General features: G+C 66.6%; 61 protein-coding genes and 2 tRNA genes (2 of these 63 running past the window's edge). 17 read left to right on the forward strand and 46 right to left on the reverse strand.

Annotation, left to right across the window (positions count from 1 at the left end; all coding sequences use genetic code 11):
• From GTZ97_RS08650 to GTZ97_RS08665, 4 genes are all read right to left on the reverse strand, one after another.
• Positions 1-341, reverse strand: the 5' portion of a protein-coding gene (locus GTZ97_RS08650) for an SLC13 family permease (RefSeq protein ID WP_161650186.1). Its footprint begins 1,012 nt before the window's first position; 341 of the gene's 1,353 nt are visible here — the first part of the coding sequence; its start codon is at positions 339-341; its stop codon lies off the left edge, out of view.
• Positions 342-378: 37 nt separating this feature from the next.
• Positions 379-3,120: a cation-transporting P-type ATPase gene (locus tag GTZ97_RS08655; RefSeq protein WP_161650187.1), complete on the reverse strand. Its 2,742-nt coding sequence runs from the start codon at positions 3,118-3,120 to the stop codon at positions 379-381.
• Between the two features lie 81 nt (positions 3,121-3,201).
• Positions 3,202-4,308 (reverse strand): hypothetical protein, encoded by a 1,107-nt coding sequence (locus tag GTZ97_RS08660; protein ID WP_161650188.1) that lies wholly within the window; start codon positions 4,306-4,308, stop codon positions 3,202-3,204.
• A gap of 222 nt (positions 4,309-4,530) precedes the next feature.
• A tRNA-Arg gene (locus tag GTZ97_RS08665) sits at positions 4,531-4,606 on the reverse strand.
• 135 nt (positions 4,607-4,741) lie between these two features.
• On the opposite strand from GTZ97_RS08665, the gene GTZ97_RS08670 reads away from it, so the two are divergent.
• On the forward strand, positions 4,742-5,293 hold the full coding sequence (locus tag GTZ97_RS08670; protein WP_161650189.1) for a c-type cytochrome: 552 nt from the start codon (positions 4,742-4,744) through the stop codon (positions 5,291-5,293).
• Positions 5,294-5,348: 55 nt separating this feature from the next.
• Here the strand turns inward: GTZ97_RS08670 and GTZ97_RS08675 are convergent, their stop codons facing one another.
• Genes GTZ97_RS08675 through purU form a run of 4 tightly spaced genes read right to left on the reverse strand, consistent with a single transcriptional unit; the run spans position 5,349 to position 8,292 of the window.
• Positions 5,349-5,894: a DUF2946 family protein gene (locus tag GTZ97_RS08675; protein WP_161650190.1), complete on the reverse strand. Its 546-nt coding sequence runs from the start codon at positions 5,892-5,894 to the stop codon at positions 5,349-5,351.
• Between the two features lie 7 nt (positions 5,895-5,901).
• Complete coding sequence (locus tag GTZ97_RS08680; RefSeq protein ID WP_161650191.1) at positions 5,902-6,903, reverse strand: YheT family hydrolase; 1,002 nt, start codon at positions 6,901-6,903, stop codon at positions 5,902-5,904.
• 49 nt (positions 6,904-6,952) lie between these two features.
• Entirely contained in the window at positions 6,953-7,411 is a 459-nt protein-coding gene (locus GTZ97_RS08685) for a YybH family protein (RefSeq protein ID WP_161650192.1), read from the reverse strand.
• The gene (purU, locus tag GTZ97_RS08690) at positions 7,408-8,292 is read right to left on the reverse strand and encodes a formyltetrahydrofolate deformylase (RefSeq protein ID WP_161650193.1); all 885 of its coding nucleotides are present in this window, start codon (positions 8,290-8,292) and stop codon (positions 7,408-7,410) included. Before purU ends, GTZ97_RS08685 begins: the two co-directional genes overlap by 4 nt.
• Positions 8,293-8,371: 79 nt before the next feature.
• On the opposite strand from purU, the gene GTZ97_RS08695 reads away from it, so the two are divergent.
• The 3 genes from GTZ97_RS08695 to GTZ97_RS08705 all read left to right on the forward strand — a co-directional run bounded on the left by GTZ97_RS08695 (position 8,372) and on the right by GTZ97_RS08705 (position 10,333).
• The gene (locus tag GTZ97_RS08695; RefSeq protein WP_236651097.1) at positions 8,372-8,986 is read left to right on the forward strand and encodes a sigma-70 family RNA polymerase sigma factor; all 615 of its coding nucleotides are present in this window, start codon (positions 8,372-8,374) and stop codon (positions 8,984-8,986) included.
• 1 nt (position 8,987) lies between these two features.
• A complete protein-coding gene (locus GTZ97_RS08700; RefSeq protein ID WP_161650195.1) occupies positions 8,988-9,686 on the forward strand; it encodes an anti-sigma factor in 699 nt (232 codons plus the stop codon).
• 95 nt (positions 9,687-9,781) lie between these two features.
• Positions 9,782-10,333 (forward strand): DUF3455 domain-containing protein, encoded by a 552-nt coding sequence (locus GTZ97_RS08705; protein ID WP_161650196.1) that lies wholly within the window; start codon positions 9,782-9,784, stop codon positions 10,331-10,333.
• A gap of 151 nt (positions 10,334-10,484) precedes the next feature.
• Here GTZ97_RS08705 and GTZ97_RS08710 read toward each other — a convergent pair whose 3' ends face one another.
• The 4 genes from GTZ97_RS08710 to GTZ97_RS08725 all read right to left on the reverse strand — a co-directional run bounded on the left by GTZ97_RS08710 (position 10,485) and on the right by GTZ97_RS08725 (position 14,339).
• Complete coding sequence (locus GTZ97_RS08710; RefSeq protein WP_161650197.1) at positions 10,485-10,700, reverse strand: zinc-finger domain-containing protein; 216 nt, start codon at positions 10,698-10,700, stop codon at positions 10,485-10,487.
• Between the two features lie 17 nt (positions 10,701-10,717).
• Entirely contained in the window at positions 10,718-11,641 is a 924-nt protein-coding gene (locus tag GTZ97_RS08715; RefSeq protein WP_201748216.1) for a branched-chain amino acid transaminase, read from the reverse strand.
• A gap of 76 nt (positions 11,642-11,717) precedes the next feature.
• Positions 11,718-12,914: an acetate/propionate family kinase gene (locus GTZ97_RS08720; protein WP_161650198.1), complete on the reverse strand. Its 1,197-nt coding sequence runs from the start codon at positions 12,912-12,914 to the stop codon at positions 11,718-11,720.
• A gap of 9 nt (positions 12,915-12,923) precedes the next feature.
• Positions 12,924-14,339 carry a bifunctional enoyl-CoA hydratase/phosphate acetyltransferase gene (locus GTZ97_RS08725; protein ID WP_201748217.1) on the reverse strand — a complete coding sequence of 472 codons (1,416 nt, stop codon included), beginning with the start codon at positions 14,337-14,339 and terminating at the stop codon, positions 12,924-12,926.
• A 146-nt stretch (positions 14,340-14,485) separates the two neighbouring features.
• On the opposite strand from GTZ97_RS08725, the gene GTZ97_RS08730 reads away from it, so the two are divergent.
• Both GTZ97_RS08730 and GTZ97_RS08735 read left to right on the forward strand, forming a co-directional pair.
• Positions 14,486-15,103: a TetR/AcrR family transcriptional regulator gene (locus GTZ97_RS08730; RefSeq protein ID WP_161650199.1), complete on the forward strand. Its 618-nt coding sequence runs from the start codon at positions 14,486-14,488 to the stop codon at positions 15,101-15,103.
• 90 nt (positions 15,104-15,193) lie between these two features.
• Complete coding sequence (locus tag GTZ97_RS08735) at positions 15,194-16,291, forward strand: alkene reductase (protein WP_161650200.1); 1,098 nt, start codon at positions 15,194-15,196, stop codon at positions 16,289-16,291.
• Positions 16,292-16,323: 32 nt separating this feature from the next.
• Here GTZ97_RS08735 and GTZ97_RS08740 read toward each other — a convergent pair whose 3' ends face one another.
• Positions 16,324-17,994 carry a cryptochrome/deoxyribodipyrimidine photo-lyase family protein gene (locus GTZ97_RS08740; protein ID WP_161650201.1) on the reverse strand — a complete coding sequence of 557 codons (1,671 nt, stop codon included), beginning with the start codon at positions 17,992-17,994 and terminating at the stop codon, positions 16,324-16,326.
• A gap of 184 nt (positions 17,995-18,178) precedes the next feature.
• On the opposite strand from GTZ97_RS08740, the gene GTZ97_RS08745 reads away from it, so the two are divergent.
• Positions 18,179-19,660, forward strand: a complete 1,482-nt coding sequence (locus tag GTZ97_RS08745; RefSeq protein WP_161650202.1) for a flavin-containing monooxygenase — start codon at positions 18,179-18,181, stop codon at positions 19,658-19,660.
• Between the two features lie 94 nt (positions 19,661-19,754).
• Complete coding sequence (locus GTZ97_RS08750) at positions 19,755-21,041, forward strand: NADH:flavin oxidoreductase/NADH oxidase family protein (RefSeq protein ID WP_161650203.1); 1,287 nt, start codon at positions 19,755-19,757, stop codon at positions 21,039-21,041.
• Positions 21,042-21,098: 57 nt separating this feature from the next.
• Here GTZ97_RS08750 and GTZ97_RS08755 read toward each other — a convergent pair whose 3' ends face one another.
• From GTZ97_RS08755 to rsmI, 27 genes are all read right to left on the reverse strand, one after another.
• Complete coding sequence (locus GTZ97_RS08755) at positions 21,099-22,313, reverse strand: acetyl-CoA C-acyltransferase (protein WP_161650204.1); 1,215 nt, start codon at positions 22,311-22,313, stop codon at positions 21,099-21,101.
• A gap of 5 nt (positions 22,314-22,318) precedes the next feature.
• Positions 22,319-23,107 (reverse strand): enoyl-CoA hydratase, encoded by a 789-nt coding sequence (locus GTZ97_RS08760; protein ID WP_161650205.1) that lies wholly within the window; start codon positions 23,105-23,107, stop codon positions 22,319-22,321.
• A 17-nt stretch (positions 23,108-23,124) separates the two neighbouring features.
• Positions 23,125-24,168 carry an FHA domain-containing protein gene (locus tag GTZ97_RS08765; protein ID WP_161650206.1) on the reverse strand — a complete coding sequence of 348 codons (1,044 nt, stop codon included), beginning with the start codon at positions 24,166-24,168 and terminating at the stop codon, positions 23,125-23,127.
• On the reverse strand, positions 24,144-25,592 hold the full coding sequence (locus GTZ97_RS08770) for a S1 family peptidase (protein WP_161650207.1): 1,449 nt from the start codon (positions 25,590-25,592) through the stop codon (positions 24,144-24,146). The genes GTZ97_RS08765 and GTZ97_RS08770 overlap by 25 nt, the downstream gene beginning before the upstream one ends.
• 118 nt (positions 25,593-25,710) lie before the next feature.
• A tRNA-Met gene (locus tag GTZ97_RS08775) sits at positions 25,711-25,787 on the reverse strand.
• Positions 25,788-25,929: 142 nt separating this feature from the next.
• The gene (gene rplQ / locus GTZ97_RS08780; protein WP_161650208.1) at positions 25,930-26,319 is read right to left on the reverse strand and encodes a 50S ribosomal protein L17; all 390 of its coding nucleotides are present in this window, start codon (positions 26,317-26,319) and stop codon (positions 25,930-25,932) included.
• Between the two features lie 93 nt (positions 26,320-26,412).
• Entirely contained in the window at positions 26,413-27,408 is a 996-nt protein-coding gene (locus GTZ97_RS08785; protein WP_161650209.1) for a DNA-directed RNA polymerase subunit alpha, read from the reverse strand.
• A 149-nt stretch (positions 27,409-27,557) separates the two neighbouring features.
• Positions 27,558-28,181, reverse strand: a complete 624-nt coding sequence (rpsD, locus tag GTZ97_RS08790; protein WP_161650210.1) for a 30S ribosomal protein S4 — start codon at positions 28,179-28,181, stop codon at positions 27,558-27,560.
• 272 nt (positions 28,182-28,453) lie between these two features.
• Positions 28,454-28,858, reverse strand: coding sequence for a 30S ribosomal protein S11 (rpsK, locus tag GTZ97_RS08795; RefSeq protein ID WP_161650211.1), 405 nt, complete (start codon positions 28,856-28,858; stop codon positions 28,454-28,456).
• Positions 28,859-28,893: 35 nt separating this feature from the next.
• On the reverse strand, positions 28,894-29,256 hold the full coding sequence (rpsM, locus tag GTZ97_RS08800) for a 30S ribosomal protein S13 (protein ID WP_161650212.1): 363 nt from the start codon (positions 29,254-29,256) through the stop codon (positions 28,894-28,896).
• Between the two features lie 38 nt (positions 29,257-29,294).
• Positions 29,295-29,408 (reverse strand): 50S ribosomal protein L36, encoded by a 114-nt coding sequence (rpmJ, locus tag GTZ97_RS08805; RefSeq protein ID WP_035036301.1) that lies wholly within the window; start codon positions 29,406-29,408, stop codon positions 29,295-29,297.
• A gap of 124 nt (positions 29,409-29,532) precedes the next feature.
• Positions 29,533-30,843: a preprotein translocase subunit SecY gene (gene secY / locus GTZ97_RS08810; protein WP_161650213.1), complete on the reverse strand. Its 1,311-nt coding sequence runs from the start codon at positions 30,841-30,843 to the stop codon at positions 29,533-29,535.
• 32 nt (positions 30,844-30,875) lie between these two features.
• Positions 30,876-31,310, reverse strand: coding sequence for a 50S ribosomal protein L15 (rplO, locus tag GTZ97_RS08815; RefSeq protein WP_161650214.1), 435 nt, complete (start codon positions 31,308-31,310; stop codon positions 30,876-30,878).
• Between the two features lie 23 nt (positions 31,311-31,333).
• Positions 31,334-31,516, reverse strand: coding sequence for a 50S ribosomal protein L30 (rpmD, locus tag GTZ97_RS08820; protein WP_161650215.1), 183 nt, complete (start codon positions 31,514-31,516; stop codon positions 31,334-31,336).
• A 13-nt stretch (positions 31,517-31,529) separates the two neighbouring features.
• Positions 31,530-32,048, reverse strand: coding sequence for a 30S ribosomal protein S5 (rpsE, locus tag GTZ97_RS08825; RefSeq protein WP_161650216.1), 519 nt, complete (start codon positions 32,046-32,048; stop codon positions 31,530-31,532).
• Positions 32,049-32,075: 27 nt separating this feature from the next.
• On the reverse strand, positions 32,076-32,435 hold the full coding sequence (gene rplR / locus GTZ97_RS08830) for a 50S ribosomal protein L18 (RefSeq protein WP_161650217.1): 360 nt from the start codon (positions 32,433-32,435) through the stop codon (positions 32,076-32,078).
• Between the two features lie 14 nt (positions 32,436-32,449).
• Positions 32,450-32,983, reverse strand: a complete 534-nt coding sequence (rplF, locus tag GTZ97_RS08835) for a 50S ribosomal protein L6 (RefSeq protein WP_161650218.1) — start codon at positions 32,981-32,983, stop codon at positions 32,450-32,452.
• Positions 32,984-32,999: 16 nt separating this feature from the next.
• Positions 33,000-33,395, reverse strand: a complete 396-nt coding sequence (gene rpsH, locus GTZ97_RS08840; RefSeq protein WP_161650219.1) for a 30S ribosomal protein S8 — start codon at positions 33,393-33,395, stop codon at positions 33,000-33,002.
• Positions 33,396-33,425: 30 nt separating this feature from the next.
• Positions 33,426-33,731, reverse strand: coding sequence for a 30S ribosomal protein S14 (gene rpsN / locus GTZ97_RS08845; protein ID WP_161650220.1), 306 nt, complete (start codon positions 33,729-33,731; stop codon positions 33,426-33,428).
• Positions 33,732-33,739: 8 nt separating this feature from the next.
• The gene (rplE, locus tag GTZ97_RS08850; protein ID WP_161650221.1) at positions 33,740-34,291 is read right to left on the reverse strand and encodes a 50S ribosomal protein L5; all 552 of its coding nucleotides are present in this window, start codon (positions 34,289-34,291) and stop codon (positions 33,740-33,742) included.
• An 11-nt stretch (positions 34,292-34,302) separates the two neighbouring features.
• Positions 34,303-34,620 carry a 50S ribosomal protein L24 gene (gene rplX, locus GTZ97_RS08855; protein ID WP_161650222.1) on the reverse strand — a complete coding sequence of 106 codons (318 nt, stop codon included), beginning with the start codon at positions 34,618-34,620 and terminating at the stop codon, positions 34,303-34,305.
• Positions 34,621-34,659: 39 nt separating this feature from the next.
• Positions 34,660-35,028 carry a 50S ribosomal protein L14 gene (rplN, locus tag GTZ97_RS08860; RefSeq protein ID WP_161650223.1) on the reverse strand — a complete coding sequence of 123 codons (369 nt, stop codon included), beginning with the start codon at positions 35,026-35,028 and terminating at the stop codon, positions 34,660-34,662.
• A gap of 248 nt (positions 35,029-35,276) precedes the next feature.
• A complete protein-coding gene (gene tldD, locus GTZ97_RS08865; RefSeq protein WP_161650224.1) occupies positions 35,277-36,737 on the reverse strand; it encodes a metalloprotease TldD in 1,461 nt (486 codons plus the stop codon).
• A 33-nt stretch (positions 36,738-36,770) separates the two neighbouring features.
• Complete coding sequence (locus GTZ97_RS08870; protein ID WP_161650225.1) at positions 36,771-37,703, reverse strand: lipase secretion chaperone; 933 nt, start codon at positions 37,701-37,703, stop codon at positions 36,771-36,773.
• A 102-nt stretch (positions 37,704-37,805) separates the two neighbouring features.
• Entirely contained in the window at positions 37,806-38,759 is a 954-nt protein-coding gene (locus tag GTZ97_RS08875; protein WP_161650226.1) for an esterase/lipase family protein, read from the reverse strand.
• 252 nt (positions 38,760-39,011) lie between these two features.
• Positions 39,012-39,974, reverse strand: a complete 963-nt coding sequence (locus GTZ97_RS08880; RefSeq protein ID WP_161650227.1) for an esterase/lipase family protein — start codon at positions 39,972-39,974, stop codon at positions 39,012-39,014.
• Positions 39,975-40,141: 167 nt separating this feature from the next.
• Entirely contained in the window at positions 40,142-41,053 is a 912-nt protein-coding gene (rsmI, locus tag GTZ97_RS08885) for a 16S rRNA (cytidine(1402)-2'-O)-methyltransferase (RefSeq protein WP_161650327.1), read from the reverse strand.
• On the opposite strand from rsmI, the gene GTZ97_RS08890 reads away from it, so the two are divergent.
• The 3 genes from GTZ97_RS08890 to GTZ97_RS08900 are packed head-to-tail and all read left to right on the forward strand — an operon-like array spanning position 41,052 to position 42,754.
• Positions 41,052-41,444, forward strand: a complete 393-nt coding sequence (locus tag GTZ97_RS08890; protein ID WP_161650326.1) for a YraN family protein — start codon at positions 41,052-41,054, stop codon at positions 41,442-41,444. The genes rsmI and GTZ97_RS08890 overlap by 2 nt on opposite strands.
• Positions 41,445-41,459: 15 nt before the next feature.
• A complete protein-coding gene (locus GTZ97_RS08895) occupies positions 41,460-42,041 on the forward strand; it encodes an SIS domain-containing protein (RefSeq protein ID WP_161650228.1) in 582 nt (193 codons plus the stop codon).
• Entirely contained in the window at positions 42,038-42,754 is a 717-nt protein-coding gene (locus GTZ97_RS08900) for a BON domain-containing protein (protein WP_161650229.1), read from the forward strand. The genes GTZ97_RS08895 and GTZ97_RS08900 overlap by 4 nt, the downstream gene beginning before the upstream one ends.
• Before the next feature lie 18 nt (positions 42,755-42,772).
• Here GTZ97_RS08900 and GTZ97_RS08905 read toward each other — a convergent pair whose 3' ends face one another.
• Genes GTZ97_RS08905 through GTZ97_RS08915 form a run of 3 tightly spaced genes read right to left on the reverse strand, consistent with a single transcriptional unit; the run spans position 42,773 to position 45,919 of the window.
• Positions 42,773-43,693, reverse strand: a complete 921-nt coding sequence (locus tag GTZ97_RS08905) for an NAD(P)-dependent oxidoreductase (protein ID WP_161650230.1) — start codon at positions 43,691-43,693, stop codon at positions 42,773-42,775.
• Between the two features lie 5 nt (positions 43,694-43,698).
• Complete coding sequence (locus GTZ97_RS08910) at positions 43,699-44,835, reverse strand: PilT/PilU family type 4a pilus ATPase (protein ID WP_161650231.1); 1,137 nt, start codon at positions 44,833-44,835, stop codon at positions 43,699-43,701.
• Positions 44,836-44,875: 40 nt separating this feature from the next.
• The gene (locus tag GTZ97_RS08915) at positions 44,876-45,919 is read right to left on the reverse strand and encodes a type IV pilus twitching motility protein PilT (protein ID WP_161650232.1); all 1,044 of its coding nucleotides are present in this window, start codon (positions 45,917-45,919) and stop codon (positions 44,876-44,878) included.
• Between the two features lie 36 nt (positions 45,920-45,955).
• On the opposite strand from GTZ97_RS08915, the gene GTZ97_RS08920 reads away from it, so the two are divergent.
• The 5 genes from GTZ97_RS08920 to proC are packed head-to-tail and all read left to right on the forward strand — an operon-like array spanning position 45,956 to position 50,132.
• Positions 45,956-46,642, forward strand: coding sequence for a YggS family pyridoxal phosphate-dependent enzyme (locus GTZ97_RS08920; protein WP_161650233.1), 687 nt, complete (start codon positions 45,956-45,958; stop codon positions 46,640-46,642).
• A 35-nt stretch (positions 46,643-46,677) separates the two neighbouring features.
• Positions 46,678-47,418 (forward strand): response regulator transcription factor, encoded by a 741-nt coding sequence (locus tag GTZ97_RS08925; RefSeq protein WP_161650234.1) that lies wholly within the window; start codon positions 46,678-46,680, stop codon positions 47,416-47,418.
• A gap of 26 nt (positions 47,419-47,444) precedes the next feature.
• Positions 47,445-48,689: a sensor histidine kinase gene (locus GTZ97_RS08930; RefSeq protein ID WP_161650235.1), complete on the forward strand. Its 1,245-nt coding sequence runs from the start codon at positions 47,445-47,447 to the stop codon at positions 48,687-48,689.
• Between the two features lie 26 nt (positions 48,690-48,715).
• A complete protein-coding gene (locus GTZ97_RS08935; protein WP_161650236.1) occupies positions 48,716-49,330 on the forward strand; it encodes a response regulator in 615 nt (204 codons plus the stop codon).
• Positions 49,278-50,132, forward strand: coding sequence for a pyrroline-5-carboxylate reductase (gene proC / locus GTZ97_RS08940; RefSeq protein WP_161650237.1), 855 nt, complete (start codon positions 49,278-49,280; stop codon positions 50,130-50,132). Before GTZ97_RS08935 ends, proC begins: the two co-directional genes overlap by 53 nt.
• A gap of 38 nt (positions 50,133-50,170) precedes the next feature.
• Here the strand turns inward: proC and ubiA are convergent, their stop codons facing one another.
• The gene (ubiA, locus tag GTZ97_RS08945; protein ID WP_161650238.1) at positions 50,171-51,073 is read right to left on the reverse strand and encodes a 4-hydroxybenzoate octaprenyltransferase; all 903 of its coding nucleotides are present in this window, start codon (positions 51,071-51,073) and stop codon (positions 50,171-50,173) included.
• Positions 51,074-51,153: 80 nt separating this feature from the next.
• Here ubiA and GTZ97_RS08950 point away from each other — a divergent pair, with 80 nt between their 5' ends.
• Positions 51,154-51,912 carry a SapC family protein gene (locus GTZ97_RS08950; RefSeq protein WP_161650239.1) on the forward strand — a complete coding sequence of 253 codons (759 nt, stop codon included), beginning with the start codon at positions 51,154-51,156 and terminating at the stop codon, positions 51,910-51,912.
• A gap of 5 nt (positions 51,913-51,917) precedes the next feature.
• Here the strand turns inward: GTZ97_RS08950 and GTZ97_RS08955 are convergent, their stop codons facing one another.
• Together GTZ97_RS08955 and GTZ97_RS08960 are read right to left on the reverse strand one after the other, a co-directional pair.
• A complete protein-coding gene (locus GTZ97_RS08955; protein WP_201748219.1) occupies positions 51,918-53,480 on the reverse strand; it encodes a TolC family protein in 1,563 nt (520 codons plus the stop codon).
• Positions 53,461-54,298: the end of an efflux RND transporter permease subunit gene (locus GTZ97_RS08960; protein ID WP_161650240.1), read on the reverse strand. 2,300 nt of this gene lie beyond the right edge of the window; 838 of the gene's 3,138 nt are visible here — the last part of the coding sequence; the start codon falls outside the window, past its right edge — the gene reads right to left on this strand; its stop codon occupies positions 53,461-53,463. Before GTZ97_RS08960 ends, GTZ97_RS08955 begins: the two co-directional genes overlap by 20 nt.

The following is a 54,298-nucleotide window of genomic DNA, read 5'->3' on the forward strand; positions in this document are numbered from 1 at the left end:
AGCCGGTGCCCGCCGGCCCAGCGCAGCACGGCCGTGGCCATGGCGCGGTCCAGCCCGTGGCGCGACAGGGCCGCGGCCAGCGCAAACCCACCCAGAAACAGAAAGATGATCGGGTGCGCAAAGGCCGCCAGCGCGGCCTTGGGGCTTTGCAGGCCCATCACCACGGCGAGCACGGGCACCAGCAAGGCGGTGGCCGTGACATGCCAGGCCTGCGTCAGCCACAAACAGGCTATGACGAGGAACAGCCACAGGCCCAGGCGCAATTCACCTTCGCCGGGCAGCAGCCAGGCCCCGGCCAGCGCCACGAGTGCGCACACCCCCCACCGCCAAACCAGCTCCATGGCCTTTCTCCGCAATCACGCATGGCGACGACCGCCCTCAGCGGGCCGCGACACCCGTGTGGCGCAGCAGCGCCTTCTCCAGCTCCAGCACCAGCAGCACGAGCAAGCCGACCGCACCGATCCATGGCATCGCCTCCCAAGGCAGCGATGCACTGCTGAAGAGACTGTGCATGAAAGGCGCGTAGCTGAACAGCAACTGCAACACTGCCACCAGGGCCACGGCGGCCAGCACCCGCGGCGTGCCGCGCACACCGTGCAGCGTGAATGACGGCGCTTTCAGATACCGCACGCTGAAAAGGTAGAACACCTCCATGCACACCAGCGTGTTGACCGCCACCGTGCGCGCCACAGCCTCCGACCACCCCTGCTGCAACGCCCAGGTATGCATGCCAAAGATACCCATCAGAAACAGCGTCGAGACGAACAGCACGCGCCACACCACGAAGCCCGACAGCATGGGCTCGTCCACCGGCCGAGGTGGACGTCGCATCACATCCGACTCGGCCGGCTCGAAGGCCAGCACAAGCGCCAGGGCCACCGAGCTCACCATGTTCACCCACAGAATCTGCGCCGGCGCAATCGGCAGGCTCAACCCCAGGAGGATGGCCACCAGCAGCGACAGCGACTCACCGCCATTGATGGGCAGCAGAAACGTCACCGTCTTGCGCAGGTTGTCGTAGACCGTGCGCCCTTCTTCGACCGCATGCGCAATCGAGGCGAAATTGTCGTCAGCCAGCACCACGGCGCCAGCCTGCTTGGCCGCCTCCGTGCCCTTGCGGCCCATGGCCACACCCACATCGGCCTGCTTGAGCGCGGGCGCATCGTTCACGCCATCGCCCGTCATCGCGACGATGTCGCCATTGGCCTGCAGCGCGCGCACCAGACGCAGCTTGTGCTCGGGGCTGGCACGGGCGAACACACGCGTCTCGCGCACCACCTCCCGCAGCGCCGCATCGTCCATGGCCTCGATCTCGGGCCCGGTCAGGGCCCGGAGCTGACCCGCCTCCCCCATGCCCAACTGCTCGGCAATGGCGGTGGCCGTCACCGCATGGTCACCCGTGATCATCGTCACACGGATGCCAGCCTGGCGACAGCGCGCGACCGCCTCGATGGCCTCCTGCCGAGGCGGGTCGATGATGCCCACCAGCCCGAGCAAGGTCAGGCCTTCGGCCACATGCGCATGGTCCAGATCCACCGTGCCCGCGGGCATGCGCTTGCCAGCCAACGCGAGCACGCGTCGCCCGGCGCGGGCCTGCTCTTCGATGGCAGCCAGCCAGTCGGCCATGACCAGCGGTGCCATGCACCCGTCTGGCTGCAACTGCGTGTCGCACATCGCGAGCACACGCTCCGGCGCCCCCTTGAGCCAGACCTGCCCGCCGGCCTCATCCGCATGCAGCGTCGCCATGTAGCGGTACTCTGACTCGAATGGAATGACCTCGAGCCGCGGCCGCTCGATCTGCAGCGCCACCGGGACCACGCCGCCCTTCATGGCCAAGGTCAGCAAGGCGCCCTCGGTCGGGTCACCCGCCAGGTTCCAATTGCCGCCCTCGTCGTGCAGGCTGGCGTCATTGCACAAGGCCGCGGCCTGCAGCAACGCCCAGGCGGCGGGAGCGCAGGCGCGCAAGGTCTCGCCTTCCAGCACCCTGCCATCCAGGCTGATGGCGCCCTCCGGGGCGTAACCCGCCCCCGCCACCGTCAAGGTCTGACCCGCGCAGATCACCTGCTGCACCGTCATCTCGTTGCGAGTGAGCGTGCCGGTCTTGTCCGAACAGATCACCGTGACCGCACCCAGCGTTTCGACCGCCGGCAGCCGCCGGATCACCGCATGGCGCGCCGCCATGCGCTGCACGCCGATGGCCAGCGTGATGGTGAGGATGGCCGGCAGCCCCTCCGGGATGGCCGCTACCGCCAGGCCCACGGCCGCCATGAACACCTCGGCAGCCGGCATCTGGCGCACCAGCGTGGCGTAACCGAACAGCAGCGCAGCCAGGGCCATGATGGCAAAGGTCAAGGTGCGGCCGAAAGCCGCCATCTTGCGCAGCAACGGTGTCGTGCCTTCCTCGACCGTCTCGAGCAGGCGTCCGATGCGGCCCATCTCGGTCTGCGCGCCCGTGGCCACCACCACCGCCCGCGCCTGGCCCTGTGTCACCATGGTGCCCGCATAGCCCATGCAGCGTCGGTCACCCAGCGCTGCACCCTCATCCACCGCCTCGATGGCCTTGTCCACCGGGACGGACTCACCCGTCAGCGCGGCCTCGTCCACCCGCAGGTTGCGCGCCTGCAGCAGCCGCACATCGGCCGGCAGCCTGTCGCCCGAGGCCAGCAACACGATGTCGCCCGGCACCAGATCGGCCGCGTCCACATCGCGCGCATGCCCATCGCGCAGCACCACCGCGTGCGGCGCCAGCAGGTGACGGATTGCGGCCAGCGCCTTCTCGGCCTTGCCCTCCTGGACGAAACCGATGACCGCGTTGAGCACCACGACGGCGGCAATGACCGCTGTGTCCACCCAGTGCCCCATCCAGCCCGTGACGGCTGCTGCCAGCATCAGCACGATGAGCAGCGTGTTGTTGAACTGTCGCAGCAGCCGCATCCAGGCGCTCACCGGCGCGGATTCGGCCAGGCGGTTGGGCCCATGTCGCTGCAACCGGCGATCGGCCTCCGCCTGGCTCAGACCTTCCGGCTGGGCCGACAGAGCAGCGAGCACCGCCTCAGGCGGCTGAGCGTGGGCAGCGACGGACGGCCGAGCCGCCGGCAGAACGGGGGTGGGACGGGTCATGCGGGCGATTACAGCATGGCCCCAAAAGCATCAGAGCTGAGCCAGATCAAGGATGGCGAGCAACGCCATCCTTTGAGGCCCTCAGGGCCGGGCCGTCAGCCGCGCCTTGCGGAACGTGCTCGCGGCATCAGAAGGCAAGCGATAGCGCACGATCATGGAGCCCTTGTCGTTGATGTCCAGCACGGCCAGCAACTGCCAGTTGCCGACCCTGGTCACGCCCTTGGCAGCCAGATGAGCGGCAAGGTCGACCTCAACGCCATTCACCCAGAAGACCGCGCGTCCGCCCGCCTCACCGACCGCCACGCCCGAGGCATTGATGTCATACGCCAGCACCATGCTGCGTTGTGGCGACAGGGCCGTCACCTGTCCCGACGCGCTGACCACGAACGCGCTGTAGCCACCGTTGCGACTGGACACCAGCATGTCACCCCTGTCGTTCATGGCGGTGACCACCGACGCGCCCGCAACCACCGCCGGGTCGGCCACCCAGGTGACCGCGCCTTGCTGCCACCGGGCTGCGCGCCACACAAAATCGGCCGCATTGGTGCCCGGCAAGGGTGGAAACCACAGCGCACCAGCCACGTCGCCCAGGTTGTTGACAGTCTGGGCACGGCCGCCGACAGCCCCGTTGAGCGGCAAGCTCTGGCGCAGCCCGTTGCGCCACACCAGCGGCTGGTCGACCGACACGCCGTCGCCATTGCGGCTGCTGTTGAAGCCAGCCATGTCACCAATGTTGTTGATGTCGGTCACGACGTGGCCCGGCGTGGTTCCCTGAGCGGCATCCAGACGGGTGACGCTCGTGCCCTGGCTGCGTGCGAGCCGGTCGGTGGCCGTGCTGGCGAGCGCCTGCCACCGCCCGTTGTCGCTGACCGCGCGGGTGCTCCACTCGGCAGCAGAGCCAAACAGGCTGGTGGGCGACACCGTGGTCGACGTGCTAGCCGCCCAGTAGGCGCTGCGCGGCACGTAGCCGCCAAACGGGCCCAAACCGCCAATCGAACTCTGAAACACAAAGCGGGAACGGTTGCCCAGCACCCGATCGGCCTCGTCCAGCCTTTCGTCGGCGGCGAAGGTCAGGTGAACACCATCCAGCGTGCTGACGGTGTAGCTCGACTGGGCCATGGTCTGGCTGACACACAGCGCCAGCGCGAGCGCCCAGGCGCATTGTGCGCCCTTGAAACGGATGGTCATGTTGCCCCTGAGGTCGTGATGGATGGTTCACATGCGCAAGCGCCGCGGCTGGGCGCGCACAGAACTCAACTCATTTAACGCCATTCAGCAAAACAGCCTGAGAGGGGAAATCCGGGGACAGGCGGGCGACTGACTTGCACGCGCGGCGCCGGGAAGTGCAGACGCGAGCACACCATCCAGGCGTAAAAAAACCCGAGCACAAAAGGTGTCGGGTGATTCACGTGGCGCGCCCGGCTGGGATCGAACCAGCAACCCCTGCCTTCGGAGGGCAGTACTCTATCCATTGAGCTACGGGCGCAACGGCGTCATTCTAGCAGCGCTGCGCGAGGGTTCCTTCGCCGCGCTGGCACAGCCTATAATCTCCCCTTCGGCATGCTGGTCGAATCCGGCCACGCGCTGACCCACTCAACCTCTACGCGCACGACAAGACCCCATGAGCCAAGCGCCCCAATCCAACGAGTCTGGCCACGAAGGCCCGATCAGCACGCCCCAGCAACTGATTACCGCCGTGGTGCTGGCTTTCCTCGTGCCCGTGGTGATCATCGTGTTGCTGGTCACCTACGTGACCACGGGCAGCAAGCAGGCCGCCGGCAGCGACGCGCTGAGCCCCCAGGCTGTGGCCGAACGCATCATGCCCGTCGGTCAGGTCGACTTGAAGATGGTGTCGGCCAACGCCGGCCCCCGATCGGGTGAAGACGTCTACAAAGCCCAATGCGCCGCTTGCCACAACGCAGGCATGCTGGGCGCGCCCAAGTTCGGTGAAGCCGGTGACTGGACGGCCCGTCTCGGCAAGGGTCTGAACACCCTGGTCGACCACGCCCTGAAGGGCTTCAACGCCATGCCCCCGCAAGGTGGTGGCGACTTCTCCGATCACGAGATCAGCCTGGCCGTGGTGCACCTGGTCAACGCCGGTGGCGGCAAGTTCGACGCGCCCAAGGCCCCGGAAGGTGCTGCTGCGCCTGCCGACGCGGCTTCGGCCCCGTAAGTACCCAAAGGGCCTCCACCCTCGCAAGAAAGCCGGCTCATCGGGCCGGCTTTTTTCATGTCCGCATGGCGCCTTGCGGACTGAGCAGAAAGCCGAATCGCGCGGGCAGGCTGTCGGCCTGGCATTCGTGCACCGGCCACTCGTTGGCATCGACCGCATCGGCTGCCACGGCCATGTCGGGCGAGCGCACGATCCCGAATCCCGCATCGGTATCAAGAAACAGCCGCCCTTGCTCATCCACCCAGGCCGCGCGCACGGCACCGACCGGCTCGCCGATGTGGGTGGCAATGGTGAACCCGGCGCCGTCAGCCGTGCGCTGCACGCCCATGACCCAGGGCGAGGCCTCCAGCTCCACGTACACACGCTGCGGCCCATTCTGGAAAAACCACGCCCCCCGCTCATCGCATTCGTAGTTGCGGCAGATGAAGTCCTTGAGCTTGTCGTGCACCACGCGCTGGCCCTTCGACTGCGGGAAGGGGCCCGCCGCCTGCGTGGGCTCATCACGCAGATACCAGTCGCCGCGCGCGTCGAGCGCCAGCCATCCGTAGCAATGGGGCACGTTGGGCCATTTCTTCAGCGCGGCTTTGACGATGTCGTCCATGCGGGTCTCAAAGATGTTGGTGGAGCCATTGTCCGACGGACTCGGGCAGCGACGCCACATGCCCCGGGAAACGCCCTGCAGGGAACCCGACATGCCCACCTTCATGCGGCTGCCACAGCGTCACCGCCGGCCCGACCTCGCTGCGCGTGGGCAAGCTCCAGGCTGGCACCATCGGGTCGTTGCGGGCGTTGAGCAGCAACACCGGCACCTCCTTGAGACCGCGCAGATGAGGCTTGGCCGAGCAGCGGGCCCAGTAGTCCTCGGTGCTGGCGAAACCATGCACAGGCGCCGTGAAGGCGTTGTCGTAGGTGTAGAAGTCGTGAGAGGCCTGCAGGGCCTGGACGTCGCACAGACCGGGGTGCTGCGCCAGCTTGGCCATGGCCTTGTCCTTGAGCGTGCGCAAGAACATGCGGGTATACAGGCGCCCGGCCAGCCCGCGAGACAGCGCCTTGGCGCTGGCCTCCAGATCCAGCGGCGAGCACACGGCCACGGCCGCACGTACGCGCTGGGCGGCCGATGCACCGGCCTCCTGGGCCCAGCGCATCAGCATGTTGCCCCCCAGCGAGATGCCCACCGCCACGATGGGACCCGGGTGCTCCTGAGCCAGACGCGCCAGGATCCAGTCGATCTCGGCATGGTCGCCCGAGTAATAGGTGCGCGGGGCGAGGTTCAGCTCGCCAGAGCAGCCGCGGAAATGCGGCACGGCGTAATCCCAGCCTTGCGCATGCGCCCACAGCGCGAACGCCCGCGCGTAGTGGCTCTGGGATGAGCCTTCCAGCCCGTGGAACAACACCAACAGGGGACGCCCCTCGCGCGCGCTGGCTGCCGGGAAGCGGTCCACGTCGATGAAGTCCTGATCCGGCGTATGCCAGCGTTCACGCTGGTAGGCCACCGGGTCGTTACGGCGATCCGGATGGACCCTGCTGGCCACTGCGGGCCAAATGGTCTGCACATTGCCTGCGACAAAGCCTTTGCCCGCCAACCACAGCGGGGCGACGTATTGCTGCATGACGACTCCCGAGCGTGAGGACCCGATGCGAACGGCCCGGCCGGGCCGCTCAATGCAACATGGTACGCGGCTCGGTGATATCCGGCAGGTCGTCGGGTAATCCGGGGCTGGCATGGTGGGCCACCATGCGCCAGCCATTGGCGCCACGCACATACACATTGGTGGCCATGACGAAGGCGGTTTCCCAGCCTTTTTCGGTCAGGGCCTGAATCTTCTCGGTCACGTGGTGTACCGCGCAGACTGCCGTTTCGTAGCGGCGTACATGCTCGACCGTGGCGTGCACCGGGCCGTTGGCAAAGATGGCTTCAAAGCCGGCGCGCACGGCCGTGGTGCCCACCATGCGGGGCCCGCCTGGGTGCACACACGCGATCTCGTCGTCATCGGCCCAGATGGTCATCATGCGATCGGCATCGCCTTGTTGCATGGCCTCGTAGAAAGAGGCCTCGGTCTCGTCGGCCGTGGCCATCAGGGCCGATGCAGCCGAACGCGGGGCGCGCGCATCACTCATTTGAACACCACCGTCTTGTGTCCGTTCATCAGCACGCGGTGCTCGGTGTGCCACTTGATGGCGCGCGCCAGCACCACGCACTCGACATCGCGGCCCATGGCCGTGAGGTCCTCCGGGCTGAGCGTGTGGTCCACACGGGCCACATCCTGCTCGATGATGGGGCCCTCATCCAGATCGGCCGTGACGTAATGCGCGGTGGCGCCAATCAGCTTCACGCCGCGGTCATGCGCCTGGTAGTAGGGCTTGGCGCCCTTGAAGCTGGGCAGAAAGCTGTGATGGATGTTGATCGCCCGGCCCTTGAGGAAGCCGCAGAACTCAGCGCTGAGGATCTGCATGTAGCGGGCCAGCACGACCAGGTCGATGCCCTGCTGCTCGACCAGCGCCTCGACCTGCTGCTCCTGCGCGCGCTTGACCTCGGGGGCCGAGCCGGTGGGCAGGGGCAGGTGGTGAAAAGGAATGCCATAGCTGGCGGCCAGTTCGGCGTAGTCGGGGTGGTTGGAGACGATGGCCGGGATGTCGACCGGCAGCCAGCCCGAGCGCCAGCGGAACAACAAGTCATTGAGGCAGTGGCCATGCTTGCTGACCATGATCAGCAGACGGGGCTTGCGCGACAGCGCGTGGATCTGGGCGTCCATCCTGAACTGGGCGCGCACGTGCGAGAACAGGCGGTCGAGCGTACCGGCATCGGCCAGGTGATCGGGCGCCTCGAAGTGCACCCGCATGAAGAACAGGCCCGTGCTGTCTTCGCACTGCAGGTCACCGAACTGTTGCGAGTCGATGATGTTGCAACCGGCTTGGTACAGCAGACCCGACACCGCGTGCACGATGCCCTTGGCATCGGGACATGACAGGGTCAAGACGAATTCATTGGCTTGCTTCATGGTGGGATGATTGTAGGCGGCCAACGGGGTTTGCCCGCACTTCCTACAATGCGCTCACCTCATCGCCCGCAGGATGTCCATGACCGGATCCGACCCGTCAGCTCGCCAGCAGCACCTGGCTGCCCTTCTGTCCCGTGTGGCGCTGGGCGACACCGCCGCATTCGAAGCGCTCTACCGCAGCACGAGCGCGCATCTGCTGGGCCTGATCCTGCGTATACAACCAGACCGGGCGCTGGCCGAGGACGTACTGCAAGAGGTGTACGTCAACATCTGGCGCGCGGCGCAGAGCTTCAACCCGGCGCTGAGCCAGGCCAGCACCTGGCTCAACAGCGTGGCTCGCAACCGCGCCATCGACAGTCTTCGCCGCCGGCAAGCTGACGTGGCAACCGTGAGCCATGTCACGCACGGCGACGACGACGAGGAGACCGACATGCTGAGCGCCATGCCTTCCAACGATCCAGGACCGCTGGATCTGCTCGAGCAGGCCTCCTCTGCGATGGCGCTACAGGGCTGCATGGACAACCTGAGCCGGGATCAACGACAGAGCATTGCGCTGGCCTACTACCAGGGCTTGAGCCACAACGAAGTGGCCGATCAGCTGCGCCAACCACTGGGCACCGTCAAGAGCTGGGTGCGCCGCGGCTTGCAGAGCCTGAAGAACTGCCTGGAGCGGGCCTCGCTGGCCCTGAGCTGACATGGACTACAGCCGCCCTGAACTGGCCGATCGACTGGCCGCGGAGTATGTGCTGGGCACGCTGCGGGGCCCGGCCCGCCGGCGATTCGACACCCTGCTGCCGGCCCACCCCACCCTGCGTGCAGCTGTGCTCGATTGGCAGCGGCGCGTGGATGCGCTGTCGGTGTCGGTGCCCGAGGTGACCCCATCGCCGCAGGTGTGGCCGCGCATCCGCGCGCGGGTCATGGGTGCAACTGTGCAGCCCGTGGTGCGCTGGTGGCAGCGCCTGGTGCTGTGGCAGGCCGCAGCCGGCATGGCCGCCGTCGCCGCCCTCAGCCTGGCCATCGTGCTGCAGATGCCGACGCCGCAGCCGCCACCCATCGTGGTGGTGCTCGCCGCGCAACCGGACGCCGCCCAAGGCGGCATCCAGCCGGTGTCCTTCGTGGCCGGCGTGGCCCCCGACGGGCGCAGCCTGGTGGTCAAGCCGCTCGACGCCCAGCAGGCCCGCTTCGTCAACCGGGCGCTGGAGCTGTGGGCCGTGCCACCGAAGGGCGCGCCCCGCTCGCTGGGCCTGATTGCCGCCGAGGGCAGCACCACCGTCCAGCGTGCGCTGGCGCTGAAGGACACCGCGGCCTTCGCAGTGAGCGTGGAGCCGCCTGGCGGCTCGCCCACAGGCGCACCCACGGGCCCGATCATCTCAGTGGGCGCGCTGCAGCTGTGAGCGGGCGTTGCATCCGGACGTGAGCCGGCTGCGTAAGGGACCTCACGCCCTGTATCTCAGGGCTTGTTGTCCCCACGCTTAGCCAGGAGCTTTCGATGCACTCTCCGTTCCGCCGCGGCCCGCTGGCCGCCTTCGCCCTTTTTGTTCTGGCCGGCTGCGGCACGCTGCAGCAGGCCCCCATGGTGTCGAATGCGACGCTGCCCGAAGCCGTGCGCGTGCCCGATGGCCACCGGCAGACCGCCTACACGGTGGGCAAGGGCGAGATCACCTACGAGTGCCGCGAGAAGAAGGACATGGCAGGCCAGTATGAATGGGCCTTCGTGGCGCCCGTGGCGACGCTGGACACCGTGGACGGCAAGAACGTCGGTCGCTACTACGCCGGCCCCACCTGGGAAGGCAACGACGGCTCGAAGGTGACGGGCAAGCAGGTGGCGGTGTCCCCCGCCGCAGCGGGCAACATCCCGCTGCAACTGGTCAAGGCCAACCCAAGCATGGGCCAGGGCATGTTCGAGGGCGTGAGCTTCATTCAGCGGCTGAACACCCAGGGCGGTGTGGCGCCCGCCCTGCCCTGCGGCATGGCCGAGAAGGGTCAAAAACAACAGGTGCGCTATCAGGCGGACTACGTGATCTACAAGCCGGTGATGTGATGCTGCCGTGAGCCTGCGGGGGGTGCGAGGCATGCAGCAGGAGCATCGTGCTCGGCCCGTCGCTCAACCGCCGCGACACACCAACCGCAAAAAGCAGAAAACCCGGCCAAGCCGGGCTTTCTCACATCAGCGGCACGCCGCCACCGGGCGATCAGTGCCCGTGGACGTGCTCGCCATCCTTGAGGCGATAGACCGTACCGCAATACGGGCAGCGGCCCTCGCCCGTTTCGGCCACGTTGATGAACACGCGGGGGTGATGGCACCACAGCGGCATCTTGGGATTGGGGCAGAAGATCACGCCTTCGCCTTGCAGGTCGGCTGCACCGACTTCAACCAACGACTTGGGCGCCTGTGTGGACGTGCTCATGGCTCAACCTTCCGTGATCAGACCGCCGTCAGCCACTCGGCGTACTTCGGATTGCGGCCATTGACGATGTCGAAGAAGGCCGCCTGGATCTTCTCGGTGATCGGGCCGCGGTAACCACGACCGATCTCGATGCGGTCCAGCTCGCGGATCGGAGTCACTTCCGCAGCGGTGCCCGTGAAGAAGGCCTCGTCGCAGATGTAGATCTCGTCGCGCGTGATGCGCTTTTCCTTGATCTCCAGGCCCAGGTCCTTGGCGATCGCAAAGATCGTGTTGCGCGTGATGCCGTTGAGGGCACCGGCAGACAGGTCGGGCGTGTAGATCACGCCATTCTTGATGATGAACAGGTTCTCGCCTGCACCTTCGGACACGAAACCGGCGCTGTCCAGCAGCATGGCTTCGTCGTAGCCGTCGTCCGTGGCCTCCATGTTGGCCAGGATCGAGTTGGTGTAGTTACTCACCGCCTTGGCCTGCGTCATCGTGATGTTGACGTGGTGGCGGGTGTAGCTGGACGTCTTCACGCGGATGCCGCGCTTGAGGCCCTCTTCACCCAGGTAAGCACCCCAGGTCCAGGCGGCAACCATCATGTGCACCTTGGCGCCCTTGGGGCTCACGCCCAGCTTCTCAGAGCCCAGCCAGATCAGCGGGCGGATGTAGCAGCTCTCGAGGTTGTTGGCCTTGACCGTGTCGATCTGCGCCTGCATGGCCTCTTCGAGCGTGAAGGGCATGGGCATGCGCAGGATCTTGGCGCTGTTGAACAGGCGCTCAGTGTGCTCGCGCAGGCGGAAGATGGCCGGGCCCTTGTCGGTCTTGTACGCGCGTACGCCTTCGAACGCACCACAGCCGTAGTGCAGCGTGTGGGTCAGCACGTGGATCTTGGCGTCACGCCACTCCACAAGCTTGCCGTCCATCCAGATCTTGCCGTCGCGATCGTCCATCGACATGGGAGGAATCCTTTGAGGGGGGTCGAGCCTTTGATTGTAGCGTCTGAGCGGCCGCGCTGGTGGCCGCCACGACCGGTCAGAGCCCCATCAGGGCCGCCGTATGCCGCGCAATCATCCACTCTTCGTTCGTCGGCACCACCCACACCGAGACGGCGCTGTCCGCGGCATGCAGCCGGGTCGCCGCCCCATGGTCGCCGCCTGCCGCGGCGGCATTGGCCGAGGCATCGAGCCGGGCGCCCAGCCAGCCCGCGCCCGCGATCACCCGTTCGCGGATGGCGGCGGCGTTCTCGCCGATGCCCGCGGTGAACACGATGGCGTCCAGCCCGCCGAGGGTGGCGGCCAGCGCGCCCAGCTCCTGGCCGATGCGGTAGACGTACAGCGCCACCGCCTCCTGTGCGGCGGGGTGGTCACTGGCCAGCAGCGCCCGCATGTCGGACGACAGACCCGACACACCGAGCAAGCCCGACTCCTGGTACAGCAGGCGTTCGATCTCGCGCGCGCCCATGCCCTGCTCGTCCATCAGCCACAGCAGCACGCCGGCGTCGATGCTGCCGCAGCGCGTGCCCATGGGCAGCCCGTCCAGCGCGGTGAAGCCCATGGTGGAAGCCACGCTGCGGCCGGCCTGCATGGCACACATGCTGGCGCCATTGCCCAGGTGCAGCACCACGGTGCGGCCCTGCGCAGCCCGCTCGTCCAGCGCCGGCAGACGCGAGGCCACATACTCGTACGACAGGCCATGAAAGCCGTAACGGCGCACCCCGGCATCGTGATAGCGGCGTGGCAACGCGAAGCGCTGGGCCAGCTCGGGCTGCCCGTGGTGAAACGCCGTGTCGAAGCAGCCCACCTGCGGCAGATCGGGCTGCAAGGCCATGAGGGCGCGCACGGGCGCCAGGTTGTGCGGCTGGTGCAGCGGGGCCAGCGGCACGAGGGCGTCCAGTTCGCGCAGCACGGTCTCGTCGAGCCTCACGGGCCGGTGGTGGGCCACCCCACCATGCACGATGCGGTGGCCCACGGCGCCCAGGGTGTGCCCCTGCAGCCACTGCGGCATCAACGCCAGCACGCGGGCCAGCCCGTCAGCGTGCGACATGCGCTGCCCTTCAGGCCAGCTGGACTCGGCCAGCACCCGACCGTCACCCGCCTGCACCTTCAGGCGCGGCGCGCGGCCCAGCTCTTCGAGCTTGCCGTGCACGAGCGGGCGTTCGGCCAGCGAGGCAAACAGCGAGAACTTCAGGCTCGACGAGCCCGCGTTGATGACGGCGATCGCGCGGTCCATGGGCTCACCTCACTGGGGCCGCTGCGCCGCCGCCTGCGCCCGGGCGTGGGCCACCAGCTTGAGCACCGCCGCCGAAGCCAGGCGCATGCGCACCGAGTCGGCCCGGCTGGTCAGCACGATGGGTACCCGGGTGCCGAGCACGATGCCGGCGCTGTCGGCGCCCGCCAGATACTGCAGCTGCTTGGCCACCATGTTGCCCGCCTCCAGGTCGGGCACGACGAGGATGTCGGCCAGCCCTGCCACCTGTGAGCGGATCTTCTTCGTGCGGGCGGCCTCGACGCTGATGGCGTTGTCAAAGGCCAGCGGCCCGTCCACCAGCCCGCCGGTGATCTGTCCCCGGTCAGCCATCTTGCACAGCATGGCCGCATCGATGGTCGCCTGCATCGCCGGATTGACCGTCTCGACCGCCGCGAGGATGGCCACCTTGGGCTCGGCCACACCCAGGATGTGGGCCAGGTCAATGGCGTTCTGCACGATGTCGACCTTGTCGCGGATGGACGGCGCGATGTTCACCGCCGCATCGGTGACCATCAGCATGCGGGGATAGGCCGGCACGTCCATCACGAACACATGGCTGATGCGCCGGCCGGTGCGCAGGCCGTGCGTGGCGTCCACCACGGCGCCCATCAACTCATCGGTGTGCAGGCTGCCCTTCATCAGGGCCTGCACCTCGCCGGCACGGGCCATGGCCACGGCGGCAGACGCCGCCGCGTGACTGTGCTCGGTGTCCACCAGGCGGTAGGGCGACAGGTCCCAGCCGGCTTCGGTGGCCACCGCGCGAATCTTGGCCTGCGGGCCCACGAGCACCGGCTCGATCAGCCCGTGGCGCGCAGCCTCCAGCGCGCCGGCCAGCGCCTCGCGATCGCAGGGGTGCACCACCGCGCAGACCACGGGCGGCTGGCCCTCGCAATGGCGAAAAAGCCGCGCGAACACGTCGTTGCGCCGCAGGATGACGCTGGACGTATCCCGGTGGTCGACCGTCAGATTGGACGCAGGCGCACGCACAGCCACCCGGCCCTTGAGCAAGGTGTCGTGACCGCGCGTGACATCGCAATCGAAGACAAGCCGGTCAGGCGGCTGCTTGTCGACCAGCGTGACTGTGGCCAGCAACTGGTCACCCACGCTGGCCTGGCCGTCATAGACCAGCTCGTGCGACAGGATCACCGTGCCCGGCCCCGGCAGGCGGCGCTTGAGCACACCATGGATCAGCGCCTCGGCGCTCACGCCCTCGCAAGCCGGCGGCACGCCCGGCAGAGCCCCGCGGACATCGTCGCTGCTGGTGAAGGGATTGGCGTCGCCCGACACCAGCGCGAGCAACTCGACCTCATCCCGCGTCACGGTGTGGGCCACGGTCACGGTGTCACCCAGGGCGACCTGGTCGAAGGTGTGGTTGGTGAACGAGGTCATGGGAGAAGGACTGGTCATGCAGAAGGCTCCATGCTGGTGAACGCCGGTGACAAGCATATGGCTTGCCCAGCGCCGTCTGCGGCCGGGACCTGAGCAAACTCAGGTAAAGGACGCCCGAACCCGGGTCGCTTGCATTTTAAGACGACTGGTCATATTATTTACCCATGCCCCGCACCGCCGACAAGACCGACATCCCCCGCCGCCTGACCGAAGCGGGTTACCTGCTGTTCAACCGCGACGGCTACAACGCCACGGGCATCCAGCAGATCACCGATCAGGCCGGCGTGCCCAAGGGCTCGTTCTACAACCACTTCGACAGCAAAGAGGCCTTTGCCGCAGCCATCATCGGCCACTACGCCGAGTGGGTGGGCCAGGCCTGGGACGCGTGCCTGGCCGAAGCGCCAACGGAGCCCGTGGCCGCGCTGCGCCACCTGTTCACCCGCTTTGCCGAGCACCACGCGCGTCAGGGATGCCAGGGATGCCTCGTGGGCAACTTCGCGGCCGAGGTGGCTGAATCCAGTCCACTGTGTCGCGAGGTGCTCCATGGCTGCCTGAGCGACTGGCGCGGCCGCCTGGCCGAGCTGATTGCGCAAGGCCAGGCCAGCGGCGCCCTGCGCACCGATGTGGCGCCCCACGATCTCGCCACCTTCTTCTGGGATGCCTGGGAGGGTGCCCTGCTGCGCATGAAGGTGGAGCAGCGCGTCCAGCCCCTGCACGACACCGTCGCCCTGCTGCTGGACCACCTGCTGCGGCCCGTAGGCCCCGCGATGGTTCACACCTGATCACCCTATCCGAGGGGTGGCGCCCACCCGGCCCCGCCCTGCCCCGCAACCTCGTCTTCTCACCCGAAGCACTTGATGAGCCCTGACCCCATGAGCCACACCGAACGCACCCTGTACTCGCCCTTCCAACTGGGCCCCATCACCCTGGCCAACCGCATGGTGATGGCCCCGCTGACGCGCAACCGCGCCGAGCCCGGCAACGTGCCCGGCCCCATGACCATCGAGTACTACGCCCAACGCGCCAGCGTGGGCCTGATCATCGCCGAGGCCACCCAGGTGTCGGCCCAGGCCCAGGGCTACATCGCCACGCCGGGCCTGCACACGCCCGAGCAGATCGCCGGCTGGAAGAAGGTGACCGACGAGGTGCATGCCCGCGGCGGCAAGATCTTCGTGCAGCTGTGGCACACGGGCCGCATGTCGCACACGGCCTTCCAGCCCGGCGAGAAAGCCCCCGTGGCCCCGTCGGCGGTGCGCGCCAACGCCAAGACCTACATCCCCGGCGCCGGCTATGTGGACACGTCTGAGCCACGCGCGCTGGAACTCAGCGAAATCGCCGGCATCGTCGATGACTTCCGCACCGCGGCTCGCCACGCCATCGAGGCCGGCTTTGACGGTGTCGAGATCCACGGCGCTCACGGCTACCTGATCGACGCTTTCTTGCGCGACGGCTCCAACAAGCGCACCGATGCCTACGGTGGCTCGATCGAGAACCGCGCGCGCTTCCTGGTTGAGGTGATGACCGCCGTGGTGGGCGAGATTGGCGCCGATCGCACCGGCATCCGCCTCTCGCCCGTGTCGCCTGTCAACGACTCCAGCGAATCGCAGCCGCAGCCCCTGTTCGAGCACGTGGTGCGCGAGCTGGAGAAGCTGCACCCGGTCTACATCCACGTGGTGGAGGGCTTCACTGGCGGCCCGCGTGACAACGCCCCCTTCGACTACGCTGCGCTGCGCAAGCTCTACAGCGGCGTCTGGATGGTGAACAACGGCTACGACAAGGCCATGGCCGAAGCCGCGGTGGCCGGTGGCCACGCCGACCTGGTGTCCTTTGGTCGCCTGATGATCACCAACCCCGACCTGCCCCGCCGCTTCAAAGAAAACGCGCCCCTCAACGAGCTGTTCAAGGATGCGCCGCTGTATGGCGGTGTCGGCCCCCACGGCTACATCGATTACCCGGCGCTGCCCGCCTGAGAAGGCGCCGGTACCGGCGCCATCAACCCCACTCAGCTCAGTTCGTCAAACAGACCGAGCTGAGGGCTGGGTGACACCAAGGACGCTTCGGCGTCCTTTTTCATGCGGGTGCGCGACGCGCTCGCGCCACGCGCGCGCGCCGGCCGCGTGGTCGATGGCAGACCACTCTTGCGTGAGCCATGCCGTGCCTGTACGCCGTCGGCCTCCCGCTGCGCCTCGGGCTGACGCCGCACGGCGGCCAATCGGGCCTTGGCCTCGCGCACCGCGCTCACCGGATCCACGATGGGCGGGGGGTAGTGGCTGCCGATCACACAGCCCGCCGCACGCTGCCCGGCCAGTGACAGCCGCCAGGGCTCGGCCAGGTGCTCGGTGGGCACCCCCGCCAACTCAGGCACCCAGCGCCGGATGAACACCCCCTCGGGGTCGTGCTCTTGCGCCTGCTTGGTGGGCGAATACACCCGCATGGTGTTGATGCCCGTGGTGCCCGATTGCATCTGCATCTGGCTCCAGTGGATGCCGGGCTCGAAGTCGATGAACTGGCGCGCCAGGTGCAGCCCAGGCTCGCGCCAGTGCAGCCACAGCGGGTAGGCCGCCACCGACACCAGCATGGCCCGCATGCGAAAGTTCAGCCAGCCCGTGGCATTCAGGCTGCGCATGCAGGCATCCACCATCGGAAAACCCGTCTCCCCCCGGCACCAGGCCTCAAAGCGCGCACGGTCGAAGTCGGGCTCGCGCAGGCCGTCATACGCCCGCGCAAAGTTCCGCCACTCGATCTCGGGCTCGGATTCCAGCTTTTGCATGAAGTGGCAATGCCAGCGCAAGCGCGAGGCAAAGCCTTGCAGGTGGTAGGCCAGATCACGGTCGCCGGGCTCGTCTCGTGCTCGCAAGGCGGCGATGCGCGCCTCGGTGGCCTGGTGCACGCACCGCATCGAGATCGAGCCAAAACTCAGGTGGGCGCTCAAGCGGCTGCACCCGGCCTCGGCGGTCAGGGGGCTGGACAGGTGCTGCCGGTAGCCCCGGCTTCGGTGCAACAAGAAGCTGGCCAGATCGGCCCAGGCGGCGCGCTCGCCTGCGGGCAGCACAGGCACGTTGACGCGAGCCGTGGCCGGATGTCGCGCGGCCCAGCCCGGCACATGGGCAGCGGCCACGGACGCCAGCTCCGGCACACATTCAGGCGCAGCGCTGCCCAGCACGGCCCAGGCCACCCCCATCGGCGGACGCCAGCCATCCGGCATCGGCCACTCGGCGGCCGCCATGCGCGCCTCCCAGCGCGCGGCCCATCCGCTGCGCGCACGCAAGGCGCGGATCGCGCCCGTCTGCGCATGCTCCGTCCACACCACCGCCTGGCGGCGACACCAACGGGCCACCGCGCGGTCACGTTCATAGCTCCAGAACGGGCCGGTCTCTTCATGGCTGAGCAAGTCGGTGAAGGCCCATGCGCGGTGCACGGCCGCCAGCACATCGGTGGCCTCGCCCACACGCACCAGCAAGCGCAGGCCACGCCCGGCCAGGTCGGCCTGCAGTTCGGCCAGACAACGCTGCAGGTGGTGCAGATGACGCAGATCGAACTCGGGGCTTTCCAGCCAGGCCGGCTCCAACACGAACAGCGCCAAAGCCTCATCGGCATGCGCTGCCTGCGCCAGCGGCGCGTGGTCGCGCAGCCGCAGATCGCGTTTGAACCAGACCAGGGCACGTTGCATCATGACGGCATTGTCGGCAGCGCCGCCAGCACGTGGCCCAGCGCACAGACGTGCGGCGGGCATGACGCCTTTTTGTCCCCGTCGACAACCTCCTGGCGTTGCGCCGCTTGACGTCCTAACCCGTTGTGGTTATCTTGCGCACACAATGACAAGGCGCGTTGTCAGAATGCGCCACGAGGAGACACACATGCACCCAAGCCCCGCCGAGGATCGGCGCGACTGGGAGGTGATCGTGGTGGGCGCCGGTTTCGCGGGCATCGCAGCGGGCGTCAAACTGCGCGAAGCCGGCATCCTTGACTTCATCGTCCTGGAGAAGGCCGATGACGTCGGTGGCGTCTGGCGCGACAACACCTACCCGGGTTGCACCTGCGATGTGCCGTCCGCGCTGTACTCGTATTCCTTCGCGCCCAAGCCGGACTGGCAGCGCCTGTTTGCACCACAGGCCGAGATCCGCGCGTACCTGCAGGACATCGCCCGCCGCTTCCATGTGCGGCAACACACCCGCTTCCGGCACGAACTGCTGGCGGCCCGCTGGTCTGACGAAACCGCACGCTGGCAGTTGGAGACCTCACAAGGCGGCTTCACCGCCCGCTTTGTCATCCTGGCTTGCGGGCCCATGCACGAGCCCGTGGTCCCGGCCATTCCAGGACTCGCTGATTTCCCCGGTACGGTGTTCCACTCGTCTCAGTGGCGACACGATCACGACCTGCGCGGCCGCCGGGTGGCCGTGATCGGTACCGGGGCTTCTGCCATCCAGTTCGTGCCAGCCATCCAGCCCACCGTCGGACACCTGACGGTCTTCCAGCGCACGCCGCAATGGATCCTGCCCAAGCTCGACCTCGGCATCCCCCGAGCCGTGCAAGCGCTGTTCGAGCGGGTGCCGCTGATGCAGCGGCTGCTGCGAGACTCGGTCTATGGCACCTTCGAGGCGCTCAACGGCGGCATCCGCCATCCGGCCGTCATGAAGCAGTTGCAACGCCTGGCGCGTCACAACATTCACCGCAGCGTGCGCGATCCAGCCCTGCGCGCAGCACTCACGCCCGACTACATCGCCGGCTGCAAACGCATCCTGCAATCCAACAACTGGTATCCCGCGCTGGTTCAGCCCAACGTCACCCTGGTGCCGCACGGTGTGCAAGCCATCGAAGGCCACCGGGTCGTCGCCCAGGATGGCAGTCAGCACGAGGCAGACACCCTCATCCTGGGCACCGGCTTCGAGATCACGGCGCCGCCCATCGCACAGCGCATCCGGGGGCGCAGCGGCATCCCGGTGGCCCAGCGATGGGCCGGCAGTCCGGAAGGCTATCTGGGCACGATGGTCATGGACTGCCCGAACGCCTTTCTCATGTTCGGACCCAACCTGGCCGTCAGCTCATCTGCAGTCATCATCATCGAGGCGCAACTGGCCTATGTGGTGGACGCGCTGAAGCAGGCCAGAGCCCAGCGCGTGCGCAGCATCGACGTCGACCCGCATCGCCACCGCCGCTACAACGCACAACTGCAGGCCGCGCTCCAGCACACCGTCTGGAACACCGGCGGCTGCCAGAGCTATTACCTGGACGCCAACGGACGCAACAGCACTGCCTGGCCATGGACGACCTTCGAGATGCGCCGACGATTGAGCCGCTTTCGCATGAGCGAGTACGTCGTTCAGCACGAACCGACCTGACCGCCCCAGACCCTCTGCCGCGCTGTTGGCGCTTACCCACGCTCACCCGCACTCACCCGCTCCACCCTGTTCTTCCCTCCTCCCAGCGCCCCCCATGAGCCACCACCCTGCGTCCGCCACAACATCGCCGGATCGATCCGCCACCGGCCTCGACCAAGCCTTCACGCTGTCACGCGGCCTCACCATCAAGAACCGCCTGGTCAAATCCGCCCTGCACGAATCCATGGGCGACAAGCAGGGGCGCCCGCGTGAATGCCTGTTGCCGCTCTACCGCGCCTGGGCGGACGGCGGCATCGGCCTGAGCATCACCGGCAACGTCATGGTCGACCAGCGCGCACGCAGCGAGCCCGGCAACGTGGTGGTCGAAGACGAACGCCACCTCGACTTTCTCAAGCGCTGGGCGCAGGCAGGCTCACGCAACGGCACGGCGCTGTGGATGCAGATCAACCACCCCGGCAAGCAGGCCATGGTCGGCCTCAACAAGGAGACCGTCGCGCCCTCGGCCATCCCCTTCAAGGCCGACTTGGCCCCGTTCTTCGCCACCCCGCGCGAGATGACGGAAGCCGAGATCGAAGACGTGATCGCCCGGTTCGGCCGCACTGCGCGCATCGCCCAGGCAGCCGGCTTTGGCGGCGTGCAGATCCACGCGGCCCACGGCTACCTGATCAGCCAGTTCCTGTCGCCACACCACAACCGACGCACCGACGCGTGGGGCGGCAGCGCCGACAAGCGCCGCCGTTTCTTGATGGCCGTCTATCGCAGCATGCGCGAAGCTGTCGGGCCGGCGTTTCCGATCGGCATCAAGCTGAACTCGGCCGACTTCCAGCGGGGCGGCTTCAACGAGGCCGAGTCGATGGATGCCATCCTCGCCGTGGCCGAAGCCGGCATCGACATGGTCGAGATCTCGGGCGGCACCTACGAGGCGCCAGCCATGACCGGCTCGGAGGCCCCCGTCAAGGACAGCACCCGCCAGCGTGAGGCCTATTTCCTCGCCTTCGCCGAGCAGGTGCGTCGCCAGACCACGGTGCCGCTGATGGTCACGGGCGGCTTCCGTACTGTCGCCGGCATGCAGGCCGCCCTCGCCTCAGGCGACCTGGATTTCGTCGGCCTGGGCCGCCTGCTGTGCATCGACCCCGCCGTGCCGGAGCGCCTGCTGGCGGGACTGGACCCTCAGCATGCCGTCTCACCCCGCATCAGCGGCATTGGCTACATCGACCGCTCACGCATGATGGAAGTGATCTGGTACAGCCATCAACTCATGCGCATTGCGCGCACCGGAGAGGCCCGCCCTGACGAGTCCGTGCTCAAGGTGGCCCTGGGATACCTCGTGGGCAATTTCCTCAAGGGCGAGTTCGGCCTGCCCAAGTTCCGCGCCAGTTGAGGACCAGGTGAGCGCGAGGTGAGCGCCGGGTGAGCGCCTGAGGCCTCGCCACCTCGGTCAATCGCAGCGCTCGACCGCCACCGCCGTGGCCTCGCCCCCACCGATGCACAGGCTGGCCACGCCACGGCGCAGGCCGTGGTGGCGCAGCGCGCCCAACAGGGTCACCAGAATGCGGGCGCCTGACGCGCCGATGGGGTGCCCCAGGGCGCAGGCGCCGCCATGCACGTTCACGCGCTCGTGGGGCAACGACAGCGCCTTCATCGCGGCCAGGGCCACCACGGCAAACGCCTCGTTGATCTCCCACAGATCGACATCGGCCGTCGTCCAGCCCACACGGTCCAGCAGGCGCCGCATGGCACCCACGGGCGCCATGGTGAACCAGGCCGGGGCCTGCGCATGCGTGGCATGGCCGTGAATCACGGCCAACGGGGCCAGCCCGCGCACCTCGGCCTGCGAGCGGCGCATGAGCAGCAGCGCCGCAGCCCCGTCCGAGATGGACGAGGCATTGGCCGCGGTGACGGTGCCATCCGGCGCGAAGGCCGGCTTGAGGGTCGGGATGCGCTCAAGCTGGGCCTTCAAGGGCTGCTCGTCGTGCGTGACCTCGATGGGCCCGCCCCGGCCAGCCACGCTCACCGGCGCCACCTCCCAATCAAAACGCCCCTCGCGGATCGCCTGCTGGGCGCGCACGGTAGAGGCCACGGCGTAGTCGTCCTGCTGCGCCCGGCTGAAACCGTGGTGTCGCGCGCACTCTTCGGCAAACGTGCCCATCAGGCGCCCACGCGTCTGCGATCCGTAGGCGTCTTCCAAGCCATCCAGAAACATGTGGTCCAGCATCTGGCCGTGGCCCAGGCGCTGGCCGCTGCGCGCCTTGGGCAGCAGGTAGGGCGCATTGCTCATCGACTCCATGCCGCCAGCCAGGGCCCAGCCCATCGAGCCAGCCAGCAGCTGGTCGTGCGCCAGCATCACCGCCTTCATGCCCGAGCCACACACCTTGCTGACCCCTGTGCACGGCGTCCCCTCAGGCAGGCCTGCTTCCAAGGCCGCCTGGCGCGCAGGCGCCTGACCCAGACCGGCGGGCAGCACACAGCCCATCAGCACCTCGCCCTGCGCGGCCGATGCGTCATCGGGCCGCCAACCCGCACGGCCCAACGCGCCGCGCAAGGCCACGGCGCCCAAGGCTGGCGCGGTCAGCGACGACAGGCTGCCCTGAAAGCCGCCCATCGGCGTGCGCGCCGCCGACACCACCACCACGGGGTCTGTGTTGCGTTCCATGGTGCTCACCGTTGGGTGAAGACGGGCGGACGCTTGTCCAGGAAGGCCTGCATGCCTTCGCGCTGGTCCGCGGTGCCAAACAGCGAGTGGAACAGGTGGCGCTCGTAAGTCACCCCGTCGGACAGGCCCGTCTCGAACGCACGGTTCACCGCCGCCTTGGCCATCATCACGCTGGGGCCGCTCATGGCACAGATCACGATCGCGGCCTCCAGGGCCTCATCCAGCAGCCGATCGGCCGGCACCACGCGCGAGACCAGCCCACTGCGCTCGGCCTCGGCTGCGTCGATCATGCGCCCGGTCAGCACCAGATCCATGGCCTTGGCCTTGCCGATGGCGCGTGGCAGACGTTGCGTGCCGCCCGCACCAGGGATGACCCCCAACTTGATCTCCGGCTGGCCGAAGCGGGCCGTGTCGGCTGCGATGATCATGTCACACATCATTGCCAGCTCACAGCCGCCGCCCAGCGCAAAACCGGCCACCGCCGCGATCACCGGCTTGCGCACGCGGCGGATGGTCTCCCAGTTGTGCGTGACGAAGTCACCTTTGTAGGCATCCACGAAGCTCATCTGCGCCATGGCCGAGATGTCTGCGCCGGCCGCAAACGCCTTGGCGCTGCCTGTGATGACGATGCAGCCGATGTCCTCGTCGGCATCGAATGCCAGCAGCGCCTCGCCCAGCTCGTTCATCAACTGGTCGTTCAGGGCGTTGAGCGCCTTCGGGCGGTTCAGCGTGATCAGGCCGGTGCGGCGGTCCCCCTCGCCACGCACCTCGGTCAGGATGGTCTCGAAAGCCATGGGCTGCTCCTCTACGGTCAATCTGCAAAATCGCCGAGCGCGTCGTCCAGGTCGCCGCCTGTCGCTTCGGCCTCATCGCGACGCGCCCGCGCGTCCATTTCCGGGCGCCAGGCCCGCAGGTCTGCGGCCAGTGTCTCTACCGGTACCGGCGAGGCCAGTAGCCAACTGGGGGGCAACACGGTCGCAGCATAGGTCTCGGCAAACACGCTGCCCGTGGCCTGCTGGTTGAACCAGCCCCGCAACCCGACGCCCGCGATGAACAGCGTCGCGAGGCCCGCAGCCAGAGCAGCGCGGTGGCCTGGCTGCAACACGCACAGATGCGCCCATACCAGCCGGCACAGCACCGCCGCACCCACCCAGTCGGCCATGCGGGAAAGCACTGGCCACCCGAACATGAACGCCAGCGCTGGCAACGCCGCCACCACCGCACTCCAGACCAGACCATGGATCAACGCCAACCGCAGGTGCGCCGCATACTGCAGGCGTCCCTGGAACAGCTTGCTGCCCAGCGACCACAACAGCGTCCAACCCGCCACGACACCCGCCGTGATGAGCAGGCCAGACAGGTAGTCGCGCGCCGGCGTGCCGGGGTCCTGGTCGCGCCACATGTCCCAGAGCGTCCACAACAAGGTCAGCAGCGCCCAGGGCAACCAGCTGCGCCAGCCGGCCTGCCGCAGCACGGTCGCTTCAGCCACCGCGGCCTGCACCCCATGACGCCCCAATCGCCGCTCCGGTGCCACCGGATCCCCCGGCAAGCGCAACCGCAGACGCGTGTGGCCGAGACGCCAAACTGCGCCGGGCGGCAAGGGGCGCGACTCACCGGCCACGAGCGCCTTGGCCTCGATCAGGGCGCCATTGACCGTCTCGCCCACAGTGAGCACCGGGCCCGCCGCTTCCATGGTCAAGATGGCGTGCTCGGCCGCCGTGTAGGGATCATCCAGCCGAACATCGGCATCGAAAGCGCGACCAATCCGACACGGCCAGCTCTGCACAGGCCAGCTGTCCAACACCTGACCATGGGCATCAAGTTGCTCGATCAGCGCGACGGGGACGCGGTCCATCCAAACCCCTTGATGTACGACTCCGCCAGCTTCAGCGCATTGTCGAAGGCCACGCCCCGTGCGTCGAACCGCCCCAGCACCCCGCCGGTTGGGTCATCCAGCGTGAGCGCCAGCACCGACACGTCGTACAGGCCAGGCAGCTTGCGATAGGCGCTCATGCACACCACGGCGCGCAAGGGCAGCCCACCGCTGCGCACATAGCGCTCACTGCAGCGCGCCGCCGTACGGTGGCGTCCACCCGCGAACGCCTCGTTCGCAAAGCTGGCCGACACCTGCCGCGCATACCGCCACGGACCGAGGCTGCGGCCATCGTAGATCTCATGGCGCGTCGACAGCACGCCCGTCGACAGAAAGCCGCCGACGAACACGCCCTGGTTCATGCTGCATTCAGACCGCTCGAAACGCAGGCCTTTGGTTTCTGCGGGGCTGCTCTGCCCCCAGCAGCGCATGAACACCTCTTGCGGCACCGGCACACGGTAGCGCGGGTGCCCGCTGCTGCGCCAGGGCAAGGACAGAAAACGCTGCGTGAGTCCCGCCTGATAGACCGCCAGCTGTCGCCCGATCTCGGGATACAGCGAGGCCGTCACCGGCCTGGCCTGACGGGCCCGCACGAGCAACGCCTGTGCGCGTTCCGCCGGAACCAGAAAGCTCACCTGCTGTCCATCCAGCCGTGTGGCGACGTTCACCCCGATCACGCGCCCCTGGGCATCCAGCGCCGGCCCACCGCTCATGCCAGGGTTCAGCGAACCACTGAAAAAGATGCTCGGCACGTGGCTGCGCTCCACCATGCCGTTGTAAACGCCCTCGACCACCGCAAAGCCGACATCCAACGGGTGACCCAGCGAGTACAGATGCTCGCCCTGCTCCAACGGCTGCCCACCATCACGGAACGCCAACCCGACCGCGCCACGCCCCTGCGCGCCCTTGCTGGTGGCGCCTCCCGATGCGACGGGCCGCAGCACCGCCAGATCGTTGACCACGTCGACAGCCAGCAAGCGCAACTCGCCGTGACGCCCATCGACGCGGCTGAAGGTCAAGCGGAAACGATCCGGCTCCAGCGCCGCCTGGCTGACCACGTGGAAGTTGGTGACGACGTCGCCTCCGTCGGCAACCACAAAGCCCGAGCCGACCGAGGTCTGGCTGCCTTGCCCGACCAGCAGCGTGCGCACCTGGACGAGATCGGCCCGTACGCGCTCATACAGGCGTTGAGCGGTGGAAGACAGTGGTTGCGCCGGTGGCGCCGACAGCCCGGGATCCTGCAGGACGGGCGGGGGCCGCATGGCAGGTTCACCCGCGCGTGCCGCTTCGGTCTGCGCCTGCACCGTGGCAGCCTGCATCCCAACGAAGACGGTCACAGCCAGCGCCCACCGACGGGCTCGGGTCAGGTAGGAGCGAGGCGCACGCAGGCGGCCGATGAGCAGCATGCCCACATTCTAGGTGCGCGCCGGGATGCGCCGTGAATGGCGCACGATGTGTCTCAATCTGAGCCCAAAACAACAAAGGCCCGCAGCACGTGGCTGAGGGCCTTTGTCACCAATGACTTGGTTGCGGGGGCTGGATTTGAACCAACGACCTTTGGGTTATGAGCCCAACGAGCTACCAGACTGCTCCACCCCGCGGCAGAGAAAGAGATTATGGCACGTTTTGATTTATCGTGTCTACACCGTTGCGAAAAAATCTTTTGGTGTCCATCAACAACAAAGCCCGCGGCTCGCGCACGCGGGCTTGTGCAGCATGGGCCAGGCCCACGCAGCGACGTGCTTACTCGGCAGCGGCTTCGGCAGCAGCTTCTTCGGTGCGCTCGACCAGCTCCATGTAGGCCATGGGGGCGTTGTCGCCCACGCGGAAGCCCATCTTCAGGATGCGGGTGTAGCCGCCCGGACGCTGCGCGAAGCGCGGGCCCAGCACGGTGAACAGCTTGGTCACGTTGTCGCGGTTGCGCAGACGGGCAAACGCCAGACGGCGGTTGGCCACGCTGTCTTCCTTGGCCAGCGTGATCAGCGGCTCAACGACGCGACGCAGTTCCTTGGCCTTCGGCACGGTGGTCTTGATGGCCTCATGTTCCAACAGCGAGTTGGCCATGTTGCGCAGCATCGCCAGGCGGTGCGAAGTCGTGCGGTTCAGTTTACGGAGTCCGTGTCCGTGACGCATGGTGCTTTCCTTTCCATTTTAAAAACCGGCGGCCGTTTCAAGGTACCGCCGGGTGCACCGGACGCCCTCTGGGGCGTCCACCTTCAAAAAACTTCAGCGCTTGTCCAGGCCTTGGGGCGGCCAGGCTTCCAGACGGGAGCCCAGGGCCAGACCACGCGAGGCCAGCACTTCCTTGATCTCGTTGAGCGACTTGCGACCCAGGTTCGGGGTCTTGAGCAGTTCGGTCTCGGTACGCTGGATGAGGTCGCCGATGTAGTAGATGTTCTCGGCCTTGAGGCAGTTGGCCGAACGCACGGTGAGCTCGAGCTCGTCGACCGGGCGCAGCAGGATCGGGTCGAAGACCGGACCCGGTGCGGCGTAGTCGCCCGTGCCGCCACCCAGCGCGTCGGCAGGGCCTTCCAGCTGCGCGAACACAGCCAGTTGCTCGACCAGGATCTTCGCGGACATGCGGATCGCGTCCTCCGGCGAGATGGCGCCGTTGGTTTCGATCTCCATGACCAGCTTGTCCAGGTCGGTGCGCTGCTCCACGCGGGCGCTCTCGACGGTGTAGCTCACGCGCTTGACGGGCGAGAACGACGCGTCCAGCACGATACGGCCGATGGACTTGCTGCTCTCTTCGCCATAGCGACGCACGTTACCCGGCACATAACCACGGCCCTTCTCGACCTTGATCTGCATGTCGAGCTTGCCACCTTGCGACAGATGGGCAATGACGTGATCGCGGTTGACGATCTCGACGTCATGCGGCGTCTGGATGTCGGCAGCCGTGACCGGGCCCTCGCCATCCTTGCGCAGCACCAGCGTGACTTCGTCGCGGTTGTGCAGACGGAACACCACGCCCTTGAGGTTCAGCATGATGTGAACCACGTCTTCCTGCACGCCATCGATGGCCGAGTACTCGTGCAGCACGCCGGCGATCGTGACTTCCGTCGGCGCGAAACCCACCATCGACGACAGCAGCACGCGACGCAGCGCGTTGCCCAGCGTGTGACCATAGCCCCGCTCGAACGGCTCGAGCGTGACCTTGGCGCGGTGACCGCCGAGCGGCTCCACTTGGATGGCTTTGGGTTTCAGCAAATTGGTTTGCATGAGGTCTTCCTGTCAATACCCTCGGCTCGTTACACCGATAAGGCTGCTGGACCAACCGGAACCACACTGGCTCCGGCCCTGAAAATCTGAATGCGGAAACGAGCAAGCGCGCACCGGCACCAGGCCAGCACGCGCCATGCGCGAACCGATCAACGCGAATACAGTTCGACGATCAGCGATTCGTTGATGTCGGAGCCGAACTCGTCGCGGTCAGGCGACTTCTTGAACGTGCCTTCCAGCTTGGCACCGTCCACTTGCACCCAGCTCGGCAGACCGATGGACTCGGCCAGCTTGAATGCTTCCTGCACGCGGGCCTGCTTCTTGGCCTTGTCGCGCACCGACACCACGTCACCCGACTTCACCAGGTACGACGGAATGTTCACGACTTCGCCGTTGACGACCACACCCTTGTGGCTCACCAACTGACGGGCTTCAGCGCGCGTCGAGGCAAAACCCATGCGGTACACCACGTTGTCCAGGCGCGATTCCAGCAGCAGCAGCAGGTTCAGGCCGGTGCTGCCCTTGCGGCGCTCGGCTTCAGCGAAGTAGCGGCGGAATTGCTTTTCCAGCACGCCGTACATGCGCTTGACCTTCTGCTTTTCACGCAGTTGCAGGCCGAAGTCAGAGGTGCGCGAGCCGGAGGTGCGACCGTGCTGGCCCGGCTTGGTGTCGAACTTGGCCTTGTCGCTGATGGGGCGACGGGCGCTCTTGAGGAACAGGTCGGTGCCTTCGCGGCGGGCCAGTTTGGCCTTGGGTCCGAGGTAACGTGCCACGTTTCGTGTCCTTGTATGTCTGACGTCAGGGTCGCCTCGATGCGACCAGCCGACGCGAGTCTGCCAATACGGTTCGGCAAACAGTGGGCTTCAACAGATGTCGCCGCACGCGGGCCACAGACCCGCAGTCAGGCGACCACGACAAAACTCGCCATTGTACAGCGAGTTTTCAATCGAAAACCAAAACGGCTTTCGACAAAGCGAACACCCCGCCGACCGAACAGGCCAGCGAGGCGTGAGGCTTGCGATGCCAGCAGGCACCGCGACCGGCATCAGATGCGGCGACGCTTCTGAGGGCGGCAGCCGTTGTGCGGCACGGGGGTCACATCCGAGATCGAGTTGATGCGGATGCCCAGCGAGGCCAGTGCACGAACCGACGACTCGCGGCCAGGACCGGGGCCCTTGATCTCGACGTCGAGGTTCTTGATGCCTTGCTCTTGAGCAGCGCGGCCGGCCACTTCAGCCGCCACCTGGGCTGCGAAGGGAGTCGACTTACGCGAGCCCTTGAAGCCCTGACCACCCGACGAAGCCCACGACAGGGCGTTGCCTTGACGGTCGGTGATGGTGATGATGGTGTTGTTGAACGATGCGTGCACGTGTGCAATGCCGTCCGCAATGTTCTTGCGGACCTTCTTGCTCACACGACGGGCAGCGCTGTTCGAAGGTGATTTAGCCATGGTACTTTCTCTCGAACTCGGTCAAAGAAGCGCGATCACTTCTTGCCAGCGATTGCCTTGCGCGGACCCTTGCGAGTACGGGCGTTGGTGCGGGTGCGCTGACCGCGGCAGGGCAGGCCGCGGCGATGACGGAAGCCGCGGTAGCAGCCCAGGTCCATCAGGCGCTTGATGTTCATCGTGAGCTCGCGGCGCAGGTCACCTTCAATGGTGAGCTTGCCCACTTCTTCACGAAGCTTCTCCAGGTCGCTGTCGGTCAGTTCCTTGATCTTCTTGTTGAAGGGAATGCCTGCAGCCGTGCAGATCTTCTGCGCGGTGGTGCGACCAATGCCATAGATCGACGTCAAGCCAATTTCGGTGTGCTTGTGCGGCGGAATGTTGATGCCAGCAATACGTGCCATAACGGTCCTCTGAACGCGTGTGTCGCCAGGTCAGGCGATCAGCCTTGACGCTGCTTGTGACGCGGGTCGGTGCAGATCACGCGAACCACGCCCTTGCGGCGGATGATTTTGCAATTACGGCACATCTTCTTGACGGATGCCGAGACTTTCATGGTCTTCTCCTGAACCGTTGATCGCTCAACGGAAATTCGCCCACGCTTCCGGGGTCACCAAACAACAGCTCACTTCGCCCGGAACACGATGCGAGCACGAGTCAAATCTTGCTCAGGTCGGGCCTCAGCCCGCCTTGAAATTCGCCTTCTTCAGCAGCGATTCATACTGCTGCGACATCACGTACGACTGCACCTGGGCCCAGAAGTCCATCGTGACGACCACGATGATCAGCAGGGAAGTCCCGCCGAAGTAGAACGGTACGTTGTACTTCAGCACCAGGAACTCAGGCAGCAGACAGACTGCCGTGATGTAGAGCGCACCAACCAGGGTCAGACGAGCGAGGATCTTGTCGATGTAACGCGCCGTCTGGTCTCCCGGACGGATGCCCGGAATGAATGCACCACTCTTCTTCAGGTTGTCCGCCGTCTCTTTGCTGTTGAACACCAGCGCGGTGTAGAAGAAGCAGAAGAAGATGATGGCAACCGCATACAGGATCACATAGATCGGCTGACCCGGCGACAGCACTGCTGCCACATCCTTGAGCCAGCGCATGCTGTCACCCGTCGCAAACCAACCCACCGCCGTCGCCGGCAACAGGATGATCGACGAAGCAAAGATCGGCGGGATCACACCGGCCATGTTGACCTTCAACGGCAGGTGCGACGACTGGCCACCATAGACCTTGTTGCCCACCTGACGCTTGGCGTAATTGACCAGGATCTTGCGTTGGCCCCGCTCGACGAACACCACGAAGTAGGTCACAGCGATCACCAGCGCCACGATGATCAACGCAGCGATGATGCTCATAGAACCCGTGCGGATCAGCTCGAACAAACCACCCAGCGCGCTCGGCAGACCTGCCACGATGCCTGCAAAGATCAGGATCGAGATGCCGTTGCCCAGACCCCGCTCGGTGATCTGCTCACCCAGCCACATCAGGAACATCGTGCCCGCCGTCAGACTGATCACAGCCGTCATGCGGAACCCGAAGCCCGGATCGATCACCAGACCCGGCGTGCCCTCCAGCGCCACGGCAATGCCGAAGGACTGAAACAGCGCCAGACCGAGCGTGGCGTAACGCGTGTACTGCGTGATCTTGCGACGGCCGGCTTCGCCTTCCTTCTTCAGCGCCTCAAGCGTCGGCACCACATAGCCCAGCATCTGCATGATGATGGACGCCGAGATGTACGGCATGATGCCGAGCGCGAAGACGGTGAAGCGCGACAGCGCCCCGCCCGAGAACATGTTGAACAGGTTCAGAATGCCGCCCGACTGGCCTTTGAACAGCTGCTGCAGCTGCGCCGGGTCGATACCGGGCACGGGGATATGCGCCCCGATACGGTAAACGACCAGCGCCAGCAGCAGGAACACCAGCCGGCGTTGCAGATCGCCGAACTTGCCGCTCTTGGCCAGTTGGGTGGGTGAGGTTGCCACGCTTCAGAATCCTGTTCGACAGACGTCCGGAATCACTCGGCCAGGGAACCGCCGGCGGCCTCGATGGCAGCCTTGGCACCCGCCGTTGCACCGATGCCCTTCAGAGACACCTTTGCACTCAGCTCGCCCGACTTGATGACCTTCACGTTCTTGGCGATCTGGGGCACCAGACCAGCCTGCTTCAGCACCAGGATGTCGACCTCAGCCGCGCCCAGCGCCTGCAGCTCACCCAGGGTGATCTCGGCATTGAACTTCAGCAGGTGCGACTTGAAGCCGCGCTTGGGCAGACGGCGCTGCAGCGGCATCTGGCCGCCTTCGAAACCGACCTTGTGGTAGCCGCCAGCGCGGGACTTCTGACCCTTGTGGCCGCGGCCGCAGGTCTTGCCCAGGCCGGAGCCGATGCCACGGCCGACACGGCGCTTGGCATGCTTGGCGCCCTCGGAGGGCTTGATGGTATTGAGTTCCATGGATTTCTCCAGCACGTGGCGCTTTACAGCACCACCACCATGTAGCGAACCTTGTTGATCATGCCGCGCACCGCCGGGGTGTCTTCCAGGACTGCGGTGCTGTTCAGGCGACGCAGACCCAGGCCCTTGACGGTGGCACGGTGATCGGCCTTGGTACCGATCACGCTGCGAACCAGCTTGACCGTGATGGTTTTCTTCTCGCTCATCTCAGCGCTCCGTTCAGTTGAACAGTTGTTCAACGGTCAGACCACGCTTGGCAGCCACTTCGGCAGGCGTCGAAGCCTTCTTCAGGGCGTCCAGGGTGGCGCGAACCATGTTGTAAGGGTTCGACGAGCCCAGGCTCTTGGCCACGACATCGGTGATGCCCATGACTTCGAAGACGGCGCGCATCGGGCCGCCAGCAATGATGCCGGTACCAGCCGGTGCACGAGCGATCAGCACCTTGGCAGCGCCGTGTTCGCCAGTCACGTTGTGGAACACGGAACCTTCCTTGAGCGGCACGCGCAGCATGTTGCGACGGGCTTGGTCCATGGCCTTTTGAACAGCCAGCGGCACTTCACGCGCCTTGCCCTTGCCCATGCCGATGCGGCCATCGCCGTCACCGACCACGGTGAGGGCAGCAAAACCCATGATCCGACCGCCCTTGACCACCTTGGTCACGCGGTTCACCTGGATCATCTTCTCGCGCAGACCGTCGTCACGACCTTCGTCCGCGACCTTCGGTTGAAACTTAGCCATTTGGTATTCCTTCCGGTAGCAGACGGCTTAGAACTGGAGACCCGCTTCGCGAGCGGCATCGGCCAGCGCCTTGATGCGGCCGTGATACTGGTAGCCGGCGCGGTCGAATGCGACCTTCTCGACGCCAGCAGCCTTCGCCTTCTCGGCAATGCGCTTGCCGATCAAGGCTGCAGCTTCGGCGTTGCCACCGTTCTTGACCTGGTCGCGCACTTCCTTCTCTGCGGTCGAAGCCGAGGCGATCACCTTGGTGCCGTCGCCAGAGATGACGTTGGCGTAGATGTGCAGGTTCGAACGGTAGACCGTCAGACGCACGGCGCCTTGCAGGGCGATGCGAGCACGGGTCTGGCGCGCACGACGCAGGCGCTGTTCCTTCTTGCTGGTTGCCATGATGAATCAGCTCCTTACTTCTTCTTGGTCTCTTTGAGGACCACGCGCTCGTCCGCATAGCGGATGCCCTTGCCCTTGTAAGGCTCGGGCGGACGGAACGCACGCACTTCGGCAGCGATCTGACCGACGACCTGGCGGTTCGTGCCCTTGATCAGGATCTCAGTCTGAGACGGCGTCTCGACCTTGATGCCTTCAGGCATGTCCTTCACCACAGGGTGAGAGAAACCAATCTGCAGGTTCAGCTTCTGACCTTGAGCCTGGGCGCGGAAGCCCACGCCGACCAGGGTCAGCTTCTTCTCGAAGCCCTTGCTGACGCCGTTGACGTTGTTGGCCAGCAGCGCGCGGAAGGTGCCCGACATGGCGTCGGCTTCTGCACTCTCGTTGGCCGGAGCAACCTTCAGCACAGCACCATCCTGGGTCACGGACACCAGGGGGTTCAGCGGCAGGTTCAGGGAACCGAGGCCGCCCTTGACGGTCACGGCTTCGGGGGTGATCTTCACGTCCACACCTTGAGGGACGGCGATCGGCATTTTTCCAACGCGGGACATTGCGATTGCTCCTCGATCAGGCGACGTAGCAGAGCACTTCGCCACCGATGCCGGCAGCGCGCGCCTTGCGGTCGGTCATGACACCCTTGGGGGTGGTCACGATGGCCACACCCAGGCCATTCATGACCTGAGGAATGTCGTGACGGCCCTTGTAGATGCGCAGACCGGGACGGGACACACGCTCGATGCGCTCGATGACCGGGCGACCTGCGTAGTACTTCAACGCGATTTCCAGCGTGGGCTTGGCAGCCTCGCCGGTGACGGCGAAACCGTCGATGTAGCCCTCGTCCTTCAGGACCTGGGCAATCGCGACCTTCAGCTTGGACGACGGCAGGGCAACGCTGGTCTTGTTGACCATTTGCGCGTTGCGAATGCGTGTCAGCATGTCGGCGATGGGATCACTCATGCTCATGGGAAAACTCCTGTTCGTGCCCGGCTGGGATTACCAGCTCGCCTTGGTGACACCAGGGATGTCGCCAGCGAAAGCCAATTCACGGATCTTGGTACGGCCCAGGCCAAACTGGCGGAACGTACCGCGGGGACGACCGGTCAGGTTGCAGCGGTTGCGCAGACGGGTCGGGTTGGCGTTACGGGGCAGCTTCTGCAGTTCAAGACGAGCGGCGTAGCGCTCTTCTTCCGACTTGGAGGCGTCGTCGATGATGGCCTTCAGTTCGGCGTACTTCTTGGCGTACTTGGCAACCAGCTTTTCGCGCTTTTCTTCGCGCTGCTTCAGAGAGACTTTTGCCACGATGTACCTCAGTTCTTGAACGGGAACTTGAAAGCCTGCAGCAGGGCCTTGGCTTCTTCGTCGGTCTTGGCCGTCGTCGTGATGCTGATGTTCAGACCACGGATGGCATCGATCTTGTCGTACTCGATTTCCGGGAAGATGATCTGCTCTTTGACGCCGACGTTGTAGTTGCCGCGACCGTCAAACGAACGACCCGAAATACCACGGAAGTCACGCACGCGGGGCAGCGAGATGGTGACGAAGCGGTCCAGGAATTCGTACATCGTCACGCCGCGCAGGGTGACCATGCAGCCGATGGGCACGTTTTCGCGGATTTTGAAACCGGCGATGGCCTTCTTGGACTTGGTGACCACGGGCTTCTGGCCGGCGATCTTGGTCAGGTCGCCCACGGCGTGGTCCATGACCTTCTTGTCCGAGACGGCTTCGGAGACACCCATGTTCAGGGTGATCTTCGTCAGGCGCGGCACTTCCATGATCGACTTGTAGCCGAACTGCTTCATCAGTTCGGGCACGATCTTTTCGCGGTAGATCTGCTGCAGGCGAGCTTGTTGTTGAGCCATGAGAAACCTCGTCAAGCCTTGATTTCTTCGCCGCTGGATTTGTAGACGCGCACTTTCTTGCCGTCTTCCAGGAGCTTGATGCCGACGCGGTCAGCCTTGCCAGAAGCAGGGTTGAAAATCGCCACGTTGGACTGGTGGATCGGCATGGTCTTGTCCACGATGCCGCCGGTGGTGCCCTTCAGGGGGTTGGGGCGCACGTGCTTCTTCACCACGTTCACACCATCGACCAGCACGTGGTCGACATCCACACGGGCAGCCACGGTGCCACGCTTGCCTTTGTCGCGACCGGTCAGAACGATGACCTGGTCGCCTTTGCGAATCTTGTTCATGAGAACGTCCTTTGCCTTACCTGACGGTGCACCGAGGGATCAGAGGACCTCGGGGGCCAGCGACACGATCTTCATGAAGCGCTCGGTACGCAGTTCACGCGTGACCGGGCCGAAGATGCGGGTGCCGATCGGCTCCAGCTTGGTGTTGAGCAGCACAGCGGCGTTGCCGTCGAACTTGATCAACGAGCCGTCCTGGCGACGCACGCCCTTGGCGGTGCGCACGACCACAGCGTTGTAGACCTCGCCCTTCTTGACGCGGCCACGCGGCGCAGCTTCCTTGATGCTGACCTTGATGATGTCGCCGATACCGGCGTAACGACGCTTAGAGCCACCGAGCACCTTGATGCACATGACGCTCTTGGCACCCGTGTTGTCTGCGACGTCCAGTCGCGATTGCATTTGGATCATGGTGTACCCCAACTTGACTATTCGGCTGCACAAACCACTGCGCAACAACGAACCATCAGTCTTGGGCCCGTAGAACGGGCGGATCTGATCAAACAACCGGCTCCGAGATTCCCCACCGCAGCCTCAACTGACTCCCGAAGGGGTCATCCAAGGTGGGCTTTGGGGCCAAAGCCATGCCGCTCAATCAGCGAAGCCTTGCATTATGCACGGCTTTGCGCAAGCCGGTCAAGGCCTGCGCGCAAAAAACATCAGGCAGTGCCGCCTACCGTGAGGCCGTCGATGCGCAGGGTGGGCTGCCCCACCCCCACGGGCACGCTCTGGCCTTCCTTGCCGCAGGTGCCTACCCCGCTGTCGAGCGCCAGATCGTTGCCAATCATGCTGACGCGGGTCATGGCGTCCGGACCGTTGCCAATCAGGGTGGCGCCCTTGACCGGGTACTGGATCTTGCCGTTTTCGACCCAATAGGCCTCGGAGGCGGAGAACACGAACTTGCCAGAGGTGATGTCGACCTGGCCACCCCCGAAGTTGACGGCGTACAGGCCGCGGTCGAGTGAGGCGATGATTTCCTGCGGATCCTTGTCCCCAGCCAGCATGTAAGTGTTGGTCATGCGGGGCATGGGCAGGTGGGCGTAGCTCTCGCGACGGCCGTTGCCCGTGCGGGCCACTTTCATCAGGCGAGCGTTGGTGGCGTCTTGGATGTAACCGCGCAGGATGCCGTCTTCGATGAGCACATTGCGCTGGCTGACATGGCCTTCGTCGTCGATGTTGAGCGAGCCACGGCGGTCGGGCAGCGTGCCGTCGTCCAGCACCGTGACGCCCTTGGCGGCCACGCGCTGACCAATGCGGCCGGCGTAAACGCTGGAGCCCTTGCGGTTGAAGTCGCCCTCCAGCCCGTGGCCGACGGCCTCGTGCAGCAGCACGCCGGGCCAGCCGTTGCCCAGCACCACGGTCATCTCTCCTGCGGGCGCGGGGCGCGACTCGAGGTTGACCAGCGCCGCGTGGACAGCCTGATCGACGTATTGCTGGGCGATGTCAGGCGTGAAGTACGACAGGTCGTGACGGCCGCCACCACCGGAGGAGCCCACCTCGCGGCGACCGTTTTGTTCGGCGATCACGGTCACGGACAGCCGGATCAGGGGGCGAACGTCGGCAGCCAGGGTGCCGTCGGCACGCGCGACGAGGACGACGTCGTACTCGCAGCCCAGGCCGGCCATGACCTGCACAACGCGCGGATCCTTGGCACGGGCGCGGCGCTCGACGTCTTCGAGCAGGGCCACCTTGGCTGCACTGTCCATGGAAGCGATGGGGTCGAAGCCGCCATACAGGCTGCGGCTGGCGGCCACCTCGTGCGCGCCGACCTTGACGCGACGGCTCTGGCCGGCCGCCGCGATGGTGCGCACCGTGCGCGCTGCGTCCAGCAGGGCGGCCTCGGAGATGTCGTCGGAGTAGGCAAACGCCGTCTTCTCGCCGGCGATGGCCCGCACGCCCACGCCCTGGTCAATGCCAAAGCTGCCGGACTTGACGATGCCTTCTTCCAGGCTCCAGCCTTCGCTGCGCGTGTACTGGAAGTACAGGTCCGCGTCGTCGATGCGGTGCTCGGTGATGAGGCGCAGCGCCTTGAGCAGGGTGGACTCGTCCAGACCGAAAGGATCCAGCAGGTACTGGCGGGCGGTCTGGAGACGGGCAAGGGTGGCGTCGACGGCGATCATGCGTAGATTGTAGGCACCGTCGCGCCAATGTGCTCACAACTTGAGCAAGGCCTGCACGCGCAGGTGCTCTTCATCCTTGAAGTGTTGCTCGACGTAGCCGGCCATCTGCTGGCGGCGCTGTACATCGGACAGGCCCGCGCTGGCCTGCAGACGGTCCCACTCCTTGCGGGCAGCCGACAGGCGGCGCTCCCAGTCAGCCCACTCTTCGTCAACCTTGGCCAGGCGCGCGGCGGCTTCGGGGCCGTAGCGGGCCACGCGCTCGGCGTGGACGGCGGCCGGATCCTTGCCGGGCGCCATCTGCGGGACGGGCTCGCCCGGATCGGGCGGCGGGGGCATGCCCGACTGGATCTGCGCGTACATGCGCTCGAAATTGGCTTCTTCGTCGGCGTAGAAGGCCTTCGCCCATTCGTCGCCCAGGACCTGGCGCCGCTGCGCACGCAGATCGGCCAGCACGGGCATCCAGGTGTGCAATTGCTCTTGCTGAAAGGCGGTGCGGGGCTTGTAGCTGCGCACCTGCAGGTAGCGGTCCCAGATGCCCATGACGTCGCCCGCCAGCTTGGCACCCACGTCGCGCTCTGCCTCATCGGCCACCAGCGTGCGGATCGCGCTCATGGGCACCTCACCGATCGCCAGCAGGTAGTACTCAAAACGGCCACGCAGGCCGGCACAAGGTTGGAGCGCCTCGCCACGCACACACCACTCGCCATGGGGTTCGGTGCCGGCAAACGAGCCTTCCTTGAACAGCTTGTGGCGCACCTGCGCGGCCGACATGGGCGCGCCCTGCGCATTGCCGTCTGCAGCGGCCTGCCCGTCCGTGCCAACGCCGGAGCGAATCATGCCCCAGCCGTCGCCCGCCTGGCCAGCGACAGACTCCTGCCCTGCCCGGTCCTGCAACCAAGCCCAACCGGCACCGGCTGTCAGCACCACGCCAACGGCCGCTGCCACCATCCATCCACGCTGCAGCATGGCTTGTCCTTTTCTCTCACAGGTTCGACATCGCGCCCGCTGACCAGGCGGGCGCACCGGGAGGTCAGCCTGCCAGGGACAGGCGACACCCCGGTGACATCATCACAGACCGGCGTTCTTCAGACGCGTGGCGTGCTGGATGTAGAAGGCCACGGGATCCGGTGCATCCTTGCCAATGGTGCCCAGTACGTGGTTGATCTGGTCCAGGTGGTTCCAGGGATAGTCGTCACGGATGACCCGGCCCCAGTGGCTGGAGCAGCGCGACACCAGACCGTCGTTGGGCTCGTCCTTGAAGTAGGTGGCCGTGCCGGCGAGGATGGCATCGGAGATGTCCCAGCCGTTGGTCTTCACGGCGGTGCCCGAGAACGAGTACCAGCGCATGGCGTTGCCACGGATGCTGGCTTGCTCGGGGCCCTGGCCGCAGGGGGTGGTGGGCGCGGCCGTGGGGAACTTGGCATTGAACTCCGCAGAGCCTTCGGTGCTCAGGGCCTTCAGCGCCGTCAGCAGGTCGGTGTCCGAGGTGGTCTTGTTGCCGGTGAGCCATGAGATCAGCTTCAGGCCGAAGGTGGCGGCCTGGTCGAAGCCACCGCCCGGGGTGGTGTTGGCGCCGATCTCGTCAGCGACCTTGCTGCCGAAGTGGGTGCCTGCCATGGTGCTGACGCTGGCAACCATGTGCGGCACGGTGCCGGCAGCGTAACGCACGGTCGGGCCGCCATGGCTGTGACCGAACAGGTTGAACTTGGTGACGCCGTCCGCGGCGGCCCACTGCTTCATTTGCTGGATCAGCTCTTCACCGCGGAACTCGGTGGTCTGCGAAGGGTTCACCGACGCGATGTACACGGTGGCGCCTTGCCTGCGCAGGTTGCCAGGGATGTCGTAGAAGTAATTGACAGCGCCCAGGATGTTGTCAAAGCCGATGAAGCCATGCACCAGCACGATGGGGTGCTTGGTCTTGGCCGGCTTGGTGAACAGGTTGAGCAACTGGGCTTGGGCTGGCACGGCGCAGGCCAGGGTGGCTGCGGCTGCCAGAGCGGAACACAAGGTACGGGTCTTCATGGTCTCTCTCCTCGATCAGTGAAGCGGGGTGTGCGGTGTGCACTGGCTCATTTATATGTGTCGCGTTAAATGCACAACTTAGCGTTCACCCTGATTTCCCGGGTCTGTCCCGCCCTGTGTTCAAGCGTCCCCAAACGGGTTAACCCACCTCTCCGGGCTAGCCCATACCGGCGGCGTGGCCCCAATGAAAAAGCGGTCTGCGCATGACACAGACCGCCTTTCCCGGGTAGGCAGCAGCCCACCCTCAGTGCATCACAGGCCAGCCCACTTCAGGCGGTTGGCATGCTGCACGTAGAACGCAACCGGATCCGGCGCATCCTTGCCGATGGCGCCGAGCACCTGGTTGATTTCGTCCAGGTGGTTCCAAGGGTAGTTGTCGCGGATGACCTTGCCCCAGCGGCTGGAACAGCGGCCGACCAGACCGTCGTTGGCCTCATCACCGAAGTAGGTGGCGGTGCCGGCGAGGATGGGATCCGACACGTCCCAGCCATTGGTCTTCACGGCAGTGCCCGAGAACGAGTACCAACGAATGGCATTGCCGCGGATGCTGGCCTGCTCGGGGCCCTGACCACAGGGGGTGGTCGGTGCGGCAGTCGGGAACTTCGCGTTGAAGGCGGCCGAGCCTTCGCTGCTCAGGGCCTTCAGCGCGGTCAGCAGGTCGGTGTCGGAAGTGGTCTTGTTGCCGGTCAGCCAGGAGATCAGCTTCAGGCCCGCCGTGGCGGTCTGGTCAAAGCCGCCGCCGGGGGTGGTGCCCGCCAGCACGACATCAGCGACCTTGCTGCCGAAATGGGTGCCGGCCATGGTGCTGACGCTGGCGACCATCTGCGGGACGGTGCCCGCGGCGTAGCGTACGGTCGGGCCACCGTGGCTGTGTCCGATCAGGTTGAACTTGGTGACGCCGTCGGCGGCGGCCCACTGCTTCATCTGCTGGATCAGCTCTTCGCCACGGAACTCCGTGGTCTGCGACGGGTTCACCGACGCGATGTAGACGGTCGCGCCTTCCTTGCGCAGGTTGCCCGGGATGTCATAGAAGTAATTGACGACGCCGGCGATGTTGTCAAAGCCAATGAAGCCGTGGACCAGCACGATCGGGTGCTTCGTCTTGGCGGGCTTGGTGAACAGGTTGAGCAGCTGCGCCTGGGCGGGGGCCGCGCACACGAGCGCGGCCGTGGCGGCCAAGGCCGAGCACGCCAGGCGTGCGGAACGGAAGGTCATGGGTCTCTCTCCTCAGAACGAAGGCAACATTCATCACGTGAAAATCACGTGATGACGTTATACGTACTTCGTTAATGCGATGAGCCCGTGTCAACCCTGGTTTTGGCGGACACTCGCCCCGCCTGCCAGCCACCTGTCGTCAAAGGGCGCGCCGCGTCGCGCGGGCGTCACGCTCCGGCGTCACGTGCCTGTTGCGCCAGCTCGTACAGCTGCTTGCGGGGCAGGCCGGTGAGATCGGCCATCAAACCCGCCGCCTGCTTGACGGGCAGGTGCGCAGCCAGCGCCTGCAGCACAGCCGCCTGGGCGGGGCTCAGCGTCGGTGCGTCAACCACGGCGGGCGCAAGGCGCGCGTGCGCCACGATCACGTACTCGCCCCGCTCGCGATGCGGGTCGGCCTGCAGCCATGCCGGCCAGTCCGCCGCCGTGAGCGTGACCACTTCCTCGAACTGTTTGGTGAGTTCGCGCGCCAGCGTCACCCGGCTGTCGGGCGCACGCCGGGCCCAGGCCTGCGCGAGTGCAGCGATGCGGTGCGGCGCCTCGAACAGCACGATGCTGTCGCCGCCGCGCGCCCCCGCCCCGACGGCGATGTCGAGCGCCGCATCACGGGCGCCCCCCTTGGCGGGCAGGAAACCGAGGAACCGGAAGCCCTGCGCCGTAACGTCGCCCGCCGCCGACAAGGCCGTGGTCACACTGGAGGGCCCGGGCAACGGTACGACGCGATACCCAGATTCGCGCACAGTCGCGACCAAGCGTGCGCCGGGATCGGACACCGCCGGGGTGCCCGCATCGCTGACATAGGCCACCCGGTGACCATCGGCGAGCGCCGCCACCACGCCAGCGGCAGCTTCGGCTTCGTTGTGCTCATGCAAGGCCATCAGGCGCTTGTCGAGCCCCAGCAGGCGCAGCAAGCCGCCGGTGACGCGGGTGTCCTCGCACGCCACCACGTCGGCCAGCGCCAGCACCTGCACGGCACGCAGGCTGACATCGGCCAGGTTGCCGATGGGCGTGGGCACGAGGTAAAGCGCACCTTTGGGATACTGTTGACCCCCGGCCACCTGTTGGGCCGCCTGGAGCAGCATCTTGGCATCAAAGGTCACGACGACATCCCTGGGAGAAAGAGGTGAGTCGCGGGCGCTGGCGTACCTGCAGTCCCGCGGCTGGACATTGCTGGCCCGCAATTATCGGGTGGCCCGCGGCCCGTCCAGACGCGGCGCAGAAATCGATCTCATCATGCAGGAACCCGACGGCACCGTGGTGTTCGTCGAGGTGCGGCAGCGGCATGGCCGCGCGCACGGGGGTGCCGCGGCATCGGTTTCGTACAGCAAGCAGCGCGCTTGCATCCTGGGCGCGCAGCATTACCTGCAGCGCTGGCCCACGGCGTGGCCGCCCTGTCGCTTCGATGTCGTGGCCATCGACGGCGACCACTTGCAGTGGATTCCGGCCGCCTTCGACGCCTCGGCGGCGGGCTGACTTATCATGCCGCCCATGTCGGAATCCCCGTTTCAACAGGCCTTCGTGCAGCAGCCCATGCTGGAAGCGGCGGACTGGCTGTATCAGTCCTCCGAGCGGCTGGCGCTGCAACTGAACTACGCGGCGCAGGCCATCATCCACTCCGTGACGGCCGGCGGCCGGGTGCTGTGCGCAGGCGAGGCCGAAGCGCAATGGCTGGCCAGCCAGGCGGCCCAGGGCCTGATGCGCGGTGTAGGCCGTGAACGCCCACCGCTGGCCGCCATGCACCTGCAGGCGCCGGCCCACCCGGATGCCCCCTCCCTGGATCAGCAAGTCCGGGCCTGGGGCCACCCGGGTGACATCTGGCTGGCGTTCTCATTGGAGCGCGACGAAGCCGACCTGCGCGCCGCCACCGCGTCGGCCAGGGAACTCGACATGACGCTGGTGGTCTTCACCGGAGAGTCGGCTCAGACGCTAGGCCCCCTGCTGCGCGACACCGACGTGTGGGTGCCACTGCCCTGCGCACACGCAGGCACCCTGTTTGCCGTGGCATGGCTGGCCCTCGATGGCCTGTGCCATGCCGTGGACACCTGTTTATTAGGAGATGCTGCCGGATGACCCGTTTGACGCCCCCTTGCCCCACCCGCCGCACGCTGACCGCCGGCATCACGCCACGCCTGGCCACCCGAGTGGCCATGGGCCTGACGGCCGCGACGCTGGCCGTCGCCAGCCTGACGGCCTGCGCACCGCTGGTGCTGGGCACCGCCGTGGGCGGCGCAATGATGGCCACCGACCGTCGGACGTCGGGCGCGCTGGTCGAGGACAAGGCCATCCAGCTCAAGGCCAGCAACCGCATCCGTGAAGTGCTCAGCGACCGCGGCCGCGTGAGCGTCAACGCCTACAACCGCCGCGTGCTGATCACCGGAGAGGTGCCCACCGAAGCCGATCGGGCCGCCGTGGCTTCGGCCGTGGCGGCCGTGGAAAACGTCAACGGCGTGGTCAACGAACTGGTGGTCGGGCCGGCGGCCACGCTCTCCACCCGCTCGTCGGACGCCGTGCTGGCGACCAAGGTGCGCGCCACCCTGGTCGATGCGCGTGACCTGATGTCCAACGCTTTCGATGTGGTGGTGGCCCGTGGCGAGGTCTACCTGATGGGCATCGTGACCGAACGCGAGGCACGCAGCGCCTCTGAACTGGTGTCGACCATCTCGGGCGTGCGCCGCGTGGTCAAGGTGTTCGAGTACATCAGCGAGGACGAATTGGCCGGACGTCTGCCACGCCCGGCGCCGGGCAGCTCGCTGCCGGCGCCTTCGGGTTCATCGGCGCCCTGACGGAAGGCCCGGACGGGCTCAGCGCAGACGCTTGATCAGGCTGGAGGTGTCCAGCCGGCCCGCCCCCTGGGCCTGCAGATCGCCATAAAACTGGTCGACCAGGGCCGTGACCGGCAGGCGCGCTCCCTGGCGGCGTGCTTCATCGAGCACCAGCCCGAGGTCCTTGCGCATCCAGTCGACGGCAAAGCCGAAATCGAACCGGTCCTCGAGCATCGTGGGACCGCGGTTGAGCATCTGCCAGCTGCTGGCCGCGCCCTGGCCGATGACGTGCAACACGGCCGCCATGTCCAGGCCGGCTCGTTCGCCAAAGGCCAAGCCCTCGGCCAGGCCTTGCAGCAAGCCGGCCACGCAAATCTGATTGACCATCTTGGCCAGTTGGCCCGCGCCCGCGCCGCCCAGCAGTGTGACGGCACGCGCGTACGCGCCCACGATGGGCTCGATTCGCGCAAAGGCATCGGCCTGACCGCCGCACATCACCGTCAGTGTGCCCTGCTCGGCGCCGACATTGCCGCCTGAGACGGGCGCATCGACCCAATGCACGCCACGCTCGTCGCACGCTGCATGCATTTGCCGCGCCAGGTTGGCCGACGTGGTGGTGTGGTCAACCACGATGGCGCCGGGCGCCAGGGTCGCCAGCGCGCCATCGGCCGGGCCACCCGGCAGCCCCTCACCGAGCAGCACCTGCCGAACGTCGTCGTCACGGCCCACACACAGCAGCACGATCTGCGCGCCACAGGCGGCATCCGCCGGGCTCAGCGCCACCCGCCCGCCATGCGCCTGATGCCAGGCCTCAGCCTTGGCCGCCGTGCGGTTGAACACGGCCATGGTGTGGCCGGCTCGCGCGAGATGGGCAGCCATCGCCGCCCCCATCGTGCCCAGACCGATGAAGGCCAGAGGCTGCGGCGCGACCGCCGCGTAGGGCTTGTCGGCAATCCGCATCGCGCTCACATCACCTTGAGATGCTCGGTGCCTTCGGACAGGTCACGGTTGCGCGCGCGCTCGCTTTGCAGCTTGATCTGCAAACGCAGGTCATTGACGGAGTCGGCGTTGCGCAGTGCGTCTTCGTAGGTCACGTCGTTGCCCTCGTACAAGTCGAACAGCGCCTGGTCGAAGGTCTGCATGCCCAACTCGCGGGACTTCTTCATGATCTCCTTGATCTCGCCGACCTGCCCCTGGAAGATCATGTCCGAGATCAGGGGCGAGTTCAGCATGATCTCGACAGCAGCCACCCGACCCTTGCCCTCCTGGCGAGGCAACAGGCGCTGCGACACCATGGACTTGAGGTTGAGCGACAGGTCCATCAGCAGCTGGGTACGGCGCTCTTCGGGGAAGAAGTTGATGATGCGGTCCAGCGCCTGGTTGGCGCTGTTGGCGTGCAAGGTGGCCATGCACAGGTGGCCGGTCTCGGCAAACTGCACGGCGTGCTCCATGGTCTCGCGGTCACGGATCTCACCCATCAGAATGACGTCGGGCGCCTGACGCAGCGTGTTCTTGAGCGCCATCTCCCACCCGTCGGTGTCGATGCCGATCTCGCGCTGGGTGACGATGCTGTTCTTGTGAGGGTGCACGAACTCGACCGGGTCTTCCAGCGTGATGATGTGGCCGTAGGAGTTCTCGTTGCGGTAGTCGACCATGGCCGCCAGCGTGGTCGACTTGCCCGAGCCGGTGGCACCGACCATGATGACCAGTCCGCGCTTGGTCATGGCGACTTCCTTCAGGATCTGCGGCAAACCCAGACCGTCAATGGTGGGCAGTTGTTGCGGGATCACCCGAAGCACCAGCCCGACGTGGCCCTGCTGGATGAACGCATTGACCCGGAAACGGCCAATCCCGGACGGGCTGATGGCAAAGTTGCACTCCTTGGTGCGCTCAAATTCAGCGGCCTGCTTGTCGTTCATGATGACGCGGGCCAGCGCCATCGTGTGCTGCGAGCTCAGGGGCTGGGGCGAGACCTTGGTGACCTTGCCGTCAACCTTGATGGCCGGTGGAAAGTCGGCCGTGAGGAACAGGTCGGAGCCGCCGCGCGCCACCATCAGGCGCAGGAGGTCGTTGATGAACTTGGATGCCTGATCGCGTTCCATGGTGGTGATGCCCTGAAGTCAGAAAACGACGCCCGCTGCGTCAGCCCGGGAAGTTCTCGGGGATCTTGGCGCGCGAGCGGGCCTCGGACGCCGAAATGATGTTGCGGCGGACGAGATCGGCCAGGTTCTGGTCGAGCGTCTGCATGCCCACGCTGTTGCCGGTCTGGATGGACGAATACATCTGCGCCACCTTGTTCTCACGGATCAGGTTGCGGATGGCGGGGGTGCCGATCATGATTTCGTGGGCAGCCACCCGGCCGTTGCCGTCCTTGGTCTTGCACAGCGTCTGAGAAATGACGGCCTGCAGCGACTCGGACAGCATGGCGCGCACCATGTCCTTCTCGGCCGCGGGGAAGACGTCGACGATCCGGTCGATGGTCTTAGCCGCGCTGGAGGTGTGCAGGGTGCCGAAGACGAGGTGACCAGTTTCCGCCGCCGTCAGCGCCAGGCGGATGGTTTCCAGATCGCGCATTTCGCCCACGAGGATAGCGTCCGGGTCTTCACGCAGCGCCGAGCGCAGCGCGTTGGAGAAGCTCAGCGTGTGCGGGCCAACCTCGCGTTGGTTGATCAGACACTTCTTGGATTCGTGCACGAACTCGATCGGGTCTTCGACGGTCAGGATGTGGCCGTACTCGTGTTCATTGAGGTGGTTGACCATGGCCGCCAGCGTGGTCGACTTGCCCGAGCCGGTGGGGCCGGTGACCAGCACCAGACCGCGGGGCTTGAGCGCCAGCTCCTGGAACACCTTGGGCGCGTTGAGCTGCTCCAGCGTGAGGATCTTCGATGGAATGGTGCGGAACACCGCGCCGGAGCCCCGGCTCTGGTTGAAGGCGTTGACCCGAAAGCGCGCCAGCCCCTGGATCTCGAACGAGAAGTCGCACTCGAGCGTCTCTTCGTAGTGCTTGCGCTGCGAGTCGTTCATGATGTCGTACACCATGTCGTGGACCTGCTTGTGGTCCAGCGGGTCGACGTTGATGCGCCGCACGTCGCCATGCACCCGGATCATCGGGGGCAGGCCCGCGGACAGATGGAGGTCGGATGCCTTGTTCTTGACCGCGAAGGCCAGCAGCTGGGTGATATCCATGGATGATGTGAGGGTGTACGACAGAGCGACCCCATTATGGCGACGATCCCTGACCGCCTACAACGAGTGAGAGACAGGATAAGCCAGGCTTGTTCACGATTTGGGCGACCAGACGACAGCGTGACGCTGCTGGCGGTGAGCAAGACGTTTCCAGGCGTAACCGTGCGCGAAGCTTTTGCCGCCGGCCAACGCCGGTTCGGCGAGAACTACGTGCAGGAGGGCGTGACCAAGATCGCCGAACTGGCCGACCTGCGGGCCGAGATCGAATGGCACATGATCGGCCCGGTGCAGAGCAACAAGACCCGGGTGGTCGCCGAACACTTCGACTGGGTGCACACGGTTGACCGGTTGAAGGTGGCCGAGCGGCTCAGCGCCCAGCGCCCTGCCGACTTGCGGCCGCTGCAGGTGTGCGTGCAGGTCAACACCAGCGGCGAGGCCAGCAAGAGTGGCGTGGCGCCAGCCGAGGCCCTGGCACTGGCCCGGACGGTGGCGGCACTGCCTCGACTGCAGTTGCGCGGCGTCATGGCCCTACCCGCGCCCAGCGTCGATCCAGCCGTGCAACGGGCGGAACTGGCTGCTGTGCGGGCCGTCTATGACGACCTGCGGGCCGCAGGCTTGCCGCTGGACACACTGTCCATGGGCATGAGCCAGGATCTGGAAACCGCCATCGAACTGGGGTCTACCCTGGTCAGGGTGGGTACGGCCCTATTTGGACAGCGCTGAGGAGGCACTACCATCTCGGTCGAAAGAGACACGGTATGGAAGTCACCCGAGCGCCCCACTATCTGCTGGTCGATGACCACAGCCTGATCCGGGAAGGCATGATGCAGGCCATCCGCAGCCTGGATCCGCATGCCCGTTTTTCGCAGGCCAACAGCCTGCAGTCGGCGCTTGCGCTGCTGGAGGCGCCTTCGGACGAACCCATCGACGTGGTGCTGCTCGACCTGGGTCTGCCCGACAGCCGGGGCATCGCCACGTTGCAGGCCGTCCGCCAGGCTGCGCCCATGCAGCGCATCGGCATCATCACCGGTCACAGCGACGTACAGATCGCGCTGGAGTGCATCCACCACGGCGCGTCGTGTTTCATTCCCAAACTCGCCGAGATCGATGGGTTCATGAACGCGCTGAAGGCGCTGGTCGAAGGCCGGCTGCACTTCCCTTCCGAACTGCTGTCCACCAGCGAGGTCAACTGGCCGACGCCCGAAGAAGAATCCCAGCCACGGGTCATCCGCCTGACGCCGCGTCAGAAAGACGTACTGCAGTGGATCCTCAAGGGCTGCACCAACCAGGCCATTGCCTCGGCCCTGGGCATCAGCGCCGAGACGGTCAAGCTGCATGTGAGCGCCATCTTCCGCGCCTACGGCGTGCACAGTCGCACGCAGCTGGTGCTGCTGTGCTCGCACAGCCCCGGCGTGCTGGCCCGCACCGAGGGCGACGGCAGCAGCCAGCCCATGCCCCTCGATGGCCCGGATGACCCGCTGAGAGAAAGCGTGGCGTGAGCCTGCTGCGCCGGTCGCTTCGCGGGATGTCCCCGCTTGAAGCCCGGATCGACCTCCAGATGCTGCAAGACAGCTGGCGCACCTCGCCCAGCTCGCTGGTCGGCCAGGCGGTGGCGCTTGTGGCCCTGTTGTGGATCGTGCGCAGCTGGCCGCTGGCGACCTGGACGTGGCTGCTGCCCGGTCTGGGCCTGATGCTGCTCTGGACGGGCGTGGCGCTCGCCTCCAGGCACTTCCGCCGCTTCGGCATCGCCCGCTCGGGCTATGGCCGCTGGCGCATGGGGCTGTTGGGCTGGCATGCGCTGCAAAGCCTGCTGTGGGGCATGCTGGCCGTGGGGCTGCTGGGCGTGGCTGGCCTGGAGTGGCGCCTGACCCTGGTGGCCGGCGTGATCGTCTACGGCTACACGTTGATGCTGGTGACCGTGCACGATTGGGGCGCGGCCTTCACCGGCAGCGCCCCCCTGATGGTGCTGACCACCGCCAAGCTGCTGGCCATGCGCAGCTCCAGCGCGACCTACCTCGCGCTCGTGCTCGTGGTCTCACTGGTGACCTGTCTGGCCGTGTCGCTCGGCATCAGTCGCCGGCTGCGCGAAGGCATGCTGCTGCGCCACGAGAACGCCGATCTGGTGCTGCAGTTGCGCGATGAGATCAACAAGGTCACCCAGGCCAAGGCGCGCGCTGAACAGGCCGACCAGCAAAAGAGCGAGTTTTTCGCCTCGGCCAGCCATGATCTGCGCCAGCCACTGCATGTGCTGGCCTTGCTGACCAACGCGCTGCGCGGCTGGGTGGAGCCCGAGCACGGGCGCCCACTGCTGGACAAGATGCAGACGGCGCTGGCCTCGATCAGTGGCATGTTCGAGCGCATGTTCGACCTGGCGCGTCTGGATGCACAGCGCATCGATTACCAGACCGAGGCACGGCCGCTTGCGGAGCTGTGGCACAAGCTCGACCCCGAGTTCTCGGTGCTGTGTCAGCACAAGGGCCTGACCTGGCAACTCGAACCAACAAGTGAGTGGGTACTCACAGACCCGCACGTGCTGGAGCGCATCTTGCGCAACCTGTTGAACAACGCGGTGCGCTACACCACGGAGGGCACCGTCCGGCTGCGCGCTCGGGCCCGCGGGCCCTGGGTGATCTGCCAAGTGTGGGACACCGGCATTGGCATCGACCGCCAGCACCGCCACCGCATCTTCGAGGATTACTTCCAGGCCAGCAACGCGGGACGCCTGAGCAGCGAGGGCCTGGGCCTGGGGTTGGCCGTGGGCGGCGACTGAGCCTGCTGGGCCCCACCCCCGTGCGCGTGCTGTCGCGCAAGGGGCGCGGCTCGGTGTTCTCGGTGCGGCTGCCAAGGCTGGTACCGGTGGCCCCGGAGGCCACCCGTGCGCTGGCCGAAGTCGAGGCCGGCCACACATCCGCATCCGCATCCGCGCCGTCACGCACCCCGACACCGCCCCCGCGATCCGGCCCCGGCGTCGTCGTGCTGATCGACGACGATCCTGCCGTACGCGAAGGCACGGCGCTGGTGCTGGCGCAGGCTGGCTGGCTGACTGCCGCAGCAGGCACCCCGGACGGGGCTGTCGAAGCCGTCGCCAGCCTGCAAGCTCGTGGCGAGATGCCAGAAGGCGACATGCCGGTTGCGCTGATCAGCGACCACCGACTGGGCTTGCCGATCGACGGGCTGGACGTGCTGCGCAGCCTGCGCTACGAGTTTGGCGACGACTTGCCTGCCTTTCTGATCACCGGCGACACGTCCGTCGCGCTGGCCGAGCGCGCGCGCACCGCCCGTGTGACCGTGCTGCCCAAACCCGTTCAGGTGACGCAACTGACCGAGGCACTGGCCCACATCAGGCATGATGACGGGCATGAGCAACGCGACTTCTCTCCCGACCTCTCACCCCAGCGCACCGGCCATTGAGATGGCCTTCATCGGTGGCGGCAACATGGCCACCGCCATCATCGGCGGCCTGCTGCGCCAGGGCCGCGCGGCCGCCAGCATCCTGGTGGTCGACCCCTCGCCTGAACAGCGTGCCCGCCTGGCGGCCGACCTGGGCGTGGTGTGCGCCGACGCGCCGGACGCCCGCCTCGGCCAGGCCCGCACGGTGGTGTGGGCCGTCAAGCCGCAACAGTTCAAGGCCGCCGCGCAGGCCTGCGCCACGCTCACCGGCCAGGCGCTGCACTACAGCGTGATGGCCGGGCTGCGCACCGACGACATGGCACGCCTGCTGGGCAGCGCGCGCATCGTTCGTGCCATGCCCAACACCCCGGCCCTTGTGGGCCAAGGGATGACCGGCCTGTATGCCCGGCCGGAGGTCGGCGACGCCGAGCGCGCCAACATCGAGGCCATGGTGCAGCCCACGGGCCAGGCCATGTGGGTGGCCCAAGAGGCCGACCTCGACGCCGTGACGGCCGTGTCCGGATCGGGCCCGGCTTATGTGTTTTTCTTCATCGAAGCCATGATGCAGGCCGCGCAGGACATGGGGCTGAGCGCCGAGCAGGGCCGCCAGCTGGCACTGGCCACCTTTGCTGGCGCCACGGCGCTGGCGGCGCAGTCCGCCGAACCCCCTGCCGTGCTGCGTGAGCGCGTCACCTCGAAGGGCGGCACCACCTACGCCGCCATCAGCCACCTGCAGCAGGCCAATGTGCAGGCCAGTTTTGTGGCCGCCATGCGCGCGGCCCAGCGGCGCGCCGCCGAACTGGGCGACGAGTTCGGCCGCTGAGCGACGGCCCCTCGGGGCTCGACTCGGCGTAACGCCGCTCAGTTGAGCCAGGCGGGTAAGGTGGCTTCGGCCGCCACGCCCAGCCACACCGTCATGCCCAGCCAGTGGTTGAGCCGGAAGGCCTGAAAGCAGGCCTCGCGCGCGCGGCCACGGATCAACCAGCCGTGGTACAGCGCCTGTGCGCCTGCGGCGGCGAGCCCCAGGGCGTACCAGCCGCCATTCAGCCCCATCTGAATGCCGGCAATCGCCCAGCAGCCGATGCACAGCGCATAAAAGGCCATGACACCGGCGACATCGAAGCGGCCCAGCGTGATCGCCGACGTGCGGATGCCAATCTTGAGGTCGTCGTTGCGGTCGACCATCGCGTACTCGGTGTCGTAGGCCAGCACCCAGGCCAGGTTACCCAGCAGCAACCAGCCCACCACGGCCGGCACCTCGCCTTGCACTGCCGTGAACGCCATTGGGATGCCGAAGCTGAACGCCACGCCCAGCACCGCCTGCGGCATTGCGAAGAAGCGCTTGGTGAAGGGGTAGAAAACCGTCACGGCCAACGCGCCGAATGACCACAGAATGGTGGGTACATTGGTGGTGAGCACCAGCGCAAAGGCCACGAGCGACAGCGCCGCGCCCACGGCCAGCGCCTCTTTCACCGACAACCGACCGCTGGTGATGGGCCGCTGCGCGGTGCGGGCCACATGGCGGTCGACATCGCGGTCGGCGACATCGTTGACCGCGCAACCGGCGCTGCGCATCAGGATGGTGCCCGCGGTGAACACGCCCAGCAGGTGCCAGCCCGGGAAGCCCCCCGCCGCCAGCCACAGCGCCATCCACGTGGGCCACAACAGCAGCAGCCAGCCCTGCGGCCGATCCCAGCGGATCAGATCCAGGTACAGGGCCAGACGGTGCGACAAGCTCAGGGACACGGCAGGGGAAGCAGGCATGACGGGCTGGCATTATCGCGTCACACTTGACGCGTAAGCTTGTCGGTTTCCATCGTTGCCATCCTCACCTGCACGCCACCATGACGACCCTGCTGATGTACGAACGCGTTGTGCCCGTCAACCGCGATGCCCACCGCACCTGGCGCATCCGACCGGGCGCCCACAAGCTGGCCTTTGCCCGCGCCACCAATTCCGTGCTGCTGGCCGGCACCGAGTTGCCGCTGGCCGCGCTCGACTACCCGTGCGTGTTCGTGCAGGCCGACGAAGGCATCACGATGGTGGCTGTGATCGGCCTGCGCGACCACGAGAACCTGATGCTGGACGAGGCAGGCAACTGGGCGGCACACAGTTACGTGCCGGCCTTCGTGCGGCGCTACCCCTTCGTGCTGGCCACCGAAGCGGGGCAAGACGCGATGACCGTCTGCCTGGATGAGGCCTTTGAAGGCTTCAACTCCGAGGAGGGCGAAGCGCTGTTCACCGCCGAGGGCGAGGAGACGCCCTACCTGGCTCAGCTCAAACAGTTCCTGCTGGCCTACCACCAGGACATGACGGCCACGGCGCGCTTCGCCACCCGCCTCAACGAGCTGGGCCTGCTGGTGGATCGCAGCATCGACGCCGACCTGGCCGGCAACAAGCTCACGCTCAATGGCTTCAAGGTGGTCGACGAGGCACGTCTGCGCGCGCTGTCGCCCGAAGTGGTCCACGAACTGTTCAGCTCAGGCGCACTGGGCTGGATCCATGCCCACCTGCTGTCGCTGAACAACGTGACCCGGCTGGGGGCACGGCTGGCGCAGCGGCTGCAGGCCGACGCACCGCCGGCCACAGGCCCGGTGCACTGAGCCCATCAGGGCGCCGATGTGGCTGCAGCGGCCTGCGCCCCGGTTTGCGCCTCGGTGGCCCAGCCACCGCCCAGCGCCTTGTAGACGGCGATGTGGGCCTGCTGGCGGGCCAGTTGGGCGCCGATCAGTGCCTGCTGTGCAGCAAACAGCGCGCGCTGTGCATCAAGCAGGTCCAGCTGGCTGGCCACGCCCGTTTCATAGCGCAACGTGGACAAACGCAAGCGCGCGGCCTCGGCTTCGGCCTGCGCGCGTTGGGCGGCAGCCTGCTCGGCATAGCTCTGACGCGCCACCAGCGCATCGGCCGCCTCGCGGAAAGCGCCCTGGATGGCCTGGTCGTACTGCGCCACGGCAATGTCGCGCTGCACCTCGGCCACGGCCACATTGGCACGCGCCCGGCCCGCATCGAAGATGGGCAGGCTGATCGAGGGGGCAAAGCTCCATGCGCTGCGGCCGTCGTCAAACAGGCCCGACAGCGAATCGCTGACCACGCCGGCGCTGGCCGTCAGCGCGATGCGCGGAAAGCGGGCCGCGCGGGCCGCTCCGATGTTGGCATTGGCCGCCAGCAGGGCCTGCTCGGCCTGGGCGATGTCGGGACGCTGCAGCAACACCTCGGACGACATGCCCACCGGCAGCTCGGCCAGATCGGGCCACAGCGCGGCGCTCACCCACTGCTGGGACTGCGCCTGGGCCTGCGCCAGATCGCCAAGCTGGCCGGCTGCAGGCAGCGGAGGCAGCGTGACCGCGGGCGGCAGCGCCGATTCCGGCACGGCGGTGCCCACGAGCACTTGCAGCGCGTTCAGATCCTGCTGCCACTGGCGCTGCGCCTGCGCGCGCGCCACACGTGCCGCCTCGACCAGCGACTGCGCCGAGCGCAGCTCCAGCTCGTTGAGCACGCCGTTGTCAAACTTGAGCTGCTGCAGGCGAAGCGAGGCCTGACGGGTCTCCAGCGTCTGCTCGGCCAGGGCGAGCTGCCAGCGGTCAGCCCACAAGGTGTAGTAGGTGCTCGCCACGGCCGACACCAGGCTGTTGTGCACAGCGCGGCGATTGGCCTCAGAGCCCAGCACCTGTGCGGCGGCGGCCTCGGTCAGCGCGCGCACGCGCCCGAACAGATCGAGCTCGAAGGCCGAGACGGTGATGCCGCCATTGACCACGGTGCTGATGTCATAAGGCGGCTGCGCGCTCGGCTGGCGCGTGCCGCTGATGACGGCGTTCAGCGTGGGCAGGCGCTCGGCCCGCTGGATCTGATAAGCCGCCTGCAGGCGGTCGATGTTGAGCGCGGCCACCCGCAGGTCGCGGTTGTGCGCCAGCGACAGGCGGATCAGCTGCTGCAAGCGCGGATCGGGGAAATAGCGCGTCCAGGGCACATCGGCTACCGACATGGCCGCAGCTGCTGCGCCCGCCGTGCCATCTTGTGCCACCACCGGGGTCGCGCTGGGCAGGCGGTCAGGCACGGCCATGGCGGGCCGCTGGTAGTCGGGTGTCACCGCGCAGCCGGCCAAGGCCGCGGCTGCCAGCACAGCCATCAGCGCGCCAGGGGCACGACGGGCCTCACGCTTGGGATGATTCATGAGCAGGCTCCTGGGTACGGGGCTGGGGGCGGCCAGGGAAGACACGCCGCACCACCACGAAAAAGACGGGAACGAGAAAGACCGCCAGCAAGGTGGCCGAGATCATGCCACCCATCACGCCGGTGCCGATGGCACGCTGGCTGGCAGAGCCCGCGCCCGAGGCAATCACCAGCGGCAGCACGCCCAGGATGAAGGCCATCGACGTCATGATGATGGGCCTGAAGCGCAGTCGACAGGCCGTGATCGTGGCCTCCATCAGGCTCATGCCCTTGTCCTGCAGTTCGCGCGCGAACTCGATGATCAGAATCGCGTTCTTGGCCGACAGGCCGATGATGGTGATCAGACCCACCTTGAAGAACACGTCGTTGGGCAAGCCCCGCAGATTGGCGCCCAGCACCGCGCCCAGCACGCCCAGCGGCACCACGAGCAGCACCGCAAACGGAATGGACCAGCTCTCGTACAGCGCCGCCAGACACAGGAACACCGCCAGCAGCGAGAAGGCCAGCAGGAATGCCGCCTGGTCGCCCGAGAGGCGCTCTTCGCGTGACAGCCCTGTCCATTCCACGCCGATGCCGGCCGGCAATTGGGCCGCCAGTGCTTCCATCTCGGCCATGGCCTGGCCGGTGCTGTAGCCCGCCGCCGCATCGCCCGAGATGCGCATGGTGGGATAACCGTTGTAGCGCACCGCCTGCATCTGGCCCGTCACCCAGCGCGTCGTGGCAAATGCCGACAGGGGTACCGGCTGACCCGCACTGTTGGGCGCCGTCATGCGCAGCACCTGTTCGGGCTGCATGCGGTCTTTGGCATCAGCCTGCACC

The sequence above is a fragment of the Aquabacterium fontiphilum genome, assembly GCF_009909205.1.
Taxonomy (GTDB): domain Bacteria; phylum Pseudomonadota; class Gammaproteobacteria; order Burkholderiales; family Burkholderiaceae_C; genus Aquabacterium; species Aquabacterium fontiphilum.

Excerpts from the sequence above, each read along its gene's own strand:
- GTZ97_RS08685 (WP_161650192.1), bottom strand. The coding sequence starts at position 7,411 with ATGAGTGATGCGCGCGCCCCGCGTTCGGCTGCATCGGCCCTGATGGCC.
- GTZ97_RS08930 (WP_161650235.1), top strand. The coding sequence starts at position 47,445 with ATGTCCCCGCTTGAAGCCCGGATCGACCTCCAGATGCTGCAAGACAGC.
- GTZ97_RS08910 (WP_161650231.1), bottom strand. The coding sequence starts at position 44,835 with ATGGAACGCGATCAGGCATCCAAGTTCATCAACGACCTCCTGCGCCTG.
- rplN (WP_161650223.1), bottom strand. The coding sequence starts at position 35,028 with ATGATCCAAATGCAATCGCGACTGGACGTCGCAGACAACACGGGTGCC.
- rplF (WP_161650218.1), bottom strand. The coding sequence starts at position 32,983 with ATGTCCCGCGTTGGAAAAATGCCGATCGCCGTCCCTCAAGGTGTGGAC.
- GTZ97_RS08740 (WP_161650201.1), bottom strand. The coding sequence starts at position 17,994 with ATGATGCAACGTGCCCTGGTCTGGTTCAAACGCGATCTGCGGCTGCGC.
- rplQ (WP_161650208.1), bottom strand. The coding sequence starts at position 26,319 with ATGCGTCACGGACACGGACTCCGTAAACTGAACCGCACGACTTCGCAC.
- GTZ97_RS08680 (WP_161650191.1), bottom strand. The coding sequence starts at position 6,903 with ATGCAGCAATACGTCGCCCCGCTGTGGTTGGCGGGCAAAGGCTTTGTC.
- GTZ97_RS08900 (WP_161650229.1), top strand. The coding sequence starts at position 42,038 with ATGACCCGTTTGACGCCCCCTTGCCCCACCCGCCGCACGCTGACCGCC.
- GTZ97_RS08750 (WP_161650203.1), top strand. The coding sequence starts at position 19,755 with ATGAGCCACCACCCTGCGTCCGCCACAACATCGCCGGATCGATCCGCC.
- GTZ97_RS08710 (WP_161650197.1), bottom strand. The coding sequence starts at position 10,700 with ATGAGCACGTCCACACAGGCGCCCAAGTCGTTGGTTGAAGTCGGTGCA.
- rplX (WP_161650222.1), bottom strand. The coding sequence starts at position 34,620 with ATGAACAAGATTCGCAAAGGCGACCAGGTCATCGTTCTGACCGGTCGC.
- GTZ97_RS08765 (WP_161650206.1), bottom strand. The coding sequence starts at position 24,168 with ATGGACCGCGTCCCCGTCGCGCTGATCGAGCAACTTGATGCCCATGGT.
- GTZ97_RS08760 (WP_161650205.1), bottom strand. The coding sequence starts at position 23,107 with ATGGCTTTCGAGACCATCCTGACCGAGGTGCGTGGCGAGGGGGACCGC.
- GTZ97_RS08715 (WP_201748216.1), bottom strand. The coding sequence starts at position 11,641 with ATGTCGATGGACGATCGCGACGGCAAGATCTGGATGGACGGCAAGCTT.
- rpsE (WP_161650216.1), bottom strand. The coding sequence starts at position 32,048 with ATGGCTAAGTTTCAACCGAAGGTCGCGGACGAAGGTCGTGACGACGGT.
- GTZ97_RS08785 (WP_161650209.1), bottom strand. The coding sequence starts at position 27,408 with ATGCAAACCAATTTGCTGAAACCCAAAGCCATCCAAGTGGAGCCGCTC.
- GTZ97_RS08735 (WP_161650200.1), top strand. The coding sequence starts at position 15,194 with ATGAGCCACACCGAACGCACCCTGTACTCGCCCTTCCAACTGGGCCCC.
- rpmD (WP_161650215.1), bottom strand. The coding sequence starts at position 31,516 with ATGAGCGAGAAGAAAACCATCACGGTCAAGCTGGTTCGCAGCGTGATC.
- GTZ97_RS08655 (WP_161650187.1), bottom strand. The coding sequence starts at position 3,120 with ATGACCCGTCCCACCCCCGTTCTGCCGGCGGCTCGGCCGTCCGTCGCT.
- rpsH (WP_161650219.1), bottom strand. The coding sequence starts at position 33,395 with ATGAGCATGAGTGATCCCATCGCCGACATGCTGACACGCATTCGCAAC.
- GTZ97_RS08950 (WP_161650239.1), top strand. The coding sequence starts at position 51,154 with ATGACGACCCTGCTGATGTACGAACGCGTTGTGCCCGTCAACCGCGAT.
- rpmJ (WP_035036301.1), bottom strand. The coding sequence starts at position 29,408 with ATGAAAGTCTCGGCATCCGTCAAGAAGATGTGCCGTAATTGCAAAATC.
- GTZ97_RS08875 (WP_161650226.1), bottom strand. The coding sequence starts at position 38,759 with ATGAAGACCCGTACCTTGTGTTCCGCTCTGGCAGCCGCAGCCACCCTG.
- ubiA (WP_161650238.1), bottom strand. The coding sequence starts at position 51,073 with ATGCCTGCTTCCCCTGCCGTGTCCCTGAGCTTGTCGCACCGTCTGGCC.
- GTZ97_RS08755 (WP_161650204.1), bottom strand. The coding sequence starts at position 22,313 with ATGGAACGCAACACAGACCCCGTGGTGGTGGTGTCGGCGGCGCGCACG.
- GTZ97_RS08660 (WP_161650188.1), bottom strand. The coding sequence starts at position 4,308 with ATGACCATCCGTTTCAAGGGCGCACAATGCGCCTGGGCGCTCGCGCTG.
- GTZ97_RS08720 (WP_161650198.1), bottom strand. The coding sequence starts at position 12,914 with ATGGACCGCGCGATCGCCGTCATCAACGCGGGCTCGTCGAGCCTGAAG.
- GTZ97_RS08955 (WP_201748219.1), bottom strand. The coding sequence starts at position 53,480 with ATGAATCATCCCAAGCGTGAGGCCCGTCGTGCCCCTGGCGCGCTGATG.
- rpsM (WP_161650212.1), bottom strand. The coding sequence starts at position 29,256 with ATGGCACGTATTGCTGGCATCAACATTCCGCCGCACAAGCACACCGAA.
- GTZ97_RS08730 (WP_161650199.1), top strand. The coding sequence starts at position 14,486 with ATGCCCCGCACCGCCGACAAGACCGACATCCCCCGCCGCCTGACCGAA.
- GTZ97_RS08675 (WP_161650190.1), bottom strand. The coding sequence starts at position 5,894 with ATGGACGACATCGTCAAAGCCGCGCTGAAGAAATGGCCCAACGTGCCC.
- rplR (WP_161650217.1), bottom strand. The coding sequence starts at position 32,435 with ATGGCAACCAGCAAGAAGGAACAGCGCCTGCGTCGTGCGCGCCAGACC.
- rplO (WP_161650214.1), bottom strand. The coding sequence starts at position 31,310 with ATGGAACTCAATACCATCAAGCCCTCCGAGGGCGCCAAGCATGCCAAG.
- purU (WP_161650193.1), bottom strand. The coding sequence starts at position 8,292 with ATGAAGCAAGCCAATGAATTCGTCTTGACCCTGTCATGTCCCGATGCC.
- rpsK (WP_161650211.1), bottom strand. The coding sequence starts at position 28,858 with ATGGCTAAATCACCTTCGAACAGCGCTGCCCGTCGTGTGAGCAAGAAG.
- GTZ97_RS08705 (WP_161650196.1), top strand. The coding sequence starts at position 9,782 with ATGCACTCTCCGTTCCGCCGCGGCCCGCTGGCCGCCTTCGCCCTTTTT.
- GTZ97_RS08925 (WP_161650234.1), top strand. The coding sequence starts at position 46,678 with ATGGAAGTCACCCGAGCGCCCCACTATCTGCTGGTCGATGACCACAGC.
- GTZ97_RS08745 (WP_161650202.1), top strand. The coding sequence starts at position 18,179 with ATGCACCCAAGCCCCGCCGAGGATCGGCGCGACTGGGAGGTGATCGTG.
- tldD (WP_161650224.1), bottom strand. The coding sequence starts at position 36,737 with ATGATCGCCGTCGACGCCACCCTTGCCCGTCTCCAGACCGCCCGCCAG.
- GTZ97_RS08670 (WP_161650189.1), top strand. The coding sequence starts at position 4,742 with ATGAGCCAAGCGCCCCAATCCAACGAGTCTGGCCACGAAGGCCCGATC.
- GTZ97_RS08920 (WP_161650233.1), top strand. The coding sequence starts at position 45,956 with ATGGCGACGATCCCTGACCGCCTACAACGAGTGAGAGACAGGATAAGC.
- GTZ97_RS08895 (WP_161650228.1), top strand. The coding sequence starts at position 41,460 with ATGTCGGAATCCCCGTTTCAACAGGCCTTCGTGCAGCAGCCCATGCTG.
- GTZ97_RS08700 (WP_161650195.1), top strand. The coding sequence starts at position 8,988 with ATGGACTACAGCCGCCCTGAACTGGCCGATCGACTGGCCGCGGAGTAT.
- GTZ97_RS08725 (WP_201748217.1), bottom strand. The coding sequence starts at position 14,339 with ATGACCAGTCCTTCTCCCATGACCTCGTTCACCAACCACACCTTCGAC.
- GTZ97_RS08695 (WP_236651097.1), top strand. The coding sequence starts at position 8,372 with ATGACCGGATCCGACCCGTCAGCTCGCCAGCAGCACCTGGCTGCCCTT.
- rplE (WP_161650221.1), bottom strand. The coding sequence starts at position 34,291 with ATGGCTCAACAACAAGCTCGCCTGCAGCAGATCTACCGCGAAAAGATC.
- GTZ97_RS08915 (WP_161650232.1), bottom strand. The coding sequence starts at position 45,919 with ATGGATATCACCCAGCTGCTGGCCTTCGCGGTCAAGAACAAGGCATCC.
- GTZ97_RS08870 (WP_161650225.1), bottom strand. The coding sequence starts at position 37,703 with ATGCTGCAGCGTGGATGGATGGTGGCAGCGGCCGTTGGCGTGGTGCTG.
- proC (WP_161650237.1), top strand. The coding sequence starts at position 49,278 with ATGAGCAACGCGACTTCTCTCCCGACCTCTCACCCCAGCGCACCGGCC.
- rsmI (WP_161650327.1), bottom strand. The coding sequence starts at position 41,053 with ATGCTGCTCCAGGCGGCCCAACAGGTGGCCGGGGGTCAACAGTATCCC.
- GTZ97_RS08880 (WP_161650227.1), bottom strand. The coding sequence starts at position 39,974 with ATGACCTTCCGTTCCGCACGCCTGGCGTGCTCGGCCTTGGCCGCCACG.
- GTZ97_RS08905 (WP_161650230.1), bottom strand. The coding sequence starts at position 43,693 with ATGCGGATTGCCGACAAGCCCTACGCGGCGGTCGCGCCGCAGCCTCTG.
- GTZ97_RS08770 (WP_161650207.1), bottom strand. The coding sequence starts at position 25,592 with ATGCTGCTCATCGGCCGCCTGCGTGCGCCTCGCTCCTACCTGACCCGA.